The sequence below is a fragment of the Psychrobacter piscatorii genome, from assembly GCF_001444505.1.
Lineage (GTDB): Bacteria > Pseudomonadota > Gammaproteobacteria > Pseudomonadales > Moraxellaceae > Psychrobacter > Psychrobacter piscatorii_B.
The window spans coordinates 57672-115342 of sequence record NZ_LNDJ01000052.1; the positions used below are offsets into that span (position 1 = coordinate 57672).

The 57671-nt window shown below is 43.6% G+C and carries 45 protein-coding genes (2 of these 45 cut by a window edge); 17 read left to right on the forward strand and 28 right to left on the reverse strand.

Going from position 1 to position 57671, the window contains the following annotated elements; genetic code table 11:
- Positions 1-181: the final stretch of a Bax inhibitor-1/YccA family membrane protein gene (locus AS194_RS03935; protein ID WP_058024171.1), read on the forward strand. It extends 542 nt beyond the left edge of the window; 181 of the gene's 723 nt are visible here — the last part of the coding sequence; its start codon lies beyond the left edge, outside the window; it ends in the stop codon at positions 179-181.
- Between the two features lie 98 nt (positions 182-279).
- On the opposite strand, the gene AS194_RS03940 is transcribed toward AS194_RS03935, so the two are convergent.
- Positions 280-3078, reverse strand: a complete 2799-nt coding sequence (locus AS194_RS03940) for a heavy metal translocating P-type ATPase (RefSeq protein ID WP_058024172.1) — start codon at positions 3076-3078, stop codon at positions 280-282.
- Between the two features lie 437 nt (positions 3079-3515).
- Between AS194_RS03940 and mrcB the strand changes: the two genes are divergently transcribed.
- The 6 genes from mrcB to purH all read left to right on the forward strand — a co-directional run bounded on the left by mrcB (position 3516) and on the right by purH (position 11531).
- Positions 3516-6020: a penicillin-binding protein 1B gene (gene mrcB, locus AS194_RS03950; protein WP_058024174.1), complete on the forward strand. Its 2505-nt coding sequence runs from the start codon at positions 3516-3518 to the stop codon at positions 6018-6020.
- Positions 6021-6066: 46 nt separating this feature from the next.
- Positions 6067-6879, forward strand: coding sequence for a tetratricopeptide repeat protein (locus tag AS194_RS03955; RefSeq protein WP_058024175.1), 813 nt, complete (start codon positions 6067-6069; stop codon positions 6877-6879).
- A gap of 68 nt (positions 6880-6947) precedes the next feature.
- Positions 6948-7874, forward strand: a complete 927-nt coding sequence (gene prmA / locus AS194_RS03960; RefSeq protein WP_058024176.1) for a 50S ribosomal protein L11 methyltransferase — start codon at positions 6948-6950, stop codon at positions 7872-7874.
- Between the two features lie 159 nt (positions 7875-8033).
- Entirely contained in the window at positions 8034-9290 is a 1257-nt protein-coding gene (locus tag AS194_RS03965; RefSeq protein WP_058024177.1) for a DUF3426 domain-containing protein, read from the forward strand.
- 148 nt (positions 9291-9438) lie between these two features.
- Positions 9439-9801, forward strand: coding sequence for a DNA-binding transcriptional regulator Fis (gene fis, locus AS194_RS14015; RefSeq protein WP_083328962.1), 363 nt, complete (start codon positions 9439-9441; stop codon positions 9799-9801).
- Positions 9802-9950: 149 nt separating this feature from the next.
- The gene (gene purH / locus AS194_RS03975) at positions 9951-11531 is read left to right on the forward strand and encodes a bifunctional phosphoribosylaminoimidazolecarboxamide formyltransferase/IMP cyclohydrolase (RefSeq protein WP_058024178.1); all 1581 of its coding nucleotides are present in this window, start codon (positions 9951-9953) and stop codon (positions 11529-11531) included.
- Between the two features lie 160 nt (positions 11532-11691).
- Here purH and AS194_RS03980 read toward each other — a convergent pair whose 3' ends face one another.
- Both AS194_RS03980 and AS194_RS03985 read right to left on the reverse strand, forming a co-directional pair.
- Positions 11692-13566, reverse strand: coding sequence for a SurA N-terminal domain-containing protein (locus AS194_RS03980; protein WP_058024179.1), 1875 nt, complete (start codon positions 13564-13566; stop codon positions 11692-11694).
- A gap of 337 nt (positions 13567-13903) precedes the next feature.
- Complete coding sequence (locus tag AS194_RS03985; RefSeq protein WP_161808411.1) at positions 13904-14224, reverse strand: HU family DNA-binding protein; 321 nt, start codon at positions 14222-14224, stop codon at positions 13904-13906.
- 456 nt (positions 14225-14680) lie between these two features.
- Between AS194_RS03985 and AS194_RS03990 the strand changes: the two genes are divergently transcribed.
- The 8 genes from AS194_RS03990 (at position 14681) to fdx (ending at position 21900) form a co-directional block, all read left to right on the forward strand.
- Positions 14681-15325 carry a hypothetical protein gene (locus tag AS194_RS03990; protein WP_058024180.1) on the forward strand — a complete coding sequence of 215 codons (645 nt, stop codon included), beginning with the start codon at positions 14681-14683 and terminating at the stop codon, positions 15323-15325.
- Between the two features lie 484 nt (positions 15326-15809).
- Positions 15810-16319, forward strand: coding sequence for an Rrf2 family transcriptional regulator (locus AS194_RS03995; RefSeq protein WP_058024181.1), 510 nt, complete (start codon positions 15810-15812; stop codon positions 16317-16319).
- Positions 16316-17542: an IscS subfamily cysteine desulfurase gene (locus AS194_RS04000; RefSeq protein ID WP_058024182.1), complete on the forward strand. Its 1227-nt coding sequence runs from the start codon at positions 16316-16318 to the stop codon at positions 17540-17542. The genes AS194_RS03995 and AS194_RS04000 overlap by 4 nt, the downstream gene beginning before the upstream one ends.
- Before the next feature lie 168 nt (positions 17543-17710).
- Positions 17711-18121 carry a Fe-S cluster assembly scaffold IscU gene (gene iscU, locus AS194_RS04005; protein ID WP_058024183.1) on the forward strand — a complete coding sequence of 137 codons (411 nt, stop codon included), beginning with the start codon at positions 17711-17713 and terminating at the stop codon, positions 18119-18121.
- A gap of 223 nt (positions 18122-18344) precedes the next feature.
- Positions 18345-18665, forward strand: coding sequence for an iron-sulfur cluster assembly protein IscA (gene iscA / locus AS194_RS04010; protein WP_058024184.1), 321 nt, complete (start codon positions 18345-18347; stop codon positions 18663-18665).
- A 137-nt stretch (positions 18666-18802) separates the two neighbouring features.
- On the forward strand, positions 18803-19384 hold the full coding sequence (gene hscB, locus AS194_RS04015) for a Fe-S protein assembly co-chaperone HscB (RefSeq protein WP_058024185.1): 582 nt from the start codon (positions 18803-18805) through the stop codon (positions 19382-19384).
- A 210-nt stretch (positions 19385-19594) separates the two neighbouring features.
- Positions 19595-21475, forward strand: a complete 1881-nt coding sequence (gene hscA, locus AS194_RS04020) for a Fe-S protein assembly chaperone HscA (protein ID WP_058024186.1) — start codon at positions 19595-19597, stop codon at positions 21473-21475.
- A gap of 86 nt (positions 21476-21561) precedes the next feature.
- A complete protein-coding gene (fdx, locus tag AS194_RS04025; protein ID WP_058024187.1) occupies positions 21562-21900 on the forward strand; it encodes an ISC system 2Fe-2S type ferredoxin in 339 nt (112 codons plus the stop codon).
- Positions 21901-22001: 101 nt separating this feature from the next.
- Here the strand turns inward: fdx and AS194_RS04030 are convergent, their stop codons facing one another.
- The 5 genes from AS194_RS04030 to AS194_RS04050 all read right to left on the reverse strand — a co-directional run bounded on the left by AS194_RS04030 (position 22002) and on the right by AS194_RS04050 (position 29591).
- Positions 22002-23288 (reverse strand): adenylate/guanylate cyclase domain-containing protein, encoded by a 1287-nt coding sequence (locus tag AS194_RS04030; RefSeq protein WP_227511572.1) that lies wholly within the window; start codon positions 23286-23288, stop codon positions 22002-22004.
- Positions 23289-23760: 472 nt separating this feature from the next.
- Entirely contained in the window at positions 23761-24192 is a 432-nt protein-coding gene (locus AS194_RS04035; RefSeq protein WP_057759208.1) for an HIT domain-containing protein, read from the reverse strand.
- Between the two features lie 168 nt (positions 24193-24360).
- Positions 24361-28071 (reverse strand): transcription-repair coupling factor, encoded by a 3711-nt coding sequence (gene mfd / locus AS194_RS04040; protein WP_058024189.1) that lies wholly within the window; start codon positions 28069-28071, stop codon positions 24361-24363.
- Positions 28072-28277: 206 nt separating this feature from the next.
- Positions 28278-28793, reverse strand: coding sequence for a ribonuclease E activity regulator RraA (rraA, locus tag AS194_RS04045; protein ID WP_058024219.1), 516 nt, complete (start codon positions 28791-28793; stop codon positions 28278-28280).
- Positions 28794-28889: 96 nt separating this feature from the next.
- Positions 28890-29591: an NAD-dependent epimerase/dehydratase family protein gene (locus AS194_RS04050; protein WP_058024190.1), complete on the reverse strand. Its 702-nt coding sequence runs from the start codon at positions 29589-29591 to the stop codon at positions 28890-28892.
- A 463-nt stretch (positions 29592-30054) separates the two neighbouring features.
- Here AS194_RS04050 and rpsT point away from each other — a divergent pair, with 463 nt between their 5' ends.
- Complete coding sequence (gene rpsT, locus AS194_RS04055) at positions 30055-30321, forward strand: 30S ribosomal protein S20 (protein ID WP_058024191.1); 267 nt, start codon at positions 30055-30057, stop codon at positions 30319-30321.
- Positions 30322-30463: 142 nt separating this feature from the next.
- Here rpsT and AS194_RS04060 read toward each other — a convergent pair whose 3' ends face one another.
- The 19 genes from AS194_RS04060 to AS194_RS04150 form a co-directional block, all read right to left on the reverse strand.
- Positions 30464-31300, reverse strand: a complete 837-nt coding sequence (locus tag AS194_RS04060; RefSeq protein WP_058024220.1) for a histidine phosphatase family protein — start codon at positions 31298-31300, stop codon at positions 30464-30466.
- A 165-nt stretch (positions 31301-31465) separates the two neighbouring features.
- Entirely contained in the window at positions 31466-32263 is a 798-nt protein-coding gene (locus tag AS194_RS04065) for a metallophosphoesterase (RefSeq protein WP_058024192.1), read from the reverse strand.
- A 150-nt stretch (positions 32264-32413) separates the two neighbouring features.
- Positions 32414-33112, reverse strand: coding sequence for an orotidine-5'-phosphate decarboxylase (gene pyrF, locus AS194_RS04070; RefSeq protein WP_058024193.1), 699 nt, complete (start codon positions 33110-33112; stop codon positions 32414-32416).
- A 73-nt stretch (positions 33113-33185) separates the two neighbouring features.
- The gene (locus tag AS194_RS04075) at positions 33186-33590 is read right to left on the reverse strand and encodes a lipopolysaccharide assembly protein LapA domain-containing protein (RefSeq protein ID WP_058024194.1); all 405 of its coding nucleotides are present in this window, start codon (positions 33588-33590) and stop codon (positions 33186-33188) included.
- 57 nt (positions 33591-33647) lie between these two features.
- Positions 33648-33953, reverse strand: coding sequence for an integration host factor subunit beta (locus AS194_RS04080; protein WP_058024195.1), 306 nt, complete (start codon positions 33951-33953; stop codon positions 33648-33650).
- 324 nt (positions 33954-34277) lie between these two features.
- A complete protein-coding gene (gene rpsA, locus AS194_RS04085) occupies positions 34278-35966 on the reverse strand; it encodes a 30S ribosomal protein S1 (protein ID WP_058024196.1) in 1689 nt (562 codons plus the stop codon).
- A 301-nt stretch (positions 35967-36267) separates the two neighbouring features.
- Complete coding sequence (cmk, locus tag AS194_RS04090; RefSeq protein WP_058024197.1) at positions 36268-37035, reverse strand: (d)CMP kinase; 768 nt, start codon at positions 37033-37035, stop codon at positions 36268-36270.
- Positions 37036-37223: 188 nt separating this feature from the next.
- The gene (tadA, locus tag AS194_RS04095) at positions 37224-37784 is read right to left on the reverse strand and encodes a tRNA adenosine(34) deaminase TadA (RefSeq protein ID WP_413771703.1); all 561 of its coding nucleotides are present in this window, start codon (positions 37782-37784) and stop codon (positions 37224-37226) included.
- 12 nt (positions 37785-37796) lie between these two features.
- Positions 37797-38534, reverse strand: a complete 738-nt coding sequence (locus tag AS194_RS04100; RefSeq protein WP_058024198.1) for a uracil-DNA glycosylase — start codon at positions 38532-38534, stop codon at positions 37797-37799.
- A 168-nt stretch (positions 38535-38702) separates the two neighbouring features.
- Positions 38703-41249, reverse strand: coding sequence for an AAA family ATPase (locus AS194_RS04105; protein ID WP_058024199.1), 2547 nt, complete (start codon positions 41247-41249; stop codon positions 38703-38705).
- 627 nt (positions 41250-41876) lie between these two features.
- Positions 41877-42272, reverse strand: coding sequence for an ATP-dependent Clp protease adaptor ClpS (locus AS194_RS04110; protein ID WP_083328960.1), 396 nt, complete (start codon positions 42270-42272; stop codon positions 41877-41879).
- A 160-nt stretch (positions 42273-42432) separates the two neighbouring features.
- Positions 42433-43182 carry a hypothetical protein gene (locus AS194_RS04115; protein WP_227511573.1) on the reverse strand — a complete coding sequence of 250 codons (750 nt, stop codon included), beginning with the start codon at positions 43180-43182 and terminating at the stop codon, positions 42433-42435.
- A gap of 220 nt (positions 43183-43402) precedes the next feature.
- Positions 43403-44470, reverse strand: a complete 1068-nt coding sequence (gene argC / locus AS194_RS04120) for an N-acetyl-gamma-glutamyl-phosphate reductase (protein WP_058024202.1) — start codon at positions 44468-44470, stop codon at positions 43403-43405.
- Positions 44471-44610: 140 nt separating this feature from the next.
- Positions 44611-45747, reverse strand: coding sequence for a uroporphyrinogen decarboxylase (gene hemE / locus AS194_RS04125; protein WP_058024203.1), 1137 nt, complete (start codon positions 45745-45747; stop codon positions 44611-44613).
- Between the two features lie 129 nt (positions 45748-45876).
- Positions 45877-47049, reverse strand: a complete 1173-nt coding sequence (gene proB / locus AS194_RS04130; protein WP_058024204.1) for a glutamate 5-kinase — start codon at positions 47047-47049, stop codon at positions 45877-45879.
- Between the two features lie 78 nt (positions 47050-47127).
- Entirely contained in the window at positions 47128-48330 is a 1203-nt protein-coding gene (cgtA, locus tag AS194_RS04135) for an Obg family GTPase CgtA (RefSeq protein ID WP_058024205.1), read from the reverse strand.
- A 288-nt stretch (positions 48331-48618) separates the two neighbouring features.
- Positions 48619-50061, reverse strand: coding sequence for a glyceraldehyde-3-phosphate dehydrogenase (locus AS194_RS04140; RefSeq protein WP_058024206.1), 1443 nt, complete (start codon positions 50059-50061; stop codon positions 48619-48621).
- Positions 50062-50404: 343 nt separating this feature from the next.
- Entirely contained in the window at positions 50405-51598 is a 1194-nt protein-coding gene (locus tag AS194_RS04145) for a lipocalin family protein (RefSeq protein ID WP_058024207.1), read from the reverse strand.
- 433 nt (positions 51599-52031) lie between these two features.
- Complete coding sequence (locus AS194_RS04150) at positions 52032-53144, reverse strand: NUDIX domain-containing protein (RefSeq protein ID WP_058024208.1); 1113 nt, start codon at positions 53142-53144, stop codon at positions 52032-52034.
- A gap of 328 nt (positions 53145-53472) precedes the next feature.
- Between AS194_RS04150 and hemP the strand changes: the two genes are divergently transcribed.
- Positions 53473-53631, forward strand: coding sequence for a hemin uptake protein HemP (gene hemP / locus AS194_RS13470; protein ID WP_379542873.1), 159 nt, complete (start codon positions 53473-53475; stop codon positions 53629-53631).
- Between the two features lie 125 nt (positions 53632-53756).
- On the opposite strand, the gene AS194_RS04155 is transcribed toward hemP, so the two are convergent.
- Positions 53757-57671: the 3' portion of a translocation/assembly module TamB domain-containing protein gene (locus AS194_RS04155; RefSeq protein ID WP_058024209.1), read on the reverse strand. The gene runs 1080 nt beyond the window's last position; only the last 3915 of its 4995 coding nucleotides appear in the window; its start codon lies beyond the right edge, outside the window — the gene reads right to left on this strand; the stop codon is at positions 53757-53759.

Genomic DNA, 57671 nt, shown 5'->3' on the forward strand with positions numbered 1-57671 from the left:
TAGCTTATTTGTGATTGTTATCGCCTCTTTCACGCTGTTATTGGATTTTGACAATATCGATCGCGGTGTTGCGATGGGTATTTCTGAAGACTACGAATGGTTGTTCAGCATTGGTATTCTTGCCACGCTAGTTTGGATGTATATCGAATTTATGCGTCTGCTCAGCTATCTACAAGACTAATCAAATAATTCGATAGTAAATCTGTATAAAAAAACCGCCTGAGCTATTGATAGTTGCAGGCGGTTTTTTATGAGCAAACTTTGAGAGCTATAGTTCAACTAAGCCCGTTTTAGGCGTAGCGCGTTTAACACCACAAACAATGAGCTAAGTGACATGCCGATGGCAGCAAGCCATGGTGGTACATACCCTAAAGCCGCTGGTATCAGCACGATACTATTATAAGCCAAGGCCCAGCGGAAGTTTTGCTTGATAATACGTTCGGTTTTATCAGAGATACGTTTGGCAGCAGTGATGGCTTCGATCTGTCCATTCAAAATAATACTGTCGCTAGATACTTGTGCCAGATCTGCTGCACCAGCAATCGAGGTGGACACATCAGCCGCTGCTAACACTGGTGCATCATTGATGCCATCACCCACCATCAGTACGACAGCGCCTTTAGATTGCAACTGCTGAATATGATTGACTTTATCAGTCGGTGATAGACCATTATAAGCTGACTGTATCCCTAAATTCTCAGCCATCACGAGCGCTTGCGGGCTTGGGTCACCCGTCAACATCACAGACTCAATACCTAGACCTTTGAGCGTATCGAGCATCGATTGGGTACTATCACGTACCTTGTCATTAAAATAAAAGCACGCCAGCACCTGCCAGTCATTTGTATCAGGTTTCTGGCTCGATAAAACAACCACTGAGCTGGCACGCTGAGCGACCAAGTCAATGTTCAAATCATTGTTCGTATTGACCTCATTGGCACTACCACTGGTTTTATCTAACGCAAAATTCACATGACCAATGCGATATACCATGCCATCAATCATGGCTTCTACCCCGCCTGCGGGATAATGCTGCATGGCCCTTGTCGGTGGCAGATGTAACTGATAGGCAGCGGTAAGCAGCGCGTGTGCAATGGGATGACGACTCCCTACTTCTAGGGCAGCTGCGATTGCCAATAGTTTATCTTTTTGTGCTGTTGATGTTGAGTTATCAGAATCAGTCTGGTTTACTGGCTCGATTATCTCAATATTTAATAAATTTGGCTTCCCATAAGTAAGCGTACCTGTTTTATCAAAAGCAACATGTGTAATTTCAGCCAATGTTTGCAGCGTATGCCCGCGCGTCGTCAAAAAACCATAGCTTGCCAGACGATTGGTCGAGACAGTCAAAGCAATTGGCGTCGCCAATGACAAGGCGCAAGGACAAGTGGCAACTAATACTGCCACCGTTGCCCAAATAGCTTGGCTTGGATCGACAATATACCAGCCAACAAACACTAAAACTGATAGCACTAAGATACGCGCCACAAACCAACGTGCCAGTTTATCTGCTTGCTGTGCAAGTTTAGGCTTTTCGCTCATGGCGCGGTTCATCAGTCTATCAATCAGCCCTATTTGACTGTCTTTTGGTAATGCCGTCACCAACATCTCAAACGGCTGGCTATCGTTTTGCGCACCGCCAACAATATAATCGCCTTGGGACTTAATGATTAAATCACCTTCGCCTGTCAGTAGGCTTTGCGAGACTGTTGCAGTAGGACTTAACAAAATACCGTCACTGATAATCTCCGAACCCGCTTCAACCAAAATAATATCACCTACTTGCAAGCTATGCGCCGTCACCATTTGCTTTGATGCTGCATCACCTGCTAACTGTGCTGTCACATTCTGTTGATGACGTGACTGCTGCCAATCTTGAGCAATACCCGATGTGAGCTGATGAACATTGGCATCAACACCCTTCATAAAGTTAGGCATCATTTCTGTCGTCGCATCTGATGCCTTTTTCGCCTCATCTTCAACATTGTCACTTTGTTGAGACGCATTGTCTCTGATCTGCTGCAAGATGCGCTCTGCCGCTGTTTTATCTTCAGCCACTTTTCGTACCAATACTGGCTCTACTACGACCAGATCATTGGCCATGGTCGCAGCTTTTAGACGGGCATTATGCTCGATATAGCGTCCTGCCAGCAAAAAGAAAATAAACATGCTGACAGAGTCATAGTATGTCTCCCCTTGCCCAGTAATAGTGGCGTATAAACTGGCAAAGAAGGTGATAATCAAAGCAAGGCTAACAGGCACATCCATATTGACCTGGCGCGCACGAATCGCTGACCATGCGGAGGTAAAGAAAGGAATACCGGCATAAAAGAAAACAGGCGTACTAACAAATAAAGACACCCAACGCAAAAAGTCACGCTGAAATATCAACATGTCGCTATATTCACCAAAATAAAGCGCAACGGCATACATCATTGCCTGCATTGAACCGAGTGCCGCGATACCAAGACGCAATAGCATTTGGTTGTTATGACGCGCCAGCATGGCTTCATGGGTATCTTGCCGATAAGGCTTGGCATCATAGCCAATCTCATTGATGACCGCTAAAATGCGGCTAATCGGTAACTTATCTTCATTCCAAATGACCCGCATACGCTGGTTGGTCAAATTCACCTGACACTTACTAATGCCTTCTAGCTCATCGAGACGCGACTCAATCAACCATGTACAGGCCGCACAGCGCAAATTATTAACAGACAGCTCCGCCACCGACAGCCCATCTTGCGCATATACGAACTGCGACTTTATCTCGTCATGATCATATACCTCAAGACGCGTCAGCTGGGTCGGTAAGCTTGCTGTACGGTTAATCTCCGAACGGTCAAGATAATACTGCTCAAGCCCAGCCTCTACGATGCTCTGAGCTGCTAACTGACAGCCCATACAACACATCTCACGCGACTTGCCTAGAATCTCAGTATGAAACGGCGGCTGAGGCACTGGATCACCGCAATGGAAGCAGTGATCAGCAAGGGGTAGCACCAAGCCATCAGTGATGGAGTTGTCTTTATAAGGATGATTGGTAGCAGATGATACTGATGATGGGATACTAGACATAGTCGCGCTTACTTCCTTTGACAGGCTTGCTCAAAATGCATTCATTTAAGGCAAACTTGCTCTGATTGACTGTACTGTACGTCGTGCAACAGAGCCACTTTTCATCACATGAATATCACTATTGTTAGTAGCACAATATTGATAACAAATGGCTAATAGCAAATAACTAGCAACGGCGGATTCATACAAAATACATCATGGTACTTATCATAGATTGTTATCTTACATGGCGTTTATTAACCCAATTGAAAGATGCTGATACTTGATTACAAGTATCAGTATTTTAGTAGAGATTATACTACAAGCAATCACCCTAGGCAGTACCAATGCTTATGGTCTAATACCAATGAATGCCCTCGCTGACGATGATAGATTGAAAAATTTGTCAATTTGCGTCATTATGAGGCAGTTTTTTATCCAAAAATGGTGCGACATCCGTGCAAAAATCCAATTTTAAGTTACCAAATACCAAGCTATCACCATCATCTAAGCCTGCTATGAATGCCTTACCTTCACAGCAGCGCGGCTTGGTATTTAGTAGTCTTCTCTTAATTACCATCATCGCTGGCATGGTGCTATTTGCACTGTATTTGGTCAAGCTTGATCGCACTATTACCCATAAGTTTGAAGGCAAGCGCTGGGACATTCCAGCTAAAGTGTACTCACAGCCACTTGAGCTATATCAGGGTGCCAATATCGATAGAGATACGATGAAAACGTGGCTAGAGTTGCTTAATTATCAAAGCAACAAGTCTTATGATCGTACTGGCACTTATCATAGATCGGGTAATACTTATTTTATCCATACGCGCGGCTTTACCTATAGCTCAAGCGATATAGATGCTGAGCAAGTCATCAAAATGACCCTTGCTGGCAATAAAGTTGACTCTATTCAAAGCACCTTACCTGCCAAAAGTGGCATCATTCGTCTAGAGCCAGTGAGTATCGGTGGTATCTATCCAGACAGTAACGAAGATCGAATGGTTGTCTCTTTAGATGACGTGCCTCAGCCACTGATTGATGCATTGATTGCCACCGAGGATCGCGCGTTTTATGAGCATAAAGGCGTCTCGATACGCGGTATCGCCCGTGCCGTAATCAATAACTTTACTGGTGGTGCTAGACAAGGTGGCTCGACCATCACCCAGCAGCTGATCAAAAACTTTTACCTCAACTCTGATCGCACCCTCAAACGCAAAGCCAATGAGGCGTTGATGGCGGTACTGCTTGAGCTGCATTATAGTAAAGATGAAATTTTACAGACTTATTTGAACGAAATTTATCTGGGTCAAAACGGCAATCGCTCTATCAATGGTTTTGGTTTGGCCTCACAGTTCTATTTTGATAAACCACTTAACGAGCTGCGTATAGATCAGCAAGCCATGCTAGTTGGTATGGCAAAAGGCCCAAGTATTTACAACCCACGTCGTAATCCAAATGATTCACAAGCTCGTCGTGACGTGGTGCTTGGTAACATGCTCGCAATGGGCACGCTAAGTCAAGAGGACTATGACAAAGCCTTAAAACAGCCGCTCGGTATCGTGGAAAAGCCTGCTGAGGGCAAGAGCCAGTTCCCTGACTTTTTGGACATCGTCAAACGTGAGCTCAATGATGTCTATTACTCTGATGATCTCAAAAATGAAGGTCTAATCATCATTAGTACCCTAGACCCTATTGCCCAGTTGGCAGCAGATAAGGCGGTTGATAGAAAACTTGGCGAACTGCGCCGTAGCGGTAGCAAAACCAAAGACTTACAAGGCGCGCTCGTCAGTGCCAATCCTGAAACTGGCGAATTGGTGTCTGTCGTCGGTAGTGGCAGTGAGTTCACAGGCTTTAACCGCGCCGTCGATGCCAAGCGTCAAGTCGGCTCTTTATTGAAGCCAATCATTTATATGACCGCGCTTGAGAGTGGTCGTTATAACTTAGCAAGCTCGGTGGATGACTCACCTATCACAGTCAATCTGAATGATGGTACCGATTGGAGTCCTAAGAATTATGACAACCGTGATCATGGCTATGTACCACTGACCACAGGACTGTCGCAATCCTATAACCAAGCGGCGGTACGCTTAGGTATGGAATTTGGGGTTGATACTTTTGCCAAACAGCTAAAACGCATGGGGGTTAAAGAAGAAATACCATCCTACCCATCGGCGCTATTAGGGTCTGTCAATCTGAGCCCGATGGACATGTTAGGTATTTACCAAGTCTTTGCGACTGGCGGTTTCCGCACGCCCATTCATAGTATTCGTACGGTGATCGACGATCGTGGCCGGATTTTGCAGCGTACGGGGCTAAACACGCAGCGCAGCATCCCGCCTGAGACCAACTTTTTGACCAACTATGCGCTACAACAAGTGGTGTCAAACGGTAGCGCCAGACGGGCTCAATCACTTGGCAGCAATCTGAATCTCGCCGGCAAAACGGGCACGACAAACGACTACCGTGATGCTTGGTTTGCAGGCTACAGTGGCAACTACGTCAGTGTTGTTTGGGTCGGTCGTGATGACAACAAGCCCATTGGCTTGAGTGGTGGTACTGGTGCTCTACCGGTTTGGGTCGATTATATGAAACGCCTCAAACTCACTCCAGTGGCGCTACCAGAGCCAGAAGGTATCGAATGGTTGTGGCTCGAGAACAACTCAGGCAAGCTGTCTAACGAACGTTGTGCCAATGCTCGCTACTTACCTGTCATGTCAGCACATTTACCAGAGGAAGCCAGTAGCTGCGCGCTTAGCTTGTATCAACAAGATCGTGCTCGCGAGCAATCTCAATTCCAAAATCAGCAGAGCGCGATCAATGAGCAACGTCGTCGCGAAGGTTTAGATATCCCAAATGGTGAAGCGGTTGATGCTGGTGATTCAGAGGACAGTAATGGACAAAGTAATGAAGGTCAAAATCGTGCTGACACATGGTATGACCGTGCTATTGAATGGTTTTAACATTGTTTTTAATATGTAGCGTCTGATATTTAAAAAAGGTCTCAATATGGTCTCATTTCTACAGCAGTCTGCCTCTGTGACACAAACAATGTCTTGGTGGCAGAAAAAATTTGCGTCAGTGAATGCTCTAGTTGTAGGTGGCATTGTTTGTAGTATGCTAAGCCTCAGCGCATGCCAGACTGCGCCAGATAGCTCAGCTGCGATGAAAACAACGCCTATTCAAACAACCCCATCATCACAGCCGCCAGTGACATCGACCACCACTGTGACTCAGGCACCCATCGTTGAAGCAGATGATGAGAACGAATACCCTATTGAGCCTTATACTCCACCCGAAAAGCTCGAGTCGCCGAAACCATTGACACAAGAAACGCCTGTATTTGAGCCACCTACTCCAGTGGTGACAGAGCCTAATCTGGGTATTGCCATACCATCGCGCAATGCCTATATCATCTCTGAGCCCTCAGCACCGTCACACAATGATCTACTGGAACAGGCAAGAAAAAACTCACAGCAACGCTCTCAACAACCAGCAAGCAATAACAGTAACTTGCCTGCATTTCGTAACTTGATGCAGGTAGGCGTTAATCAACTGAAATCAGGACAATTAACGAATGCTGAAAACAGCTTTACCCGTGCACAGCGCTTGGCCCCCAAGTCGTCTGCCGTATATTTTTATCTGGCGCAAGTGGCATTGAAAAAGAACCAACCTCGTAAGGCAGAAGCGATGGCACGTCGTGGCCTTAGTGTTTCTCAAAATGCCAGTCGTAGACGAGCGCTGTGGCAAATCATTTTACAATCAGGGCAAGCTCAAGGTAACTCACGCGTCGTTAGTGAAGCAAGACGAGCTTTACGCTAATAACCGCTCACTACAGTTATCATTTATCCAAAACATACATTTATTTTTTTTAGCTTAGGGTTATCGTTATGGCATGGCAACAACTGCATTTACAATGTGAAAAATCAAACGTCGATTTGGCTGAAGCGCTTTTATTAGAAGCTGGCGCACTATCTATTGCCTTAGATGATGCAGGTGATCAGCCTTTGTTTGAACCACTTCCCGGTGAGTCACCGCTATGGGATGAAGTCATACTGACAGGGCTATTTGATGCCACTACTGATGATGGTAGCCGTCAGGCTGTTGAGCAGCTTAGTCATGAAATTGCCGCACAAGTACAGGCTACTCGTATCTGGCTAACGGCTGTTGATGACAAGGATTGGGAGCGCGAATGGATGAGTAACTACCATCCTATCGAATGCGCTAATGACTTGTGGATTGTGCCAGACTGGCTCACACCGCCCAATCCAGAGGCAACCAATATCATTATGGATCCAGGCTTAGCTTTCGGTACTGGCTATCATGCCACGACTCGTCTTTGTCTTGACTGGTTAACAGAGCAAGACCTGACAGATAAAGTGGTCATCGACTATGGCTGCGGCTCAGGTATTTTGGGTATCGCCGCTCTATTATTAGGTGCACGCCAAGTGTATGCAGTCGATATCGATCCACAAGCTGTACTCGCAACCAATCAAAATGCGTTACGCAATCATGTCGGTGACCGTCTGCAAGCGTTCTTGCCCGAAGAGTTCACAGATTACTGCTCACAACATGATGTTTTGCCTGTAGAAGTGATTGTCGCCAATATTTTGGCCAAACCCTTAATTGGCTTAGCACCTTACTTTTCGACATTGATTGCATCGAAAGGTCGCATCGTATTGGCAGGTTTAATCGAGTCACAGACTGAACAAGTCATGGAAGCTTATCAACCCTATTTTGCACTCGATCCAAAGCATGCCTTTACCGCGCAAGAGGACCAGCATTGGCAGCGTTTATCTGGTACATTTACTAGCTAGCAACATTTAATTACATCTGTTACGATAGAGGGCAGTCAAACGTCACAGGTTTGGCGCCACTCTGTCGTTGCTCATGATTTATAGAATTTCAAAAAGCATGGTAGCTGTTGGTGAGTGGCTAAGCGGTATAGATAACCATACTTTTTTGGATTCGACCCTATGACCACCCCAATGAAAACCCAGTGCCCTCATTGCCAAGCTTGCTTTAAAGTGCAACAGAATCAACTAAATAAAGCCAATGCTACTATTAACTGTACTCAGTGCCAAAAAAGTTTTTCGGTCAATCAACACCTTATCGTAACCCCTGACACCTCCAACAGCTCCTCCACTCAACATACTGCTACAGCACATCAAAATGCGCAATCCAAGCTGAGTAATCGACCTGAAAGCTCCACCAATAGTCGTAATCAAGCATCTAATATATCAAATACTGCAAAGTCCTCACTCCATAAAAAACGTTCAGCTGATATATTGATTCATGATGACTTAATCTATGATGATATGGATATCGATGAGCCAGAAGACAGCATTGTAGAATACGACTCACTAGACAGCATGGATGCTTGGTTGACGCAAGTGAGCGATACCAATGCTGCGACGGCAACTGACAACTCGACAAACACATTTTCTAAAACCAATAATAAAAGCCAAGAGCAATTTGTAGCATCCCCTACCGAGCATACTACAACAGAACATTCATCAATGGCTCAAGAAGTACTGAGCTCAACTGCTGCCAATGACATTCATGCGAGCATCAACGACACAGCTGATAACTCATGGCTAGAAGCACTTCTTGAGGAACAGAATAAACGCGAAGCCAAATCAGTAGATAGCACAGATTTATCACAACTACTCATAGATATGGGTGTGCCTCTTAGGGACGAAGAAAATTCTGTTACAGAACGTGCAAACAAGGCACAAGCACAGTTTGCGCCAACAGCCACAACACATTCAATTGCATCTATTCTCTGGATACTTGGATGCTTAGTATTAGCACTATTGCTTGCCGCGCAGTATGTTATGTTTAACCTAGAGACGTTAGTCAAAAACCCTGCCAATGCGCAGCGCCTCCAAACGGTATGCTCTATTGCGGCATGTAGCTTACCAAGCGCTGATCTGACAGCTTTGACTATTACCAATCCAAGTCATCGATCAAGTCAAATTAAAACCACAGGTACATTTAGCGATATCAGCGCGATATTGAACAACCAAAGCACAAAAGCACAGCTCTATCCAAATATAAAAGTCAGCGTTTATGGGACAGACAACCTCATTGGAGAGTTTATAGCAGCGCCTAACGACTATTTATTGGGTAAGCCAAGCCAGCTAGCTGCTAGTAATAACAGACAACTACTATTTACCATACCCGTTGACAATGCACAAATTCGCGAAATTACGATGACACCACTTTATTGAATGCTATTTTTAGCAATAGAATGAGCCTGACATATCGCTGACTTTAAGATAGCCGTCAATCTGTCAGCGCTAGACGATATTAATTTGATATACTATTATTCTGACATCTTATGGTTTGACTCTTTTTTCATTTCAAGGATATTATCTTATGGCACCTCATGCACAGCATCATGCCCATCATTTTGCTAAGAGCTCTGAGCATCCTGCCGACTATAATAAAGAAGATCATCACCATGTCGCTCACGATGTTGAGTTCCCGTTAGAAAGTGCTGCGAGTAGCGCACAGCAGCCTTTGCGTGTACATGTTGAGCGCGTCGTTCGCCAGTATTTCGCTATGCTAGGTGATGAGATGCCTACCGACTTGTACGAGCTTATCTTAAAGCAAGTCGAAGAGCCTCTATTGTCAGTAGTTCTAGAGAAAACTCGCGGCAATCAAACCAAGTGTGCACAAATCTTAGGCCTCAATCGTGGCACTTTACGCAAAAAACTCAAAACTTACGACTTAATGTAGCACTGCTATATGAGCTCACCCATTATTACTAATCATCATGCATGGCAATTGAATGTGCATAGCTTTATCTATCGCGATATAGTCTACCGTTGTTGCCATCATCACCTTGCCAGACGTTTACGTCAGGCTTTTTTTATGGAAGATTTTTTATGAGTACAACCCCACTTGCCCTACTCTCGGTCTCTGATAAATCCAATATCGTTGAGTTTGCTCAAGGCCTTATCAAAGCAGGTTTTGGCTTACTCTCTACTGGCGGTACTTATCGATTACTTACAGAAAATAATGTCGCTGTGACGGAAGTGTCTGACTATACGGGCTTTCCTGAGATGATGGATGGCCGTGTAAAGACCCTGCACCCTAAAATTCACGGTGGTATCTTGGGACGTCGTGGTACAGACGATGCTGTCATGAATGAGCACGCAATCGAGCGTATTGACTTGGTTGTGGTAAATTTATATCCGTTTGCTGAGACGATTGCGCGTGCTGACGTGACGATGAACGATGCTATCGAAAATATCGATATTGGTGGTCCTACCATGGTACGCTCAGCAGCAAAGAACCACGCCCATGTCGGCATCGTAACCGATCCAGCTGATTATGACCGTGTACTGGCTGCTTTAGATGGTGGCACTGAGTTGACAACAGCTCTACGTTACGATTTGGCAGTGAAGGCCTTTGAGCATACTGCGCAGTACGATGGTATGATTGCCAACTTCCTAGGCAGCCGTGTCAATGAGACGCAAGAGCCAGAAAACTTCCCACGCACATTTAATGTACAACTAGAAAAAGCGCAAGATCTTCGCTATGGCGAAAACCCACATCAAAACGCTGCTTTCTATACTGAAAATCATCCACTAAAAAGCCAGCAAGCTTCTATTGCAACGGCTAAACAACTGCAAGGTAAGGCGCTATCATACAATAATATCGCTGATACTGACGCAGCCCTTGAGTGTGTTAAAGCTTTTAGTGCACCAGCTTGCGTTATCGTTAAGCATGCCAATCCTTGCGGTGTCGCGGTAGATAATGACCAAGTAGCTGCTTATCGCACTGCTTTTAGCACTGATCCTGAGTCATCTTTTGGCGGTATCATTGCATTCAACCGTCCACTGACGCTTGCTGCTGCAAAAGCCATTATCGATAATCAATTTGTAGAAGTCATCATTGCGCCTAGCATTGAAGACGGTGTGCTTGAAGCGACTGCTACTAAGAAAAACGTACGCGTATTAGTATGTGGTGAACTACCAGTACCAGGTCAGCGTGATAGTCAGCTTGATTACAAACGCGTCAATGGCGGCCTACTCGTACAAGAGCAAGACCTTGGTTTGATTACGGCAAACGATCTAAAAATCGTCACTGACGTACAACCAACTGAAGCGCAAGTGGCAGATCTGTTGTTCAGCTGGAATGTGGCAAAATATGTCAAATCGAATGCCATTGTCTATGCCAAAGGTCAACGTACTATCGGTGTTGGCGCGGGTCAAATGAGCCGTGTTAACTCAGCGCGTATCGCTGCTATCAAAGCAGAGCATGCTGGACTGGCCACTGAAGGTGCCGTTATGGCCTCAGATGCGTTCTTCCCATTCCGTGATGGCATCGATAATGCTGCTGAAGTAGGTATCTCTGCTATCATTCAGCCAGGTGGCTCTATGCGTGATGATGAGACCATTGCAGCCGCTAATGAGCACGGTATTGCGATGGTATTCACTGGCATGCGTCATTTCCGCCACTAAATGCTCCTATAGCATGTTGCAAACTGGCATGAATAGCACTACTTATATTTAACACTGCTATTCATGTCTAGCTTATCTGATGAACAATATAAAAAAGCCACTGTAGTCATACAGTGGCTTTTTTGCGTTTAACAATTAAGAGTAACTATACAGCAAACGCTTAGCGCCCTTGTGCATTTGCCATGTTGGCTTCGTTAATCTCAACTTGATAGACCATACGTAGATAATCTAAGTAGTCCTGCAGCTGGTCTTGACCTAAGTTGTCACGAATGATGCTGGCCGTTTGCGCTCTTTGCATATCAGATAGTGGTGACTGCTGCTCAGTCTTGATGCGATCACCAACCAATAGCGTTGCACCTGCCTCAGTTTCACTAGCGAGCGCGACTACGCCATCATTAGCAGCTTGCTTGCTAAAGGCCAATCCACGCTCTTTATCAGTCAGCAACGTTGTTTGACGATTGATCTCACCCAAAGCTTGCAAGCTTACCGATTGCTTAGCAATATCAGCTGGCGTTTTGATACCAGCAGCGACAGCTTTCGCTTCTTTTAGCGCCAAAGCTGTGGCTTTTTGCTGACGCAATATCTGAGTGATTCTTGGCGTTGCATTAGATAAGCTTAGTGTGGTCGTAGGACGATAGTTGCTTGGCTGTACCCATACCGTACCGTTACCAACTTCTATACCTGCCGTCACGGCCTGATCTTGAATCGTAAATTCGTCAAAGGCCTGTTTGATCACTGCTGGTTGCGATAATACTGATTTGTTGTTTTCTTTACGGTAATCTTTGATACGTTTTAGCGTCACATTCTCTTGCTGCGCAATATCTTCGATACTAAAGCCATCTGCTGCCAAATCATTAATCGAGGTTACTTTATCCGCGTAGACTTCTTGACGCTTGTATTCTTTTGCCTTAGCAGTCAGCTCTGCACGCATACTATCGAGACTTGGAATCTTTTTGCCATTATCTTCGGTGACTGTGAATATCTGATAGCCAAAGCTGGTCTTGATAGGGGCTGTCACATCTCCAACGCTCAAGCCTTCTAGTGCTTTTTCAACGGCATCGGCGTCACCACCAAATACTGACGGATTAAAGCGACCAATGTCACCGCCTGTTTCTCCTGAAGGATCATCCGATTCTGCTTTGGCCACAGCAGCAAAAGACTCGCCTTTAGCCAAGCGAGCTTTAACTTTATCTGCTCTTGCCTTAGCATCATCACCTGTTAACAGAATTTGACTCACTCTACGCTCATCATCAGCAGCTAGACCTTGCTTATACGCTTCGTACTGCTGCTGCAACTCTTCTGTTGTCACATCATCGACTTTGATGGTCTGAGGGCTAAGCTGAAGATAAGCCAAGTTGACCATTGCCGCGCTTTTTAAGGTGTCTTTATTGGCATCATAATATGATTGAATATCATTTTTGCTCAGTTTGACCTGATCAGCATAGTCCTGCCAATCAAAACGATGTACCCAGACGTTGCGTGATTCTAGTTGCAAGTCGATCAATTGGCTAACTGCCTGCATTGGATAGACGGCTGTACCAACGATACTAGCATTCAACTGATCCAAGCTTAACTGATTGCGAAACTCTGCAAACAGCTGATTTTTGGTCATGCCACGCTGACGCAAAAAGTTTGCAAACTGATCGTTAGAAAAGTTTCCATCAGCATCTTTGAATATGTCTTCTTCACGCAGCAAACGATTGATCGTGTCATCAGAGACTGTCATGCCAAGCTTACCTGCTTGCTGCTCTAGTAATGTACGATCAATCAGACCTTTTAGTACCTGCTCGTGCAGTACATCTTCATTCAATAAACTGGCATCATCAACTTGCTCTAATATTTCGCTACGACGGTTATTGACGGCAGTCTGATACTCGGACAACCCTACGCTTGCCTCACCCACCTGAGCGATTTGGTTGGGATCAACCCCGCCGCCAAAATAGCTTTCGACACCCAATAGAGCCAGTGGCGATAGGCATAAAATCAATAAAATGCGACCTGGCCAGCTTTTTAAGAAATCGCGCAATTTATCCATAGTTATCTCTGCTTTATTAACCTATATTGATGAAAAACCATTGTAATACTGTTAGGAGCTGTTGAGTGCGACCTGCTAATATCAATGCTATTTAAGCCGGCAATGGTAAGAGGAAGAACGTGTACATTTTATTAGGGGAAATAAGGTTCAGTGACAATACCTTATTTAAACAACGCATCTATCGCGCGCCCTATGATACGTGATTTTTCGTATATACTCAAAATATTCACGTTGTATGAGATAAACTATAGCGACAAAAAAAGCACCTAATATTTAGGTGCTTTTTCGGTACTTAGCTTATGACATCAGCCAAAGCGACCATCTACCATGGAGCGGCTTAGTTCAAACGCTCTTTTAGGTTTTTACCAGCTTTGAAGCTTGGTACTTTGCTTGCAGGGATGCTTAGCTCTTCACCAGTCTTAGGGTTACGGCCGGTACGTGCTTTGCGGTCTTTTACGCTAAAAGTACCGAAACCAACCAAAGAGATGCTATCGCCAGCTTCTAAAGCTTCGCCAACACTTTCCATAACAGCATTCAAAGCATCACCAGCTTGAGTCTTATTTAGACCACTTTTGTCTGCGATGCTATCAATTAATTCTGACTTATTCATAAAATTTCCTTCAAGTTTAAGGGGGTAATAAACGCTCACGCCAAGCATTGTAACGCTCTCGTGGTACTTACGCAATAAAAACTACCTGACTGGCGTATTAACAGGTTTCGCTTTGTTATCGTCTTTATATCAAGGCAGCATAAGGAGTGCAAGCGATTTTACATCTTTTTGTGCCATCAACTACGTATTTGACACCCAATGTTACGCAAAACATCTGCAACCTATATACAGGCAAACTGTCCTCATTCAAACAATGAATCAACTTATTTGTTTATTCTTTAAAACAGTTGTCAGTTGGTGTCTGTGCATTACCAGTCATAAATTTTGGTGTCTTTATCGACTGCTAGATTGTACTGTAATAATTTTACCACTGACAGAAACTAGCGTTACTTTTTATTATAAAGGCGTTACTATAAGCAAAATATCACTGCAAGTTTCGGGTAAAAATAAACTTAAGTTTATTATATAACTTTGATTTGCTAAATAAAAAAATGGATTATTTACATGAAGCGTTCTACGTTGTCTCACTCTCTTCTTAATATTATTCTGGTGTTCATCGAGTCGGCGCTGACACTATTGTTACGTTTGGATCCTGAACTACGTAAAGCCGCTTATCCACTTGCCAAGCAAGGTACGGTCGTAGCGTTGCGCTTATATTTGCCTCATGTTGAGGTTTTTGCCACCTTTAGTACCAAAGGCGTACTCTTGGATGCCGAGTTGCCTGTTGGTCGTAGCGAACCTGATGTCGTTATCAATGCTTATAGCATTCAAGTGATTAATGCCATCACCACTCACGATAGAGAGACGACCGAAAAATTACAGATGCGCGGTGAATCTGTTCAAGTACAGCTGGTCAAACAATTCATTATGCAGCTTGGTCTCGGCAGCTTAATCCAAGGTCTAATTAGAAAGATAAAAGGTGGTAAAGGTAAAACCAAACCGACCGATGCTGAAATGGCGGAAAAGAAAGATCATTATAAAGAGCGTATCAAAGAACAACAGACCCAAATCAACACATTAACCATCAAGAACCGCGAACTTGAAACCACAGTTAAAGAGCTACAGAGTAAGCAAAAGACCTTTATGATTATAACTGTGGTGGCGCTGGTCGTTATGATTGGCTCAGTCATCGCACTGTTGATGAGCTGATTTTAATCGAACTTAGCTTTTATCAATTGATTTTTACCAAACTATGATTTCAGATATAAATGAGCGTACAGTGCCTATTGAAGGTAATGGACGCTCATTTTTTCTCTAGATTGTTACATTCTGGCTTGTTCGATATTGCTACAATTTACGTTTAAATCATACATTAGCCAATATCGAAGTGTTAAAAATAAGATATCTCTCCCCGCTCATACATACATCCCGAACACCATTGTTTTTATCAATCATAGCGATAATCTCGATTAACCATTTAACCACACTTTAATCTTGACTAAATTACTCAGGATTAAGTATAATTGACCTAATCGTTGCACACATCGGGTTAACCATCTGTTGTTTAATAACGATAAGACACAACTTGAACGGATATGATTGACAGCTTTTATATTGATCTATTATTGACTGCATCTATCCCTTTCCAAGATCGTTATTAAATAAAAATGACATAAAAGTTTGGAGATAACACATGCGTTTAACTACTCGAGGCAGATATGCCGTTACTGCTTTACTAGACTTGGCATTACAGACCAGTCAACAAGAGAGCGCAGTATCTCTATCTGATATCGCTAAACGGCAGTCAATTTCTATCTCCTACCTCGAACAGTTATTCTCCAAGCTACGCAAACGTGGCCTTGTGACCAGTATTCGCGGTGCAGCTGGTGGTTATAACCTAGCCAAGCCATTGAACGAGATAGATGTGATGAGCATCATATCTGCTGTCGATGAATCCGTTAATGCGATGCAGTGTGAAGGACGCGGTGACTGTCAAGGTGGTACAATGTGCCTGACCCATGACTTATGGTGTGCACTATCAAATCATATTGAACAGTACTTGAAAAATATAACATTAGCGCAATTATTAGATATGGAAAATGTGCAGTCAGTATCAGAACGTCAGCACAACTCTACAAAAGATATTTCCATAAAAGACATCAATACCATTACTCTATCGAACAGCGAGGCAAACCCAGCATGAGCCAACATAACAACCTTATATACTTAGATTATGCCGCCACCACACCAGTTGCCAAATCAGTAGCGGCTAAGATGAGCGAATATCTGACAGTAGATGGCATCTTTGGTAATCCAGCCTCGCGCTCGCACGGCTATGGCTGGCAAGCAGAAGAAGCCGTAGAAACTGCTCGCGGACAAGTTGCTGAAGTCATCAATGCTGACCCACGCGAAATCGTCTTTACTTCTGGTGCAACTGAATCTGACAACCTAGCCATTAAAGGCGCAGCTCACTTTTATCAGTCTCGTGGTAAACACATCATCACCAGCAAAATTGAGCACAAAGCCGTGCTAGATACGTGCCGTGAGCTTGAGCAAGAAGGTTTTGAAATTACGTATCTTGAGCCGCAACCAAGCACAGGGCTTATCTTGCCAGAGCAAGTGAAAGAAGCGCTACGTGAGGATACAATTTTGGTATCGCTTATGATGGTAAATAACGAGCTTGGTACGATCACAGATGTGGCGGCCATTGGTGAAATCACTCGTGAAGCGGGTGTGGTTTTCCATGTTGATGGTGCACAGTCTGTTGGTAAAGTAAAAATCAATCTTGAAGAGATGAAGATTGATTTGATGAGCTTTTCAGGCCATAAAGCCTATGGTCCTAAAGGTATCGGTGCCTTATTTGTTCGCCGTAAGCCACGTATTCGTTTAAGAGCAGAGCAACACGGCGGTGGTCATGAGCGCGGTATGCGTTCAGGTACATTGCCTACGCATCAGATCGTTGGTCTTGGCGCAGCATTTGCTCTAGCCAATGAGAGCTTTGAAGCAGATCATGCCCATGTTGCAAAATTGCGTCAAAAACTCTGGGATGGTCTACAAGATATCGAAGAGATCTACCTAAACGGCGATCTTGAGAACAGCGTACCAAACATTGTGAACATCAGCTTTAACTTTGTTGAAGGCGAGTCATTGATGATGTCGCTAAAAGACTTAGCGGTATCATCAGGGTCAGCCTGTACATCAGCGACGCTTGAGCCATCATATGTACTACGTGCTATCGGTCGCCCAGACGAATTGGCGCATAGCTCAATCCGCTTTAGCTTTGGTCGTTATACGACTGAAGAAGACATCGACACTGTTATCAAGCAGCTGCATGAAGCTGTTGATAAACTACGTGCCCTATCGCCACTTTGGGATATGTACCAAGAAGGTGTTGATTTGAATTCAGTCGAATGGGCTGAGCACTAAAATCGAGCACAGACAGTAATACAGTTTCAAATATATTTATTAAACGATTGATCAGACAATTATAAATCCAGTTTTTATTAACTAAATGTTTGACCCCAATTATCGATGAGTAGTTAGATATTTAAAGTCAATACGCGACTACTCATCATCTAACTAGGAGAAAACCCCATGGCCTATAGTGACCAAGTTATCGATCATTACGAAAACCCACGCAACGTTGGTAATCTTGACAAAAACGCCAAAAACGTTGGTACCGGTATGGTCGGTGCCCCAGCCTGTGGCGATGTAATGCGCCTACAAATCCAAGTCGATGATAACGGTATTATCGAAGATGCACGCTTTAAAACTTATGGCTGTGGTTCAGCAATTGCTTCAAGCTCGCTCGTTACTGAGTGGCTAAAAGGCAAGAGCTTGGATCAAGCTGGCGAAATCAAAAACAACGATATCGCTAAAGAACTAGCGTTACCACCAGTAAAAGTGCATTGCTCTGTACTTGCAGAAGATGCCATTAAAGCCGCTATTAGCGACTATAAAGGTAAGCATGGCGTAGCAGCAGCGGCAGAAGAAGCCACTATCTAAACCAAACCTACTAGCGTCTGCGCTGTGTTTTGTTAGCAATGCTAAAGTAGTAATACATCAAATGGTTACTAACGCTAAAAAGGTGACAATGACACTTATGTAATTGTCACCTTTTATTTTCTAAAAACTATTAGCATATTATTTTGGCAAACTCGTAATTTCGCTTGCCAGTTTACATAGTTTATTTATTGATATTTACGATTAATAGTCAATGGGAGTTGGCATGATTGAAATGACAGAACGCGCCGCTCAGCATGTTCGAGACTTTTTGGACAATCGCGGCAAAGGTGAAGGTATTCGAGTTGGTATCCGTACAGCGGGTTGCTCAGGCCTTGCTTATGTTTTAGAGTTTGTAGATATACCTGATGAAAATGACACGCGCTATGAAAGCCGCGGCGTTAGCATTTTTATTGATCCTAAAAGCTTGGTCTATTTAGATGGCCTGTTGATGGATTATGAAAAAGAAGGTCTAAACGAAGGTTTCAAGTTCACTAACCCTAATCAAAAAGGTGAATGTGGCTGCGGTGAGTCTTTTACTGTTTAATGGTTCAATCAACTGACTTTTTTAGGTTTATGCACCCGTTGTGATGAATCAATACAAAAGATATAAATGCACTAATATATTTAGCTGAAGCACCACATTAAAACTTTAAAAACAAATAAAAAAGCAAGGCGTAAGATATGACAGACACGATTCCAGAAACACAATTTGATAACTTCTTTGCCCTATTTGAGCAACCTGTACAATTTGAAGTCAATCAAGACAGTCTCGATCAGCATCTACGTCTGCTACAAAAACGCTATCATCCTGATAATGTCGCAAAGAATTTAACAGATACCAAGCAAGCAAAGCAGCAATCGGAGCAATATTCTGCCATCATCAATCAAGCCTACCAAACATTGAGTGCACCTGATAGCCGTGCTGGTTACCTACTAGGTATGGCCGATCAAGCACAAAATCTAGAACACTCCATCGCAGACTTGGATTTTTTAGAAGACGCGATGGAAATACGTATGGATTTAGATGACGCTATTGTAGGCAAAGACCTTTTAGCCTTGCAGCAGCTACATCCTCAGATTACATCGCGCTTGGCAAACCAGTCTCAGCGTTTTGAGACTGCTTACCAAGAGCAAGATTGGCCAACGGCGATTGATGCGACACAGAAATTGAAGTTTTTGGTCAAATTGAATGCTGATGTTACAACGGGGCTTGATGAAGTCGCCACTGCTGCACATTCAGATGACGATGACCTATACGTCTAGAGAGCTGTGCATGATGTATCTTATTTGAAAGCTATATTCTAAATATTTGGTTAAATTAGTATCAACTATACCGTATAATCTCTGACTTTGAGCATGCTTAACTGCCAAATTTCTCTATGTTTAGAATAAAAGGATAGCGGTTAAGCAGTCATACTGAACATGCCATATTTGCCTCATTACACTTATTCATTTTATCTCTGAGTTATTCTTATGTCTTTAATGCAAATTGCCGAACCCAATCAAAGCGCTCAACCTCATCAACATCGTTTTGGCCTAGGTATTGACCTTGGTACGACACGCTCACTGGTCGCTGTAGTACGTTCAGGCAAGGCGCAAGTCTTAGAAGCAGGCGCAGCATCAGATACCTTGTTGCCTTCTGTGGTTTATTATCCAGCGACAGGCAATCCATTGGTCGGCTATGATGCCCTAGCGCATTTAGCAGACGATCCCAAAAATACGATCGTCTCGGCTAAGCGTTTTATGGGTCGTAGCCAAGCAGATATTAAATTCTCGCATCCTTATGAGCTATCTGGTAATACAGATGCTATGCCAGCATTTGTCACGGCTCAAGGTGAAGTGTCACCTGTCGAAGTATCAGCGCGTATATTAGCCGCGCTTGAGCAACGTGCAGCGAGCGCACTGCCTGCAGACAGTATCGAGGGCGCAGTGATTACCGTGCCAGCTTATTTTGATGAGGCACAGCGCCAAGCCACTAAAGATGCTGCGCAAGCCGCTGGTATCAACGTACTTCGTCTATTGAATGAACCAACGGCGGCGGCGGTCGCTTATGGTCTTGACCAATCATCAGAAGACAACAATAAAGAAAACTACTATCTTATTTATGATTTGGGCGGCGGTACTTTTGATGTATCTATTCTGAAGTTGAATGACGGTGTCTTTGAAGTATTGGCAACTGGCGGTAATAGCGCACTGGGCGGCGATGATATTGATCGTCTGATTACCAACTGGATTATTAAACAGTTAAATATAGATCCAAAAGACGTAAGCCTGCATGACAAATCAGTACTCGCACAAGAAGCTAAAGCTTACAAGCAAGCGTTGACTGATGCTGAGCAAGTGGATATCAATGTCACTGTCAATGGTCAGTCATACCAAGATGTATTGCGCCGTGAAGACATCCTTACTATCGTAGAGCCTGTTAGTCGTCGCACGTTAAGCGTATGTGAACAAGTCCTGCGTGATGCCAAGCTAACGGCTAAAGAGTTAGACGAGGTGATCTTAGTCGGTGGCTCAACACGTATGCCTGCCATACAACAAGTCGTGACTGAGTTTTTTGCCAAGCAGCCTCTTTGCCGTCTGAATCCAGATGAGGTTGTTGCCTTAGGCGCTGCCCAGACTGCTCACCAATTGGTGAATGGCGATAGTGACAATAATTTATTGTTGTTAGACGTGACACCATTATCATTAGGTCTTGAGACCATGGGTGGTTTGGTTGAAGTACTCATCTCACGCAATACGCCTATCCCTGTCAAAAAACGTCAAGTGTTTACCACCTATCAAGATGGTCAAACAGGCATGGTGATTCATGTGGTACAAGGTGAGCGCGAAACAGTAGAAAACTGTCGCTCACTCGGCCGCTTTGAGCTGTACGGTATTCCGCCAATGAAAGCTGGGTTTGCTCGTATCGAGGTCACCTTTAGCATCGATGCCAATGGTCAGCTGACTGTTAGTGCACAAGAAACCACGACCAAGACAGAAAGCAAGATCGAGATCGTGCCTTCTTATGGTTTGTCTGATGAGCAAAAAGAGCAGTTGCTTGTTGCCGGATTTAAACATGCAGAGGAAGATAAAAACGCACGCTCTTTAATCGAAACAAAAGTAGAAGCCGAGCGTGAAGTGTTGGCTCTAGAATCTGCACTCAATGAGTTTTCAGCACTGCTTTCTTCTGATGAGCAGCACACTTTAGCGGAGCACATACAAGCCCTGCGTTCTGCTCTTAGCACTAATGACTTGGCACTTATCGAAGCACAGCAAGCACAGCTTAAGCCGCATAGTGATGCCTTTGCTGCTCGCATTATGAATCAAAGCGTTAAAACCAGCATGGCAGGTACCAACGCACAAGATTGGTAAAATCCATACTCAAAATGATAGCTTAGTTATGATACTAAGCTACTTTATCTTATTTTTTAGATTGATTAGCATTGGACAAATAATTTATGCCAAAAGTTACCGTACTACCCCATCACGAAATCTGCCCAGAGGGCGCAGAAGTTGAGCTACAAGCTGGTCAGAATTTGTGCAAAGCGTTGTTAGAAAAAGGCATCAAAATCGAGCATGCCTGTGAGATGTCAAAAGCTTGTACTACTTGTCACGTTGTCGTACGCAAAGGGTTCAATAGTCTAGATGAGATGGATGATGTAGAAGCTGATCTACTTGATCGTGCTTGGGGCTTAGAGCCTGACTCACGTCTGTCTTGTCAGGTCATGCTTGATGATGAAGATCTAACCATCGAGGTTCCAAAATACACATTGAATCATGCAAAAGAAAATCATTAATATGATCAGTACAAACTACTTATAAGTTACAAAAAAGCCAGCTATTAAAATATAATAGCTGGTTTTTTTATACTCAATATTTCACGATATGACTTCCCAAATCATGACTTTTTGTTAGCACTATGACGTTTGCTTTTTTCAGCGATGTTCTGTGCCAATTTTTCTTCTTCTTGTTCGATACGCTCAAGCGCAAAGTTTAGACGACTCCTGATATCTTGATAGTCATTGTCTTTCATGTCTTTAAAATTTAGATGCAAGTTAAACCCTGGCAAGGTGTGATCTACCCATTTAGACAAATGACCTTTATTAGCATCAGGGTCAAGTACTTGCCATGCATTTACCTTGTCATCAAAGCCTTTTAGCTGAAGCGCTCCAACATGTTGACACTCATAGTTATGGCAAACATAATCATAAGTGCTTTCACTGACCAATATCTCATCTTTGCCAGCATTCGATTCGAGTCTTGACGCTAGATTAGCCTCTTTACCAATCAGTGTATAACTAAGACGATTATTGCTACCAAAATTACCCACGTGGCAATAACCAGTTGTGATACCAATACGTATATACAACCCCTCAAACCCCATCAGCCGCCATTTTTGACGCAATGTACGCATCTCGCGGCGCATATCTATCGCCATTGCCACGCAATCAAGAGCATCTTGGCGTGGGCCATTACTGGCGGGCTCACCAAAAAAGCACACCATGCCATCACCAATAAATTTATCAAGTACAGCACCATGTCTGTCAGCAATCAACGTCATGCAATGCATATAAGTGTTCAAAATATCAGCTAAGTTGTCAGCGCTCAGACTATCAGACAGATCGGTAAAGCCCACAATATCTGAAAACATAATAGTCAGCTTAGCACGTTTATTCGACACACTAACAGGGCTATTAGATCTAACAATTGGTTCCCAAATTTGCGGTGGTACAAAGCGAGTCAACTTATTGATGACCGACACCATGGTACTCAACCGTCCTCCTGCTTTAGAGGCACTTTCTTTATAGCCGATATACTCTTGATAAGTACTGCGAAACTGATACAAAATAACTATCATGCTTGCTAACAATACGGTGGGCGGTACCCAGCCTTCATCACAGTTCAACCCTTCGTTGTCTAGTATTGTACTGACATAATAAAAGACAATAGATGTCACCAATGCTACAGTAAATAATCTTAGAGCGTTATCAACCCCACTAACAATCATACGTACGCCGATTAAGGCTACCAAACTGAGCGATATCACCGTACAAAACTGTATTGACCCAATGACGACCGCAAATAAAATAACGACCATATTAGACGTCCAAAGACTGGCTTCGCGTCGGTAGTTATAAATCAGAATCAGCAAACTGGGTAGGAGAATGACAACCAATAATGCCATTGAAGTGGGACGAAAATCATAATGCAGGGCGAGTAATATGACAGTGAGTATTAAAACAAAGACTTCCGGATAGTCGAATTGACAGATTCCACTACCCTTTGACGACAGCTTTGGCTTTAATGTCTCTGTAAAAAGCATATTAGATTTCACTTAAGTAAGATAGGCTATCAGAGAGATAAAGATATATAAGAATAGTACACGCAAATCAGTTATCTTAATGATAAGTTATTACAAAAATATATTATACTTTTTAAATCAGGTGAACCCTAGGTCAGTGGTAGCTAAAAAAATACCATTTATCATTTATCTAGGTCATAAATTTTCTGGATAAACAACTGACAATGTTTGATTATTACAGAAAAAAGCCAGATATGACGAGTATCTGGCTTTTTTCTGTCGCAATAGTTTATGAAAGATTCTTCATAAATAATGCTTTATAGATGAGGTAAAGCAATTCAAAGTTAAAAACGGATTACATCTGCCAATCAAAAGGCATTTGATGATGACCACGTAGCGCCATCATTAACGTCTGCTGCATTTGTGCCAAGACTTCTTTGGTATAAGGAACCGCAGGAACTCCCCATACTGGATTTGGCCATTGCATATCATTTTGATAACGAACAATATGATGAAAATGAAGCTGCGGGACTTGATTACCAAGCGCGGCCACATTCATTTTATCTGCTTGAAAGGTTTTGGCTAGCTGACTCGATAACCAGCTTGACTCACGCAAGAACTGCGTTTGGTCTGCCTCAGACAACTCATAAAGCTCTTTGATACCCGATACGCGCGGTACTAATATCAGCCAAGGGAATTGACAGTCATTGATCAAACGACAAGTAGATAATGGAAAATCACCCACTAAGAAACTATCAGCAGCAAGTTTATGATGAAGTTGGAACATAATGACGGTTCTCTTGTTGTTTAATGCAAATAAAAGTACGTAAAAAATATCGAAGAAGAAGCAATCCGGTTATTTTATCAGTTATCCCTGCGATAAAATAGCACCATACACTATTGCATTTGTGTTGATTGTCTTAGCAACCCCGATGATAGCTTTCACCGATTGAATCTAGGCAGCTTCTGTCACCATATGCTCACTAAAATAACGTAAAAGATCTTGGATAACAGAGACTCGCTGTTGAGGCGTTGCCAACTTCTCGCTATGTTGATAACGAATACCAGATGCCCCATTCATACGATAATGCTGCCCATCTGACTGAATCAGCTTAATAATCGCCAAGGCATCGACGGGGGTATCTGGTGCAAACTCCAACGTCATACTACTGCTATTGGCATCGATTTTGTTGATCTTCAGCGGTTCTGCTTGCAAGCGCAGTCCATGAATGGCAAATAGCTGCTTGGTCTGGTCTGGCAATGCACCGAAACGGTCTATCATTTCGGTACGAATATCCGTCAACGCTTCTTTATCATCTGTATTGCTTATACGTTTGTAAAACAATAGGCGCTGATGTACGTCATGTAGATAGTCTTCTGGAATAAGAGCAGAGCTATGCAAGTTAATCTCACTGGTTAGCGATAGTGGCGTATTCAAGTCAGGCTCTTTACCGGCCTTAATCGCCTTAGTTGCACGCTCCAGCATATCCATATATAAGCTAAAGCCAATCGCCTGCATATTACCACTTTGCTGCTTACCCAGTATCTCACCTGCACCGCGAATCTCTAGATCTTCACTCGCCAGCATAAAACCTGCGCCGAGTGTATTGGCGCGTTCAATTGCATGTAGACGACGCTTGGCATCGCCTTTGAGACCTTTGAGAGAAGGCACCAATAGGTAACAATATGCCTGATGATGACTTCGACCTACTCGGCCTCGTAGCTGATGCAGTTGCGCCAGACCAAACTTATCCGCACGCTCAATGATAATAGTATTGGCATTTGGTACGTCGATACCTGTCTCAATAATAGTAGAGCACACCAACACGTTGAATTTTTTATGATAAAACTGCTGCATGATTTGCTCAAGCTGACGCTCTTGCATCTGCCCATGGGCGACCCCTACTCGCGCTTCTGGTACGAGGTCACGAATGGTCTCTGCCATACGCTCAATACTAGCCACATCATTGTGGAGCAGATAAACCTGCCCGCCGCGCAACAGCTCACGCAAGATAGCTTCTTTCATCAAGGCATCTGTCTTTTGCATGACAAAGGTTTTAATAGCCAACCGGCGTGCAGGCGGTGTGGCAATGATTGACATATCACGCATGCCTGAGAGCGCCATATTAAGCGTTCTAGGGATAGGCGTCGCGGTCATAGACATACTGTCTACATCTGTCTGAATCGCCTTGATACGTTCCTTATGACGCACCCCAAAACGGTGCTCCTCATCGACAATCATTAGCCCAAGGTTTGCAAACTTTACGTCAGGCTGCAATAGTTTATGAGTACCGATCACGATATCGACTTTGCCATCAGCCAAGTCCGTCAAGACCATGTCTTGATGCTTTTTACCACCAAAGCGAGACAGGCTCTCAATACGCACTGGCCAATCAGCAAATCGATCGCGGAAATTGTCTTCGTGCTGTCCTGCGAGCAATGTGGTGGGCACTAATACAGCAACTTGATAGCCAGCACTGACGGCAATAAAGGCCGCTCGCATCGCTACTTCTGTTTTACCAAAGCCAACATCACCGCAAATAAGGCGATCCATTGGCTGGTTTTGTCTCATATCTTCCATAACCGCATGAATGGCATTGGCTTGGTCAGCGGTCTCTTCAAACGCAAACTGACTGGCAAACAGCTCGTATTGTGACGGATCTATTTTAAAATGAATACCAACTTTGGCCTCACGACGCGCTTGCATATTGAGCAGCTCTGCGGCAACATCGTGAATTTGCTCCAAGGCCTTTTGCTTGGCTCTATCCCATTTGCCACTGCCGATCTTATGTAATGGCGCTAACGCTGGATCGCCGCCACTATAGCGACTGATCATTTGTAGATTGGCGACTGGCACATAGATACTGGCATCATCGTCATATTTTAAATGAATGAACTCTTGCTCACCATCGCCCACATCTAGCGTGATTAGACCGTTATAACGACCAATACCATGCTCGATATGAACGACTGGGCTGCCATCTGTTATCTCAGTGACGCTCTTAACCAAGAACTCTTCTGATACACCGCTTTGGCGACGACGACGCGTCTGTAAGACTTGACGACCAAACAGCTGCGTCTCACTAATCAACACCAAACGCTCAGGCACGTATACGCCGCGCTCAATCGGTGCCACAGTCAGACCGACATGTGGTAGTCGAGCATTATTCATAGCGCTCGTCTTATCTGCTGCTAAAAACGCTTCAAAGCTATCATATGCTTTGATATCAATCTTACCCTTAAACAGCTCAATGAGAATTTCACGGCGACCTGCGGTTTCTGCAACAATTAGTACAGGCGTTGCTGTTTGTTGTTGAACGTTTAAAAAGTCGAGCAATTCAGTTAATGGCTCAGACTTCTGATGATTGACTGCCAGCTCTGGCGGTTCTTCGGCGCTTAATGTCACCAAGCCTTGCTGCTTAGTAGGCGTTAATGGCAGTTGCGGCTGAGATGAATCTTTACCTTCTTTTGCTACAACGTCATTCATTGTAGCCAGCTCATCGCGTGCGCTTAGTATCACTCGTGGATAGTGATTTAGTTGTTCATTAAGCGCGTTGGATAATAAGTATAAGAGCGCAGGTTCGACGATAGGCTTATCAATATCATGTCGACGTTCTTCATAGCGGCGCTGGATTTGTGACCAATAATCTGCCTGTTTTTCGTTAATCAGCTCATCTGTGATAAACAACGCATCGCTTGGCAAATAAGAAAACAATGTACTTTCTTCTTGCCAATCTTTTAAGTCAAAAAATAGTGGCTGATAATACTCCAGTCCGCTACTCGCGATACCTGCCATTACATCTTTATGCAACTCAGACTTGCGGCTACTGGCATTAGGGAACATCGCCGCAAAATTCGTGCGAAATGTCTCTCGCCCTTCATCCAGCGGAAACTCCTTTGCTGGTAATATTTGGAACTGTTCGATAGGTTTAGAGATATCTGGCAATTTGTGCAGCAGCGACAGTGACTCTTTGCCCATGCTGGTATCATTGCCTGTCAACATCGCCTTGAGATCATCAGCGGTCAACGTGCGCTGGGTTTGCGGATGAAAAAAACGAATTGTCTCAATTTCATCGTCAAATAAGTCTAAACGCAGCGGAAAAGGCTGACCCATAGCAAAGATATCGATAATGCTGCCACGTACAGCGAACTCACCGGGCTCAAAGACATTATCAACCGCTCTATAACCCGCCTTTGCCAAAAGCCCACGTTGCGTATTGATATCGAATCGATCACCAACGCTCAAATCAAAATGCTGTCCGATCAACCAACTGGGCGGTGCGACGCGTTGCATCAATGTCTGTATTGAGATGAGTAGCACGCCTGATCTCGGCATATCTGTCAATAGATTGATGCGTTCACTAACGATGTCTTGATGCGGAGACAGCTCATCATATGTCAGTGTCTCCCAGTCAGGAAACACGTAGGCATCCACACCGCAAAATGCCAGCTCGGTCTCTATCTGATTGAGCTGATTTTGGTCACGTGCCACTACGACCTTTAGGCGCTTGGCAACATTCCACATAGGCGTTTGAAACAAGCTTGCCAGCCACAAACTGCTAACAGCACCATGGACAGGCGCAAGCCAACGCCGCTCGGCATTTTGGATGGGGAACAACTGCTGGTTAATAGGATCAAACGCGTCAGTCAAAGCAGTGATAGGCATAAAGAATAGGATCACAGTTAAGGAGTCAGAAAGCTATTATACGAATATTTGAGCAATTACCAAAACTTATGCCGTAACGGTTTGTCACGTAAAAGTTCACTCATTCATGATCGAGGATTGATAACGATTATTAAGCTTTAACTATCATCACATAAAAAACCCCAACTGATAAGCTGAGGTTCTCATTCACACTGGTTAAACCAAGTTCAAATTAACGGTTTATCACTAGCGATAATGCCATTGTTGTCAGCATAGACAAACATTCCCGAGTTCAATGTCAAATCACCAAAGCGGATTTCGATATCCGTTTGACCTTCATCACGGCGAGTTGATTTGCGCGGGATGCAACCAAGTGCCATCACACCAAGATCCATCGCTGCTATGTCATCAACATCTCGGACACAGCCATATACGATAACACCCGCCCAGCCATTGTCGATGGCCGACTGTGCAATCATATCGCCGAGCAAGGCACAGCGCATAGAGCCGCCACCATCGACGACCAACACCTTACCATTGCCAGCTTTGTCTTTGCCATCACTATTCAATAGTGATTTGACGCGGCTATTGTCTTCAAAGCACTTCACCGTCACGATTTCACCGCAGAATTTATCTTTTGCGCCAAAACGACGAAATGCCTTACCTTCAATATTTGGTAGACATACTTGCGACTCAGGATTGGCGTCTAGTAAATCACATGTGACAAAGTTCTCTTTATTCATCTCCATCGTTTCTACTCCTTATTATAAGTGATTAAGCTGCTTGATCTTGTAATACATGGTCATACTTGGCTGTAGTCTTGACTCAAAAATAATGCTTTATTTTTTCACGCGAGTCATTGCAAGCATTTTCTTATTTTCAATGATCTCTGTATGTTCAATCTGGGGTTCTGTACGGTATTTACGACGATGATAAATGTCATGAGCACTCATCGCCATTGCACTAGCGACGCGCTTAGCCGAGATAGGATGTAATGAGAGTGACTCTGAGACTAAAGGCGAGATAAGCTTAAAAGCTTTTTGCCCAATGCTCTCGAGTGGACGCCCTTTATGCTTGCCTAGTAATAACGACGGTCGAAATATCACCAGTTGACCAAAGCCTAATGCCGTAATAGATTGCTCAGTCTCTGCCTTGACTCGATTGTACAAAAAGCGGCTGTCAATATCGGCATTCATGGATGAAAGTAGAAAAAAGTTTTCTACCCCTTTATCACGGCATAGCTTAGCAAAGTTAAAATTGTAATCATGGTCTATCTTTCGAAAAGCCTCATCACTGCCCGCTTGTTTTTTGGTAGTGCCAAGACAACTAAAGGCATCTGTCGTTCGATCCGCACCAACGCTCGCAAACACTTCAGAGAGGTTATCAAAGTCATTAACCTGATAAAAACGCATGCTGGCATTAATATAGCGTGGCGGGCGCCGAGCGATCACAATCAATGTATCATAGAGCTCACTCAGCTGTTTTACCAAATGCTGCCCTACCAATCCTGTTGCGCCAATCACAATTGCTTTTCGCTGCATACCCTATCCACTTATATAACGTTAGAGGTTCTATATTGATGAAAAGTAACCTATATCAAAGCCTACCATTAGGATATCATACCTAAATTCATGAATAACTGACGCTATTATGTATGATATATTGTAAGAGATTTTATCAATCAGTTGCGCCTATTGATGTCTGCTATTGATTTAGATACCTTAATAAACCAAAATTCATGAGTTTACAGTACTTCTTTGCGCATTAATCATCAAATATATTGTCCTTAGTGCAATAATTTGCTAATATAACCGGCTTTACACGTCAACGCTGTTTAATTATTCCAAACAGTTCTGGCGCTTGCGATGATCTATTTGTATTAGATACTTTAATATTAGACATCGACATCATGTTTGGCGAGAGGCTGCTCGTCACCGATGATTGTTAAACCCATTATTGCAATCAACATTCATATTTTTATCTGTCTTTATCAAGGAGATACGCGTGGCTAATACTGCACAAGCTCGTAAACGCGCCCGTCAAAACACCAAACGTCGTCAGAACTCTGCGTCACAACGCTCTATGGTTCGTACTTACTTAAAACGTGTTGATGCGGCTATCGAAGCTAAAGATTATGACGCGGCTACCGAAGCTTACAAAAAAGCGGTACCAGTTATTGATCGTATGGCTGACAAAGGTATTATTCATAAGAATAAAGCTGCTCGTCGTAAGAGCCGCCTAAACAAAACAATCAAAGGCCTACAAGCTTAAGATTTGTATTGTCTAGACCGCATGACGCTTTTATAGCGTCATGACTAAAACCTTGCTACTGGTTCTGATACTGGGGCAAGGTTTTTTTATGCCTACTCGATATATATCTAGTGGAACGTCATTACCATTTTTTGATGAAATCTTATGTCCATTGCACCCCTGGTGGTAATAGCAGTTTACTTGGGTGATACCCTGCTGCACGATACCCATTCAACAATGAACTAATCGGACGTGTATATACTTGACCACGCCAGATAAAATGCGCATTTGCCTGATCAAAAGGTTTATCATCAAACCACAAAAACACCCCTTCCATCATTTTTGGCCAATCATTCCAATCGATCTCTTCCACATCGAACATCACGGCTAAGAATGCAGACAACAAAGTATCATGACTGACAGCCAGCATTAGATGCCCATGCTGCGGCTGGTTTTGATAAAAGAGCGAGAGAATATCAAGGCCACCTTGATAAGCATTTTTGGTGCCTTCAAGATTGCCTTGCAAAAAGCGATTGATAAAATTGAGTACACCAATCTCTTTAAATATTGGGTTCGCTATTTCAGGTTCAGTAACGAGGCTACCAGGCTCAACCAGCAGTGACTGATACGTAATATCACGCTTTAGACCTGCTCCTTCCTGCATGAGCTGCGCCGTATCAATACAGCGTTTAATGGGGCTTGAGATGCTATCAACATTGAGTGAGTATGGGAGGTGACCTGCTAACCAACGACCCCAAGACTTAGCTAGTACGCGGCCTTTAGGCGTCAGCGGCAACTGATAGCTGGCAAAACCATTGCCGTCAGAACGCTCACGCAAAGAGTGTCTGGTAAATAAAATCAGCCGCTCATTTTCAGGTAATAGTCTGACCGAAGAAATCATACTATCTGGCAGATGTGAAGGCGCAGGCGCACTTGGTGTGTGACTCGCAAGCTTGTCAGCAGAGACTTTTGATAAGGTGCTATTAAGATATTTACTCATAGTAGCAAGCGTAGCAGATTTTTTGACAGGAATGAACAACATACAAATCCAGTTGCAATATATCTTGTAAATATCCTGTTATATGTTAAATGGGATGTCTAACTTTTGAGCATGGTACGCTGTAACAGATAGCAATCACTATTACTTACATGCGCAAAATCTTGGCTAACCAATATCAACGACTTTATCCCACGCAAATGCCAACGCCGTACTGCTAATCTCATTAGGGTAAGCCCTAGGATTGACAATCACTCGCGTATTACCTATCCGGTAATCGAATGCTTCATGGGTATGACCATGCACCCACAAAGTCGGTGCCCAGTCCTCATGCATCCACCCAGACAAATCACTAACAAACGCAGCATTACTTGGTAAATTGGCATATTTTTCAGACACAGACAATGCACTGACACTATGATGGCTCATGACGACCGTTTTTTTGCCCAGTGCTTTGGCAGTGATTAGTGCTTGCTGCAACCACTGACGATGCTCTGAGTGAATTTGCATGGAAACTTCAGGTGAAAACATCTCTTTACCTGCATATATCTGCTTATAATCACGCATAAAATGCCTAGCAGCAGCCATAGTATCTTCATTGGCATGATACTGATAATCCGTCCACAGTGTGCAACCTAAAATTCGTGTATCACCGATATCAATATGCTGGCACTGTAAGACACAAACCCCTTTGTTAGAGGCAGCATCATAATTGTCCCAAGTCGCCAAATTTTGGTCAAAACTTAGCACATCTTCGTCAAAATATTCGTGATTACCTGAGATCGTGATCAGAGGAACTTGTAAGCGTGCTGCCTGCTCTTGTAACCACGGCATCCCTCTATCGCTGTTGGCGGTGTCTCCCGCTACTAACACGATATCTGCGTCAGTTTTAGGAATATGCCCAATAGGGTGTGACTGGCGTGCATAACTATCAATATGTAAGTCACTTAGTATTTGTAATTTCATATAATTCAGTATCGTCCAATAGTGTCATGATCAATAATTTGAGCCGTAAGCGTCAGCAAGCGCTAAAGCAGTGTATCAGCTCTTTCTTTACCATCAAAAAGTAAAAAGACAGCGATTTAGGCTGTCTTTTTGCTTTACTGATATCAAAACTTAAATACTTTGCAGTATTGTCTGCAATTTAGCCGCAGGGTCTATAGCCTGAGTAATTGAGCGTCCAATCACCAAATAATCAGAACCATCTAACAATGCTTGACTTGGCGTACAGATGCGCTTTTGATCGTCGGTATTGTCGTCTGCTAGTCGAATGCCTGGCGTGACCAATTTAAAATCTTGACCGCATAAGGCTTTGAGCGTTTTCGCTTCTTGAGCAGAGCACACTACCCCATCTAGCCCAGCCTGCTTAGTCAGCTGTGCCAGTCGGCTCACCTGAGCATCTAAGCGATCAGTAATGCCCGTTTGCAGTAATACTTCGCTGTCCATAGAGGTCAATACAGTCACTGCAATGAGTAATGTATCAAGGTTATTATCTAGCAAACGTTGTTTTGCCAAGGACATAGCCTCTAGACCTGCACTAGCATGAACATTGACCATCCATACACCAAGCTCGGCAGCAGCTAGTACCGCTTGAGCAGTAGTGTTAGGAATATCGTGAAACTTCAGGTCTAAGAATACCTCAAAGTTACGCTGATGCAGTGCCTTTACAATATCGGGACCACAGCGTGTAAATAGCTCTTTACCTACTTTGAGCCGGCATAACGCTGGATCCAATTGATCCGCTAAGGCCAAGGAAGCTTGCAAAGTCATATTGTCTAAAGCAACAATGACTGGAGAGTTAATCATATTATTCATGGTTTTGCCACATATCAGAATTATTAGAGCACTGTATTTTCAAAATCAACAACCATTTCTATGGCCGAGCAATTTAATCTCGCTTGCGCTTAGACAACGTACCACCTTCATTTATATGTGTGTCTGTATTGTCTTGCATATCAATCGATCTACCATAGACAGCCTCATCTACGGTTGGCGCACTGGCCTGACGGTCAATCACCACATTGGCTTGATTCAATTGCTCTTGTAGATTTGCATTTGCCTTTTGCAAACGTGAGATTTCCCACTTATTCTGTAGTACACGGAATATAAGCAATGATAATAGAATACCAATAATGATGCCAAGTATTAGACATAGAATGAGCAGTAGCCCCAAATTCATTGTAGGTGCTTGCGAAAACAGTAAATTGACCCCGACCTCGGTATTATTTGCTAATACCAGACCAAGCGAGTAAGCAAAGCTCAAAAACAGCAATACGAATAATAAAAAGCGCATGAGACAGTTACCTCAGGTTGGAATGATAGTTTTTGGTCAGTCAATCATTAATGAATATTAGCTGTGTGCTACTTTATCATTGACTGCTTCACGTAATGCTTTACCTGGCTTAAAGTGTGGAATCGCTTTGGCAGGAACTGGTACGCTCTCCCCCGTTTTAGGATTGCGTCCGACACGAGCGCGGCGATGATGTAGACAAAAACTGCCAAACCCACGAACCTCGACTCGGCCATCATTGGCTAAAGTATGGGTCATCAAATTTAATATTTCGCGAACGGCGTCATCAACGATGGTATCTGCCATGTTGTCACAATTCGCACTCAAATTACTGATAAATTCGGATTTGTTAATCGCTTGCTGCATTATTACGCTTGCCTTGTTGATTGATGGATAAACTGATAATAAGTCAAAACAGTATTATCAATAGAAACTCTAATAGCTAAATCAATAATAGCTCATATCAGAATAGTCTATTTGCACGAGTCATATCGCAACTCTAAATACACTGTCGCTCACATCTCGTTACTCAATGTTGCAAATGATAGCGGATATTGAGGAAAATAGGAATAAGAGTTTCTTTATTTAGCCAAAAACCTTACCTATTAATACAAATATCAAAACTTAATCATAAAAAAAAGCGACCGAAGTCGCTTTTTTTATATTACTTTTATATCAATAACTTACAACTTACTGCATTTGCTCTTTGATCAAATCACCAATCGTTTTTGGCTGTGCATCAGAACCTGCAGCGGCAGTTGTGTTCGTGCTACCAAGATCTTTAATCGCTTGACGCTCTTCAGCTTCGTCTTTCGCTTTGATAGACAAGTTGATGTTGCGTGTTTTACGATCAACGCTGATGATTTTTGCTTCAACGTCATCACCAACAGACAGATGCTTAGTTGCATCTTCAACGCGGTCACGTTGAATTTCAGAAGCGCGTAGATAAGCTTCAACTTCGTCAGCAAGCTCAATAGTAGCGCCTTTAGCGTCTACTTCTTTCACTTTACCATTAACGATAGCACCGCGGTCATTAGCGACTAGGTATTCGTTGAATGGATCAGAGCTCAACTGCTTAACACCCAGGCTGATACGGTTAGCTTCTGCATCTACAGACAATACCATTGCTTCAACGGTGTCGCCTTTGTTGTAGTTACGGATAGCATCTTCGCCAGTTTCGTTCCAAGAGATATCAGATAAATGAACCAGACCATCGATACCACCGTCTAGACCGATAAAGATACCGAAGTCAGTGATTGATTTGATCGTACCAGTGATTTTATCACCGCGCTCATGTTTCTTATCAAACTCATCCCATGGGTTAGCTAGAGTCTGTTTGATACCTAGGCTAATACGACGACGTTCTTCATCGATATCAAGGATCATTACTTCAACTTCATCGCCCACTTGAACTACTTTAGATGGGTGGATGTTTTTGTTAGTGTGATCCATTTCTGATACATGTACTAGACCTTCGATACCTTCAGAAATCTCCGCGAAACAACCATAATCAGTCAAGTTGGTTACGCGAGCTTTAACCACACTACCCACTGGGTAAGTACCGCTAACGTTGTCCCAAGGATCAGTACCAAGTTGTTTTAGACCTAGGCTTACGCGATTGCGTTCACGGTCAAACTTCAATACTTTAACTTTTAGGTCTTGACCAACTTCAACAACTTCAGATGGATGCTTGATACGGCGCCATGCCATGTCAGTGATGTGCAATAGACCATCGATACCACCTAGATCAACGAACGCGCCGTAATCAGTAAGGTTCTTAACGATACCTTCGATCTCGATGCCTTCTTCAAGCTTGTTCAATAGCTCTTCGCGCTCAGCTGAGTTTTCAGCTTCCATAACTGCACGGCGGCTAACAACAACGTTATTACGCTTTTGATCAAGTTTGATGACTTTGAATTCTAGCTCTTTGCCTTCAAGATGAGTCGTATCACGGATAGGACGTACATCTACCAATGAACCTGGTAAGAACGCGCGTACTGAACCGATATCTACAGTGAAACCGCCTTTAACTTTGCTTGAGATGATACCTTTTACGATCTCATCATTGTCAGCGATTTTTTCAAGGAAGTTCCAAGTTTCAACACGCTTAGCTTTTTCACGTGACAGCAAGGTTTGGCCCATGCCGTTATCAACCGCTTCAACTACGACATCAACACTATCGCCAACTTCAACTTCAAGTTCGCCTTCTTCGCTTAAAAACTCTTCACGAGCGACGATACCTTCAGATTTCAGACCAGTATCTACTGTGATCCAATCGCTATCGATGGCCACAACAGTACCGTTAATCACCGAGCCACGCTCGATATCTAGGCCTGTTTCTTCGATGCTCGCTTCAAATAGTTCAGCAAATGATTCCATTATGTCTACCTTTGTATAGCCGTATCCTGTCCAGCACAGTACGGATCAAATTTATGATTGCATAAAACGAGAATACTGGTTTTATATCTTATGCAATCATATATAAAAACGTTTGTTGTTAATAAGCGCCTATTTAAACTTACTAACAACAACTGTCTTACTTTATTCTATCAAACAAAATTTTATCAACCCAGCCTAATAAATAATTAATCGTTAAAAAAACACTAACTTCCAACTGTACAATTCTACATTAAAAACAGGGACTATAGGAAATTTTTTAGTACTTAATATGTTGTTTTTATTAACTATTAAAAAACAGCCCTTGATCTTGGCAATGTCTTTTTACTTGCTCGTAAACCGCATCAGCATCGAGCATTGAACTATCAAGTAACAAAGCATCTGCTGCAGGTTTCGATGGTGCGGTGCTACGGTTCTCATCACGATCATCACGTTCTTTAATCGTCGCCAAAATCGAGTCAAAATCTGCTGCTTGCCCAGCGTTAACTAGCTGGGTCACGCGGCGCTCAGCACGCGCTTCCGCGCTCGCCGTCAAATATACTTTCACATCGGCATCTGGGAATACAACGGTTCCCATGTCACGACCATCAGCGACAAGCCCTGAGCGTGTCGCCATATCTTGTTGCAACGTAAGCAGCGCTTGACGAACTGCTGGAAATACTGCGATCTGCGACGCATAGCCGCCTACGGTCTCGTTACGTACCTGATCACCTACCGCTTGTCCATTTACGATGATATCTACGCGCCCTGACTCATTATTTGGGACAAAAGCTATCTTTAAGCTCTTAGTAAGCGCTAAGACCGCCGACTCATCGATTGGTTGGCTGGCATCTGTAGTTATCAATCCAGCTTCGAATGCTTTTAGTCCTACGATTCTATATAGCGCCCCAGAGTCTAATAGCTGATAGCCCAACACTTGAGCTAAACGCCATGTGACCGTACCTTTACCAGCGCCACTAGGCCCATCGATACAGATAACCGGATAGCGTGCTGAATGGTTTACACTATCGTTTTTATTGAGTAGATCGTTATCAGATACGGAGACGGTCATAATACTTACTCAATAATAGTTGTTACCCGTATAGCTGTCATGCAATAGCAATGAAGCAATATTTACTAGTATATCAAATGCTTGATAGCAGGCTAAAAAATTCGCTACCAAATAGGGCGATATTATAGCAAAAAATCATCGCTACCACTAGCGCCCAAACTGATATCTTATTTATTAATCATTTTGGATTAAACGCTGTTTTTATTCTGTTTCGCTAATCGCCTACGCTCACGAAAAAACGTCTTTAGCAATTGACTACTATGCTCACTGCATAATCCTCTATGAACTTGGATATTATGATTATAAAAAGGCTGCATTGATAAGTCCATCTGGCTGCCTACCATGCCAGCACGTGGCTCACTCGTCGCATATACTAGCCTATCAACACGTGCGTGAATGAGCGCGCCAATACACATCGTACAAGGCTCTAGTGTCACGTACAAAGTTGTCTGTAGTGGCAGACGATAATTTTGTAGACGCTGACAGGCCTCTCTTAACGCAACTACCTCAGCATGTGCCGTCGCATCATGGCAGCCAATCGGTTGATTGAACCCTTGACCAATAATCTGCTGATCATGCACCAATATAGCGCCTACTGGCACTTCACCCAGTTTAGCGCCTTGGCTTGCTAGTCTAAGCGCTTCTTGCATCCATCTACCATCTTGCAGTGTCCAAAACATAAGGGATGCAAATGGTATACCCTCAAGTTCGCTCGGCGCTAAAAAATAAGATGCTAAACCTGTATTCATAGTATTTAGCATTTATTGCGGTAGCTGCCAGTCAATGGGCGTTTGACCATACTGCACCAAGTAGTCATTGGTTTTAGAAAATGGCTTTGTCCCAAAAAATCCACCGCGGTTCGCAGCCAACGGCGAAGGATGCACGGCGGTCAAAATAAGATGTTTGTCGGTATCGATATACTTACCTTTCTTTTGTGCTTTACTGCCCCACAAAATAAATACGGTATGTTCTGTCTGCTCGTTGACCGCGTCAATGACTGCATCGGTAAACTGCTCCCAACCTTTGTTTTGGTGACTGTTCGGCTCGCCTTCTTTGACCGTCAAAGAGCTATTGAGTAACAAAACACCCTGCTCTGCCCAGTAGGTCAGATCCCCATGCGCTGAAGGACGAATACCGATATCATCTGCCATCTCCTTAAGCAAATTATTGAGTGACGGTGGCTTAGGAATCGCTTTAGGAACAGAGAATGACAATCCCATGGCCTGCCCTGGCCCATGATAAGGGTCCTGACCTAAAATCACCACTTTAACTTGCGATAAAGGCGTGAGATTAAGCGCACTAAACATCAACGGCGCGGGCGGATAAATGCTATCCCCTGACTGATAAGCTTCTTTCAAAAATGCGCGTAGATTGTCCATATTTTCGGACGTTAACTCATCTGCTAATGCCGCCTTCCAGTCCTCTGGCAGACGGACATTGTCTAAAATGGCTTGTTTTTGCTCTGGTGTTTTGGTTGTCGGCTCGTCAAACAGCTCCATAGTACATCCTTTTTATATTTGTTATGACATGATGGCTCAGTGATTGGCCTATTTTAAAGGCTAATAGTAACAAAAAACCGTATGAGCTTTGTTGATGAATTATAGCAACAAAAAAACGGCTACCGTAATGTTACGATAGCCGTTACTCTTATATTCAAACTAAATGTTTTAGCTAGCCACTGACTCAGAGTCTGAACGTGGCTCATGAGTCTCGACCACAGTCAAAACAATCCGACTATCCGGTGAACCTTTTTGCGAAGATTTATCTAACTTCACTGTATCATCGTCTTGCGTATTGTCGGCTTTAGGGGCTAAAGTCAAATGAACAACGCCGCCATTCACCAAGTCACCAAACAAAATCATACTTGCCAATGGTTTTTTGATCTCATCTTGAATGAGGCGCTGCATTGGACGTGCACCCATAAGGCGATCGTATCCTTTATCAGCCAGATAATCACGCACATCATCATCAATCTCTAACGTCACTTGCTTATCATCAAGCTGTACTTGTAGCTCAACCAAGAACTTGTCGACAACTGACACAACCACTGAAGTATCTAGTGGATTGAACTGAATAATCGCGTCTAGACGATTTCGGAACTCTGGCGTAAAGACGCGCTTGAGCGCCTCAGTGTTGTCGCGGCTATGATCTTGCTGAGTAAAGCCCATAGAAGAGCGACTGATACTATCAGCACCAACGTTGGTTGTCATAATAATGATGACTTGCTTAAAGATAGCAACACGGCCATTGTTATCCGTCAATGTACCATGATCCATCACCTGCAATAGCAAGTTGAAGACATCAGGATGCGCTTTTTCAATCTCATCAAGTAGCAGTACGCAATGCGGATGTTGATTGATCTTTTCAGTCAACAATCCGCCTTGATCGTAACCAACGTAGCCTGGAGGCGCACCGATCAGACGTGATGCGGTATGGGCTTCCATATACTCTGACATATCAAAGCGTACTAGCTCTACGCCTAATAGATTAGCCAGCTGACGAGAGACCTCTGTCTTACCCACACCTGTCGGCCCTGCAAACATAAACGAGCCAATCGGTTTATCTGGTGCTTTTAGTCCGGCACGAGACAGCTTAATTGCATCAGCAAGCGTGGCAATCGCTTCATCTTGACCAAACACTAAGTGCTTAAGATCGCGATCCAAGTGCTCAAGAATGCTCTTGTCATCACTCGATACAGACTTGGGTGGAATACGCGCCAATTTAGCAATAATAGCTTCGATATCAGCGACATCGATTTTCATCGGTGGCTTTTGCGTTTTAGCAGATTTTAGGCCATCGGCAGACTGAGCACGGTCGTTTGCCTTTGCCGTCTCTGCTTCGTCTTGCATCTCATTATCGCTGTCTGCATCGCTATCGATACCTTCGACATCGGCATCAATCTGTACATCAAAGTCTTGCTCTAAATCTGCAATAAAGCTCTCTTCAGCTTCGATATCGTCGACATCAGGTACCACACCCAGACGTTTGTACGCACCTGCCTCATCGATCACATCAATGGCTTTATCGGGTAAAAAACGCTCGTGTATGTGCTTGGCTGATAACTGTACAGCGGTCACTAATGCCTCATCCGTGTATTCCACATTATGAAACTCTTCGTAGCGAGGCTTGAGGCCACGCAAGATATCGACGGTATCATCCACACTTGGTTCTTTCACATCGATTTTTTGGAAACGACGCGATAGTGCATGGTCTTTTTCAAACACTTGACGATATTCAGTAAAGGTCGTTGAACCAATGCAGCGCAGCTCACCATTAGCCAAGGCAGGTTTGATAAGGTTAGATACGTCCATATTGCTGCTCATTGACGAGCCTGCACCAATGATCATATGAATCTCATCGATAAAAAGAATAGCATTTGGCTTTTTCTTCAGCGCATCAAGAAGCGACTTCATACGCTTTTCAAAATCACCACGATATTTCGTTCCAGCAATCAATGAGCCAATATCAAGGCTATAAATCACGCAACCATTAAGAGGTTTTGGTGCTTTGTCGTTGATAATCAACCACGCCAAACCTTCGGCGATAGAGGTTTTACCAACGCCAGGCTCACCGACCAATAACGGATTGTTTTTGCGGCGGCGGCATAAAACTTGAGCGGCACGTTCAATTTCAGAAGCGCGTCCAATCAATGGGTCTGTTTCGCCTTCAGCAGCACGTTGATTTAGATTGGTTGCAAACTCAACCAGTGGATCTTTGCTGGTTTTTTCAGACGCACTGCGGCGCTCACCAGTCATAGAAGCACGTTGCTCAGATGGCTCTTCTTTGTCTTGACCATGTGATAAATATTGGGTCAGCTCAAGACGGCTAATACCTTGTTTTTTGAGCAGATAAACGGCATAAGTATCATGCTCTGAGAACATAGAAACCAAAATATCAGAGCCTTCTACCAATCGACCACCACCTATAGACTGCACATGAAAAATAGCGCGTTGCAAGATGCGATCAAAACTTTGCGTTGGCTGCGGTGACTGATCTGTATCTGCATCAACAGTTGGCGTGTGCTTATTAATATAAGCTTCAAGCTCAGTACGCAGTGCCGATATATTGGCATTACAGGCAGTCAGGGTATTGGCAGCGTGAGTATTTTCTAATAGCGCCAATAATAAATGTTCAACAGTAAGATACTCATGCGATTTTTGGCGCGCAAGCGTCATTGCTAAACGTAGAGAAACTTCAAGATGACGACTTAACATAACAACTTCCTACGGTTATATCTATCTTTATAATTGATAGTTTTATGAATGAGTTAGTAAGTAAATCAGGGCGATAGATCGATTGTTCAAGGGCAAGATTCGTATAATTAAAAAATCATGGATATATCATTTGGACCATAGACTGTGTGACGAATGCTGTAATCTATCTATCAGTTAGCAGTGATTGTGATAATTCATAGTCGCTTTTCTTTATATCAACACGATACTTCGACAGAGTCAATCTATTAACGCAGACTAAAGTGTATCAAAGCATACTACGAGTACATAACGAAGAATGTGAGAGCGACGAGAAGCTTAAAGAGCTAATGTGGATAAAAGGTAAGTAGATGAACGAGGATATTAATAACGAGTGATCGAAAGGTTGTAAAAATTATTGAGAAGCCTAGTTAGTATATAAGGATATATTACAATAAAATCAAGACTATAAGAGCGATATAATCACTGACATGCTTAATCAAATATGGGTATCTAAAGCGAGGCTGTAAAAATAGATGGCTTAGCTCACTTTGAGAGCGAGCTGCTATAACGACTGGATGAGAACAAAAAACGATTAGGTATGGCAGTGAGAGCTGATGTGAGAATAAGATATAGTGTCTTGCTATCCTTTTACTCGCCTTGATGTGGCTCAATTTGGGTTAATAGTGGATAGCCCTCGCGATGTGCCAGACTATTTACTTTTTTGGCCTTGGTCTCAGCGATATCCTTGGGATAAATACCAGCAATACCTTTGCTACTATTGTGAATCGTTAGCATAATTTCGACCGCAGAGTCCATACTATGGCGGAACTCTGACTGCAAAATATAGACGACAAACTCCATTGGCGTGTAATTGTCATTATACATAACCACCGCATACATAGGCGGTTTAGCAATTTCTGGCTCAGCAACCAGCACATCTGCTTGCGGTGACGTTTCACCTTCTGTGTCACCGTCCTGTGCGCGATGGGCAGGCATATTTGGAAAATGCCAATCAGCAACCGTTGGCGTAGCTTGTAATATCATTTTTTTCATCATAATCAAAGTATAATTATAAGGTAAGTTTGGAATAAGAGAAGTTAGCTAGGCAGGCGATGAAACATCAAGCACTATGACTATATATAGACATGGTGCTTTGTTTTCAACTATATCATCGCTGTTTGGTATTTATTAAGACTTGTATTTACTAGGGAACAATCGGGCTTTCATCAACTTCTGGCAAGTCTAAAAGTGATGGTAGCATGTTATCAACCTTATCACCGAGCTTCCAATCGTACAATTGCTCTACTGTTTGGCCACCTGCTTGCAAGCTCAATTTTGCTTGTAAAGGTTTAAAACCTGAGGGCATCATAAAACGACCGCGTATACGAACAATACCTTCGATCGCATAGCTTGCAGGATCTAAGGGCACTTCTACAAGGTCATCATTATTGAGTAACGTCAAGGTTGGCTGGAGTCGTTTGGCTTGACCGTCGCTACTGAGCATACCAATATCAAAACCATACTCAAAAGCATTTTCGGGCAGCGGTTCAATCTTAGCGCCCAATATTTGTAGCGGCATGCCACCTTTCTCAGCAATCACATCAGCATATATCTCATTAAGCTGTGAGACCTGCCTGTTTTCTACTGTCAATGATTGCTGGTTTTCACGCAGCTCTTTTAGATTTGCGAGACTTATGGCCAGCTCTTGCTTGGCTGTCGCGGCTTGATTGGTCGCGATTTTATTACTAAGACGCAAATCTTCTAGCGCTTTTGTCGCTTCTGTACCATCGATAATCGCTTGCTGAGCTTGCGTTTCCATCGAATGAAAACCACGCTGATAGCCCAGCTTATGTCCGAATAGCAATCCAGCCACGGCAGTCACTAATATCACTACTACAAATAAAGCCAATACTAATGTAGACGCGCCTCGTTGAGTGCTACCGATATCACTCATAAAGCCATTACTATTTTTATCGGAATGCGTTTTGCACGCCAAACCATATAGAACAGAATCTTGACACGATAGACGTGATGACTTTAAAAAAAAGCGTCGTTCAAGCTTAACATGCATTTAGATGGTATCTCTTAAGAGTAAAGGCAAGTTATTATAGCGGAATTTATAATCAATACCTAGTACCATAAATATGAATGACTTAGCGACAAAAAAGTCAGCATTAAGGTACGATAGGTGCAAAATTGAGTCCCATCGATTCATCAAATCCAAACATCACATTCATATTTTGGACAGCCTGCCCTGCGGCACCTTTTACCAAATTGTCTTGCACCACAATGACCGTCAGCTCAGCACGCTCGTTGTCTTGATGTACTGCGATACGTAGACGATTACTAGCACGCACACTGCGCGTGTCTGGATAAACACCTTTTGGCATGACATCAACAAAACCTTCTGATGCATAGCTGTCCTCAAACACTTGCTGCCAATCGATAGCCGCACCTGCATCGGTCAGCTCCATGTGAATTGAGCTCAGCATACCGCGTATCATAGGCACTAAGTGCGGTAAAAAGCGAATGCGATGTGTAAACTGACTGTCTAGTAACTGCGCCACACCCTGCTCAATCTCCGGCAAGTGGCGATGACCTTCAACGCTATAGGCTTTAAAATTATCCGTTGTTTCCGCATAATTAAGTGCCAGTGACGCTTGCCGACCAGCACCTGATACACCAGATTTGGCGTCAATGACAATGCGAGATTCAACCAGTCTTTCTGCTTGCTCATTTTGTGCTTCGATAACAGGTTTTAAACCCAAAATCGCAGTAGTCGGATAGCAGCCAGGGTTACCGACCAATAAAGCGCTGGCAAGCTTATCACGATTGATTTCAGGCAAACCGTAAACTGCTGTCTTCAACAGATCAGGACAAGCATGAGATTGTTTGTACCAGTGCTCAAACTCCGTCAATGATTGCAGGCGAAAATCAGCTGCCAAATCGATGACTTTTACGCCAGCTTGGGTCAGCGCTTCTGCTTGCTTCATCGCAACACCATGCGGAGTCGCAAAAAATACAACATCACATTTTTGCAATGCAGCAAGCGTATTGTCACCTAAGTCACTGAAAACAATATCTGAGATACCGCGTAAGCTTGGGAAGATTTCATCAGCGCGAGTGCCAGCTTCGCTACGCGAGGTTAGCAAATCAATAGACACTTCAGGGTGAGCAGATAGTAAGCGAATAAGCTCAATACCTGTGTAACCTGTACCACCGACAATCGCTGCTGAAATCATAAATTATCCTTATTCTTAGTAAGCACTCATTATATCTAATAAATTCTATATTTTTATCTAGCTTACAAAGCCATATAGACATAAAACCAGTCTGTCAATCCTACCGTCTCTGAATACCATAGCTTTGAATACCGTGGCTTTTAGATCTTGTAGTCATGTACCGCATCAACAAAGACTTTGGCATTGTCAGGATTCACCCACTGGGTAATACCATGACCTAAGTTTGCAATGTAGCCAGTTTTTTCGCCATTAGCATAGGCGCGATCAAGCATCGCATTCACTTCAGAGCGGATAGTGGCGGGTGATCCGTATAACGTTGCCGGATCTAAATTGCCTTGAATGGCTTTGCTGCTTTGTAGCTTCTTATGCTTTTTGGTTAACTCACGCTGGCTCTCAGTCAGTACTTGACGCGCGCGGTCAAGCGGCATCGTCCAATCTAAACCTAAAGCGTCAGCTTCACTATCAGCCTGAATATCAAGCCATAACCCGCCACCTTTGGTAAATAATACCACCGGTACTTGCGGATGACGCTGCTTTAGTTCAGCCACGATACGCTTGTTGTAATTGTGCGAAAACTCGATAAATTGACGATGACCAAGCGCCCCGCCCCAACTGTCAAATATTTGTACGATCTGAGCTCCGGCCACAATTTGTGCATCGAGATAGTCAATGACCGAAGTCACAAGCTTGTCTAATAACTGATGTAAAAAATCAGGATCGCTATACAAAAAGCCTTTGGTATAACGATAATCCTTTGAACTACCACCTTCTATCATATATGTAGCAAGCGTCCATGGACTACCAGAAAACCCAAATAAAGGCACTTGACCATTTAGCGCTTTGCGAATGCTGGTCACGGCGCGCATTACATAGTCAAGAGAATCATTAGGCTCAAGTACTGGCAATCTATCAAGATCAGCCTGCTTGCGAATCGGGTACTTAAACTTAGGACCTTCGCCAGTCTCAAAATACAAACCTAATCCCATGGCATCAGGAATGGTCAAGATGTCACTAAATAAGATCGCAGCATCTAAGTCATAACGACGTAACGGTTGGAGCGTCACTTCAGTAGCACGATCTGTATCTTTGCACAGGCTCATAAAGTCGCCGGCTTCAGCACGAGTGGCTTTGTACTCTGGTAAGTAACGACCAGCTTGGCGCATCATCCAAACTGGCGTGGTATCGATGGGCTCAAAGCGTAATGCACGTAGCAGCCTGTCGTTTTTTAGTGGTGCAAATTGCTGCTGAATCGAGTCACTCTTGTCTGAAGCACTCATGTACAAATCTCCAAAACAACATAGTATCCATATTTATAAATAGATACTGTGCTGGATAAAATAGGTTGAATAAAATAACAATAAATATTTATAAGCTATAAAAAACAGCCGTGCTATATCATGAATACGTTATACAGTTATCGCAAGATTGTCACGATGCACCATCACCACACGGTCTTCGTTACTACCGAAGATTTTGTCAAACTTCTCTGTACGCTCACGGGCAACACGGTGCGCCTCATGCGATGAGAAATTTACCTGACCAACGGCTATACGCTCGCCAGTGTCTTGATGAACAATTTCTACCACATCACCTTCATCAAAGCCGCCACGAACTTCTACAACGCCTACTGGCAGTAAGCTTCTGTTGTGTTCAGTCAATGCTTTTGCGGCACCTGCATCAACGACCAAGCTACCTGACATACGCAAATGCGCAGCAAGCCATTGTTTCCGAGCGATGATTTTATCTTCTTCGTTGGTGGTCAATAATGTACCGACTGCCTCACCTGAAACAACACGAGTGATCACATCATCGATAGCACCGCTCACAATAACGGTTGGGCAACCACCCATTGCTGCAAGACGACCAGCACGAATTTTAGTTAACATACCACCGCGCCCAAGCTTGCCACCGTCACCTGCAATATCAAATAAATAATCGGCCATGGCACGTTCTTGACGAATCATCTTGGCATCAGGATTGTCACGTGGGTTATCAGTGAACACGCCTTCTTGATCGGTTAAGATGATGTACAAATCTGCATTAACCATCGCGGCTGCCATCGCACCCAACGTGTCATTATCGCCAAATTTAATCTCATCAATGGTAATGGTGTCATTTTCGTTAATGACCGGTAGCACACGCCATTCTAATAGTTGCGTGAGCGCGCCTGTAGTATTGAGATAACGGCTACGATTGGACAAGTCATCATGAGTCAATAAGAGCTGTGAGCTTTGAATTCCATGCTGAATCAGTGCTGACCACCATGTTTCAATCAGTCCCATTTGACCAATAGAAGCGCAGGCTTGTAATGCTGCCAGTTTTTTAGGGCGTTCCTCAAGGTCCATACGTACCACACCTTCAGCAACGGCACCTGACGATACCAGCAGCACTTCAACACCTTTTTTGTGCAGCTTAGCAATCTGCTTTGCCCACTCATATATGGCAGTACGATCCAACCCTCGACCATTATTTGTCAATAATGATGAGCCAATCTTGACAATAACGCGCTGAATATCAAAGTTGCGAGATTGTTTAACAAATCTTGCTTCTTCGGTCGTGTTTGCTATGTCATCTGCCATATAAACTCCTTTTTTTCATATCAATTGATTGTAGGGATTAAATTCACAATTCAAGTATAACCGCTTAAGCATACTAGCTTAAGGAACGTACATTACCTCAACACCATCGTCGTCATCATCCAAATCGGACAAATCTAAGCCTTCACGCGCGGCTTTACGAGCTGCACGATATGCTTCACGCTGTGCTTCAGTGTTTAGACGCACTTCGGCTTCTAAACGCTCAAAACGTTCTTTTTGTGCTTCAGCGAATATAGGATCTTCTATTTCACGCTCGCGCTCAAGTTCAATATCATTCATTAAATGATATTTTACTGCATCAACACCTTCACCAGTCAGCGTTGCTGTACGGAAAACCATACCTGTCCAACCAAGCTCTGCCACGATATGTGTACAAAGCGCGTTCAAGTCTTCATCATTGACCTGATCGATTTTGTTCAATACCAAAATTTGTGGTAAGTTGGCCAATTCAGGTGAAAAACGCTCAAGCTCATTTAGGATAACGCGGGCGTTCTCGACCGGGTCGCTACCATCAACAGGCTTGACATCGACTAAGTGTAACAGACGACGCGTACGCGCAACATGTTTTAAGAAGCGAATACCAAGTCCTGCGCCTTCTGATGCGCCTTCAATAAGACCAGGGATATCTGCCATCACGAACGAACGATGACGACCAATATCGACCACACCCAAGTTTGGTACTAGCGTGGTAAACGGATAATCAGCCACTTTTGGTCTAGCAGCAGAGACTTGACGGATAAAGGTCGACTTACCCGCGTTAGGCAAACCAATCAAGCCAACATCAGCCACAACTTTTAGCTCAAACTTAAGAACTTTTAACTCACCCTCAAAACCAGACGTGGCTTTACGCGGTGCTTGGTTGGTTGAGCTTTTGAAATGGGTATTACCCAGACCACCGTCACCACCTTTAGCGACCAATAGCGTCTGGCCAATTTCAATCAAATCACCGAGTACTTCATCAGTTTCGGTATCCACGACCGTTGTACCAACTGGTACTGGTAAATACAAATCATCTGATCCTTTGCCTGAGCAGTTTCTGCTATGACCGTTTTCAGCGCGCATGGCATCATGACGACGCGTATAGCGATAGTCAACTAGAGTGTTGGTGTTGTCCTCTGCAATGACATAAATATCTCCGCCCTTGCCACCATCGCCACCATCCGGTCCACCACGTGGGACATATTTTTCTCGGCGAAAACTGGCGATTCCGTTACCACCGTCACCTGCTTTTACCGTTACGACGGCTTCATCAATAAATCGCATCTTACGTTCCTTAATTCACAATCCAGTCTATGACTGGTGACAACCAGCGGTTGTATTTTGAGGTTTTGCTATATCGTTCTGACAAAATGAGCAATCTATAGAAGCTATGTTACGTCATGCCCATTATGACAATAACACCCGATAATCAATCGGACTATCGGGTGTTTAAGTATGACAGTTAAAGTGATACCAAGCTATGCAAAGTAGAGTCTATTGCAGCATAATCTTTAAAGTGACCATGCTTTGAGAGGCTTAGTATAACGTTATTGCGCTACTGTATTTAGTAATCTATGCTGGAATCTGAGCGTAGCTGATTCCTGCCATCTGCGTCGCCAAACGCAATACCTGAGTACTATAACCGACTTCATTATCATACCAAACATAAACAATAGCTTGGTTGTCAGTCAAAATAGTCGCTTGGGCATCAACGATACCAACATGGGTCGTACCAACAAAGTCAGTAGATACGGCTTCTGTAGAATCGGTATAAGCAATTTGCGACTGCCACGTGCTGCTGTTAGCAATCTTACGCAAGAACTCATTCAACGCATCAGCGCTTGCTGGTGCGGTCTTTAGATTCAAGTTCAAGATTGCTAGGCTGACATTTGGTGTCGGTACACGGATAGCATTACCCGTCAGCTTACCGTTCAATTCTGGTAATGCTTTGCCCACTGCTTTTGCAGCACCAGTACTGGTGATAACCATGTTCATCACCGCACTACGACCACGACGGTCTGCTTTGTGATAGTTATCAACCAAGTTCTGATCATTGGTAAATGAGTGAATAGTCTCTACATGACCATTTACGATACCGTACTCATCGTTTAGTACATTTAACGTCGGTGTAATCGCATTGGTCGTACAGCTCGCAGCACTCACGATTGTGTCATCACCAACGGTGTCGTTATTCACACCATAAACGACGTTTTTGATATCGCCACCAGCAGGTGCTGTTAGGAGTACTTTTTTCACGCCAGTAGACTGTAGGTGCTTACCAAGGCCCGCTTCGTCTTTCCAAATACCGGTGTTATCGATAACTAGCGCATTGTTAATACCATAAGCAGTATAATCGATTTCGCTTGGGTCTTTGGCATAGATGACTTGTACGAAACGACCATTAACGATCATGCCGTTATTGTCTTCATCGATACTGATGCCACCTAAGAATCTACCATGAATTGAGTCGCGCTCAAGCAATGAGATACGCTTAGCCAAGTCACCAGCAGCGGCTGGACGTACGACGATTGCCTTTAGCTGCAAACCTTTTGCGCTTGACGCTTGTGACAATAACAGACGGGTCAAGATACGACCGATACGACCAAAGCCATATAGTACGACGTCTGTTGCGCCATTCACGGAACCAGCGTTGTTGATAGACTGTAGAGCGGCTTGTACATCGGTATCATTAGCAATCAATTGACCAACATCAATACGAGTAGCTTGGATATCAGTGTTTTCTGAGATAACTTTTACCATCGCTAGAGTATCAGCGATATCGATAGCGTTGGCATCGTTGTCGCGCAATGCTGCTTTTTGATGTAGTCCAAGTATTTGACCAACTGAAGTAGCGTCTAGCGTTTCGCCAAACAAAGTCACTTGTACGTCTTGCTCATTATAGAGCTTGCTCAATAGCCCCATAAGCTCAATGGCTTGTTGCTCTTGATTGTTGTAGTTTTTTAAGTGGTCTTGATGTAATTGGCGTAAGGTATCAGCGTTGCTCACGAGAAACATCCTTATGGTCAGTAATGTATGATCGATAAAATATGAAGAGATATAAATAAGATAGGTCGTGTATGCTCTAGGTGGTGACTGTAATAGGATAATCAACCACTATCAATATCAGTTCTTGACGTCAGAGTATTCAAATCGCCTAGATTTTAGCCTAAAATGCCTCATTTTGCCAGTAATAACCGATTAGCTAGTGTGCATAATAGGTTTTGTCGTTATATACAAACTCATATATAAACAAGTATAAAAATAAAGGCAGCCATATATGCTGCCTTATTAGGACGTCGTTTACATGATAATTGCCATAGCGCTTAATTAATTGAAGCAATAATTTTCATTATATCTATTATGGTGCTAGATTCACTGTTTGATTGCTCTGCGACGTCAATGTAAACTCTTTCAAATCATATCCTTGCTGCTGAGCAACCTGACGATATTTAGTATACGTTTCCTGACTGATATTCGGCGACCGTGCTAGAAGCCATAAGTATTTTTTATTAGGTGTCCCTACTAGCGCAGTTTTATAATCTGCATCACGTGCTAGTACCCAATAATCAGCACGACCGACTGGGATCCAGCGAATCCACTTCGGTAAAAACGTCACTTTTAGTTTGCTACCACTTTCATCGACTGGCTTAGCCAAACCGTCTGCGGTAATGGTCGAACCATCTTCCGCCATACATTTATTAGTAACGATGATGCCTGACCCATCGGTCTTTTGCGTATAGTTTGCCGTGACATCGCCTGCGCATTTGCGTTGAAAATACATCGGTAGACGTCCAATCTCATACCATGTCCCAGCGTATTCATTGAGATCGACACTATCCACTGTCGTTGGTGTGCTTGCAGACTTATAGATAATATCGCTTGGCTTAACTGATAGCATATCGATCGTAATCTTCTCGCTCATCACATTATCTTGCATATTACTGGCAGTAGCCATATTAATGGGCGGCGTTGCAGCATAGGCTGAAAATGCCGCCAGCGGTATGATGATCGCTAACGCAATGCCTGTATGCTTAATAAGTCCATTCATAAATATACGCTCCGGTATGTCTTTATATGACGAGTTGATAGCGGTTGATGAAGTATCAAGGATTTGCTTGCTGCTGTCTTGCAAATTACTTGCTTGGTCATCTACAAGCTCAGAGATTAGCGGCTCGTCTTTATTCAAGGTTGCTGATCGCTTGTATCCATTAGCAATGTTGAATTGGTCTTTATCATTATTTTTCAGATGTCGACTGTTTTTACTGTTACTCATAGCGGACTCTTTGGCCTTAGTAAGGCTTTTGTCGGCGCTTTTGTATCCAAAATAGCTGTCTTGCGAAGACATGTCGTCTGCCAGATGGTGCGAATATTCGCCGTTCAGGTTTTCGTGACTCAGTTTTTTATGGCTATAGTTTGCATCATTACTGGCATTTATTGTTTGTTGCGCATGACGACCATTGTTATAGCTGTTTGACTGTATAGTCTGCTGAGATTGAGAACCAGCTGCCTGTGAGTCAGTCCATTCTGACTCAGGTAACTTATTGGTTTTCATAGGGATACCGTTATTAATAGTGATTGTTAAAATACTTTATCTGCATCATTTATCCGAATTGATTTTGTAATGAGCCTGAGTTTCAGAGTTAATTGTCGACCCAAACTCTACTGCTACAAACGCTCTTTTTTATTATAGGTTTTGATAAATGCGTTAATAGTTAGTTCAGTGATAAAAAACAGAATCAATGCGTTGTAGATATGGAATATATATTAAGGGCAGCTGGACTATTAAAACAGTAGTGCAATGTAGGGAAACGCAACGGTTTGTAAATAACGATGGGTTTATGCATTGGTATGCACACATCATAATCACATAGTTACTGACTGGATAAATAACTTAAAAATCAGTTATTTATACTTACCTATCTTAATAAGCAAACATAGTCAAGTGAATGATATTGCTGCTTAATGGGCACTCATTTTCTAGTTTTTCATTCGTGGAACTGACGAATGCCTGCGACACTGACACCGCCGTGCGCTAATGTCTGGTCAATCATGACAGGTGCCAAGCCGCCCAGACCAATGACTGGCATGTCAGCTAACTGTGCCAAAGCTGACCACGCCTCCCATCCAAGTGGCACCGTGTCAGGATGCGTCTGAGTTGTAAGTACAGGAGACAAAAAAGCGCCAATCACTGGCGACAACTGCTGCTGTATGCGCATACTCGCAAGTTTATTAGCGGCAAGAATGCTGTCAATATCATGACAGCTGACTATTAGTGGACGCTCACTCGATATGTCGGCCAATTGCTCAGACTCTGTAATATCTTGAGTACCATTGAACCATGCCATTAATACCGAATGCGTCAGGTGTCTAGCGACAATCGAACCAGTCGTTTTTGCCTCTACCATTGCATCGGTACTTGTCGTCTTGGAGCGCTGACAGTCATTGTCGTACGGCAAAATCGCTAGAATATCTGGACGCACATCCATTAGCTGCTGGGCAATATATTCTAACTCAGATGCTTTTAGTCGGATATAAACCCAAGACTCTGGTGCCAACTGTTCTCGATGATAGTGCACCCATGCTGCTGCTGAATTTGGCTGGGCAGAAAAATGCGCAAGTGGATACGTAATCGCTATTTTTGTAGGAAGCTTTAGCCACTCCAAAATAGTTTTATTGGCAGCGGGCAGATGATACTCTCCTGCTAGTAACTTAGACTTATCAGCCCAAGTCATTGCCTGCCCCTCTAGGCCATATTCACAGTCTTTGTGCTGCTCATACTGCTGTGCGGTCAGTTCAACCTGATAAACCTGCAAACTCACTTGCTTATCACCGTAGTCATGATGCAAACGCCCAAGCTTCACCATCATATTTTGATGAATATCGATCCCTGTTTCTTCAGCAACCTCCCGAATCAATGCCTGCTCTGCTGACTCATCAGCCTCTATTTTGCCGCCTACAAACTCATAGCGATTGCCCTGATGCTGGGCCGCATCTCGGAACCCAAGCAAATACTTGTCTTCATAATGAATAACCGCAACCGCAACATTGACGGTGGTGATGTTTTTCGTTTTTGATTGGCCGCTCATCTCATTTGGCATAACTCTACCTTTCGCTTCTCTCTTCATTATGACTTTTTAATCGCCTGATTCTGCGTATATAACTTGGCAGCTGTAATAACGTGGCGACTGTCTTTATGGTCCCTATCGTTTTTATGCATCTTATAAATTCTGTGTTTCTACAAGGAGAAAGCCCCCTATTCTCACTTTGTGACAGTAGCCTTAGATAAATTTACACAATAACTGCATTTTATTTTATCAATTACCTTGCAAATTCATTCAATCTAAATGATAATGATTATCGTTAAGGTTCATTAGAACATAGCTAATTTATTAAGCCACTTCTTATCAAAAGGAATTTACCATGAATATGGTTATCTCTCGTTATCTAAACTGCCGTGAAAACCGTCTGCCAACGCTACAGTCGCAGCATCTATTTGCTCTAACCAAAGAAGTACGTATCGAGCATCAAGGCGAAGAGTATCGACTACGTTTGACTCGTAACAACCGATTGATTTTGACCAAATAATTTTAAACTAAGCTCACGCCATTTATAAAAAAACGCCTTCATTACAAGGCGTTTTTTGTTGGATAGCAATAAAATCGTTTTCAAATAATGTCAGTTATAAATTAACCGTCTACCAAATGCGTCATTTAAAACTGCCAACTATAGACCACGTCTACCGCATTTTCAGCAGCTGAGCTGGCTTCTACGTAAATACGACGAGTCAATTGATAGCGAACAGATAAGCTATTTTGAGCATTAAAGACACCCACGCCGTAGCGGATATACAAGTCAGGGGTTACATAACCTGTGACATTGACATTGGTATCTTCACTGCTACCCGATGCATCCACCGTCAAGCTCTGTAAACCAAAGGCCTGTCCGATTTGATTGGTCAGACTGCGCGTACCACTCAGACCAAAGCTCAGTCCAGCTGCTGCCAAGTTATTGGTCACTTGTGACTTGAACCCTTGCTCACTGATTTGAGTTGCACTCTTGTTATCGATTCGCCCTGTCACCAGCGCATTCATCGCTTGCTGCTGGGTCAATCCTGCATTATTAAAGACGATGATGTTGGGGTTTTCGGTATTGCCTTTTACGCGTAGACCCACTGTTTTACCGTTGATGGTTTTTGCCGCTTCAATACTCAAGTTGGGCTTCATGACATCGCCATTAAAGCGTACTTGACCATAATTTAGCTCTAGGCTTTGACCAAAAGCATTGATATTGGTACGACGTGATACTTGAACAACGCCTTTGGCACGCATGATGCCCGTGCCATTTTGATTGATATTAATTGCACCAGCCAATGGAATAACGGCACCAAAACCACGGAAATTGATGTCATCACCTAAATCAACACCGATATCGGCATTGATAGACCAAGGTTTTGATATTGCCAATACCTCATCGATGTTACCAATCAAACGACGATCCAGCACTACCACATCTTCAGATTGAGTCACAATATCTTCGCTGGCTTCTGGTGGACGAATGGTCGCTGACGGCACGCTGACTGCCCCTTTGATATCCACATAGCGGTCGCCTGGACGTACAATAATGTCAATATCAGGATTGATCTCAGCCACGAGCAGTGGCGGCTGTGTCACAACCAATCCTTCACCAACGATACTCAATTTGGCCTGTAGTTTTTGCTGCCAGTTGACGGTTCCTGTTAAGGTTCCTGTGCCTGTGCCGCTTTTGAACGTACCATCGATAGTCGCTTGCGTACCGCGGATTTTGGCCTGTGTGTTGACATTGGTCAGATTCACTGGCAAATCCAGCATAGCGATACGGCCATCAGAGAGTTTCACATCACCATAGAACTGCGGCTTATCTAGCGTACCGCCCAGTCCCCCTGCCATTGTAACGTTGCCTTTTAGTACTCTCATACCTGGGAAGAAAGGCTTAAATATCGCCAAATCAAGCTCATTTAACACGAGTGCACCAGAGATTGGTTTCGGCGTTTTATAAGGATCAACAACGACTTCAGCATAACCGCGAGCACCGCGACCCGTATTGATGTCGGTACGCAGCTTGATACCTTCTGGCACCGACAAGGCGATTAGTGAAACACGCTTATAAGGCAGTGTCACAGGCGTGCTATCCCCGTCTTGAATCAAGCCGATTTTGCCATTATCTGAATAGAGTGTCGTGTTAATAGTTGGCGGACGACCACGTTGCCAACCGACAATGGCTTTACCATTAATCTTGCCGTGCCAATCAATATCCTTTGGTAAAAATACTGAAAATAGTGACGTATCTAAATTCTGCAATGCCACATCGACTTCACCACTGGCTGGAGAAGCCACTAAGTTCTTGCGTAAGCATAGCTTGCCCGTTTGGTCCGTGGCTTGCCAACAATGTGCAGCCAACTGTACTTTGAGATCTGTATTATTGCCATTTTGATTATTAGGCAAATTCACAATCAGCTGTGCTGGCTGTAATTGATTTAAGGTAGCGTATCTGGATTTAACGCGGCCTTTACCGATGACTCCTGACCAACGAAGCTTGTCGCGATCAAACCCACCTTTAAGCCTAGCGCCAACATCAAGCTGCTTATTGGCCACATTTAGATCAACGATATGAGATTGCTCAGTCCCATTAAAGGAGGCTTTTACACTATCGAAGCTTTGTCCCGCAGCATCCAGACCTTCAGCGCTGACGATAAGCTGGCTTGGGCTATTGGCTAGATTAACCAACTTGCCACGTATACGACCTTGACGCAAAATAAAGCCCGGTAATGCAATTCGCTCACCCACCAAGTCGATATAGATCGTCGGTAAAGCCTGACCTACTGGTTGAGACAAAGTCGCTCCACCAGTTACTTTGCCAGCAAGCTTATCTGACAGTTGATCTAGGCTTGTGATATTGATTTTGGTCTGTAGCTGTTTGGCATTGCCATTAGCAGTGACATAGTTGTCACCCCAGCGTAGTATCAAGTTGTCAGCGTTTAAACTATCGATCAATGCATTCACTTGCTTATACTGTGCTTGGGCATCTTGTGTTTGTAGACGTTTGAAATAGCTGGCTAAGTCTTTTGGCAAGCGCAGTTTTGCGGCCAAGCTGCCTTTAGCACTGAGCGGCTGGCCTTTCAGCATACCGCTCAGATTGACTTGTTTGATATTGATTGTTTGCTGTGTATCGCCCCAGCGCCCATCCGTATCGATGGTACCCGTGATAAGGCTTGGTGTATCCTTTAAGAAATATCCGATATTGAAGCGATCCATCACCGCATTGATGTCCCATGCAATGCCTTGACGCACATCGACCGTTCCTTTGGCATCAATACTACCTGCCGCGCCCACATGCCGCAGACGGTTGATACGGATCAGCTGACTATCGCCGCTAGCTTCAATATTGAGCTTACCTGCTGGTAGTTGCTCGGCATCCAAAACCCCATCGAAATTCACAGCAAAACGCTGTAATTTACCTGCGGTATTTGGGCTGTTTTTAGGCGCAGCCTGCCACTCGCCACTGGTTTTTAGATCACCTGTGATGATTGCTGGATTATTTGGTAAAAAGTAACCCAAATTAAAGTTGTCAAAGCGACCATCGACCGTCCAGCCAATATTACGACGCAAGTCAATGACACCTTTGGCATTCACCGCACCAGCTTCGCCATCATAATTCAATTTGCGGATACTAATTAATTTTGGCGTACCCGCTGCGTCGATTGATAGACGACCTTTTGGTACATCTGCTGTATCGATCTGACCATTGAAACGCGCATCAAATACGGACAACTCACCACCCACGATATCGACACTGGCATCACCGCTACCTGTTATACCGATCGCGCGTCCGTTTTGCGTGGCATCAAGCTGTGCCTGTAAGTCGGTATTATTGACAGTAATCACATGGCGCTGACCGCTAACGCCATTTTTGGTGATATTTAACAGGCGACCACGAGCGCTTAGGCGGCCCGTCAGGCGCTCAAGTGGTAAATCGCTACGGTACTCTTTAGGCAATAAACCCTTGGTCGCTGCATCAATCTGCCATGTCAGCGGTCGGTTTTTGCCTGCTAGCCGAATCTGCCCAGTTCCTGATAGGTCGCCTACGATGCCATCATAATTGAGTCGGTTGATATCAATGACATCGCCCGCTTTACGCAAGCGCACGTCATAGTTGCCTTTGGGCGCCGCATTGAGCTCATTGATTACTGCATTGGCATCTACTGAGACAGTAGAACCACGGACGATCACACCGGCCTGACCACGCGGGCTATTGATGTTACCAATATTAGGCACATCACGGCGAGTCAAGTTTTGCCATCTTGCATCAATATACCAAGGCGCTGTCTGTTGAGATTTAGCAGACGTCTTGCCGCGCACTAGGTTGGCGTTGACATATTCGCCGTCACGCTGACGTAGGTCTACATCAATCTCTGTATTACCTGTACTGTTTTGCTGCTGATAACGTAACGATAATCTGCCATTGAGCGTTTGAGGAGCATACGCTTTAAAATCAGCATACTCATCAGGAATCGCACGTCGAATGTCAAAGTTACTACCAGCCGCACGCACTGTCGCATTAAAGCTCTCTCTCCAGCCTAAGATGCCCTG

Excerpts from the sequence above, each read along its gene's own strand:
- argC (WP_058024202.1), bottom strand. The coding sequence starts at position 44,470 with ATGATTTCAGCAGCGATTGTCGGTGGTACAGGTTACACAGGTATTGAG.
- AS194_RS03985 (WP_161808411.1), bottom strand. The coding sequence starts at position 14,224 with ATGCTTGGCGTGAGCGTTTATTACCCCCTTAAACTTGAAGGAAATTTT.
- AS194_RS03990 (WP_058024180.1), top strand. The coding sequence starts at position 14,681 with ATGAAGCGTTCTACGTTGTCTCACTCTCTTCTTAATATTATTCTGGTG.
- AS194_RS04145 (WP_058024207.1), bottom strand. The coding sequence starts at position 51,598 with ATGAAAACCAATAAGTTACCTGAGTCAGAATGGACTGACTCACAGGCA.
- AS194_RS04060 (WP_058024220.1), bottom strand. The coding sequence starts at position 31,300 with ATGAGTAAATATCTTAATAGCACCTTATCAAAAGTCTCTGCTGACAAG.
- hemP (WP_379542873.1), top strand. The coding sequence starts at position 53,473 with ATGGTTATCTCTCGTTATCTAAACTGCCGTGAAAACCGTCTGCCAACG.
- hscB (WP_058024185.1), top strand. The coding sequence starts at position 18,803 with ATGACAGACACGATTCCAGAAACACAATTTGATAACTTCTTTGCCCTA.
- AS194_RS04105 (WP_058024199.1), bottom strand. The coding sequence starts at position 41,249 with ATGTTAAGTCGTCATCTTGAAGTTTCTCTACGTTTAGCAATGACGCTT.
- AS194_RS03980 (WP_058024179.1), bottom strand. The coding sequence starts at position 13,566 with ATGGATAAATTGCGCGATTTCTTAAAAAGCTGGCCAGGTCGCATTTTA.
- fdx (WP_058024187.1), top strand. The coding sequence starts at position 21,562 with ATGCCAAAAGTTACCGTACTACCCCATCACGAAATCTGCCCAGAGGGC.
- AS194_RS04140 (WP_058024206.1), bottom strand. The coding sequence starts at position 50,061 with ATGTTTCTCGTGAGCAACGCTGATACCTTACGCCAATTACATCAAGAC.
- AS194_RS04035 (WP_057759208.1), bottom strand. The coding sequence starts at position 24,192 with ATGTTCCAACTTCATCATAAACTTGCTGCTGATAGTTTCTTAGTGGGT.
- iscA (WP_058024184.1), top strand. The coding sequence starts at position 18,345 with ATGATTGAAATGACAGAACGCGCCGCTCAGCATGTTCGAGACTTTTTG.
- hemE (WP_058024203.1), bottom strand. The coding sequence starts at position 45,747 with ATGAGTGCTTCAGACAAGAGTGACTCGATTCAGCAGCAATTTGCACCA.
- AS194_RS04075 (WP_058024194.1), bottom strand. The coding sequence starts at position 33,590 with ATGCGCTTTTTATTATTCGTATTGCTGTTTTTGAGCTTTGCTTACTCG.
- prmA (WP_058024176.1), top strand. The coding sequence starts at position 6,948 with ATGGCATGGCAACAACTGCATTTACAATGTGAAAAATCAAACGTCGAT.
- rraA (WP_058024219.1), bottom strand. The coding sequence starts at position 28,793 with ATGAATAAAGAGAACTTTGTCACATGTGATTTACTAGACGCCAATCCT.
- AS194_RS04115 (WP_227511573.1), bottom strand. The coding sequence starts at position 43,182 with ATGAGTGATATCGGTAGCACTCAACGAGGCGCGTCTACATTAGTATTG.
- mfd (WP_058024189.1), bottom strand. The coding sequence starts at position 28,071 with ATGCCTATCACTGCTTTGACTGACGCGTTTGATCCTATTAACCAGCAG.
- purH (WP_058024178.1), top strand. The coding sequence starts at position 9,951 with ATGAGTACAACCCCACTTGCCCTACTCTCGGTCTCTGATAAATCCAAT.
- AS194_RS04150 (WP_058024208.1), bottom strand. The coding sequence starts at position 53,144 with ATGCCAAATGAGATGAGCGGCCAATCAAAAACGAAAAACATCACCACC.
- proB (WP_058024204.1), bottom strand. The coding sequence starts at position 47,049 with ATGGCAGATGACATAGCAAACACGACCGAAGAAGCAAGATTTGTTAAA.
- iscU (WP_058024183.1), top strand. The coding sequence starts at position 17,711 with ATGGCCTATAGTGACCAAGTTATCGATCATTACGAAAACCCACGCAAC.
- cgtA (WP_058024205.1), bottom strand. The coding sequence starts at position 48,330 with ATGCGATTTATTGATGAAGCCGTCGTAACGGTAAAAGCAGGTGACGGT.
- AS194_RS04100 (WP_058024198.1), bottom strand. The coding sequence starts at position 38,534 with ATGGAGCTGTTTGACGAGCCGACAACCAAAACACCAGAGCAAAAACAA.
- AS194_RS03955 (WP_058024175.1), top strand. The coding sequence starts at position 6,067 with ATGGTCTCATTTCTACAGCAGTCTGCCTCTGTGACACAAACAATGTCT.
- hscA (WP_058024186.1), top strand. The coding sequence starts at position 19,595 with ATGTCTTTAATGCAAATTGCCGAACCCAATCAAAGCGCTCAACCTCAT.
- pyrF (WP_058024193.1), bottom strand. The coding sequence starts at position 33,112 with ATGAATAATATGATTAACTCTCCAGTCATTGTTGCTTTAGACAATATG.
- AS194_RS04065 (WP_058024192.1), bottom strand. The coding sequence starts at position 32,263 with ATGAAATTACAAATACTAAGTGACTTACATATTGATAGTTATGCACGC.
- cmk (WP_058024197.1), bottom strand. The coding sequence starts at position 37,035 with ATGACCGTCTCCGTATCTGATAACGATCTACTCAATAAAAACGATAGT.
- tadA (WP_413771703.1), bottom strand. The coding sequence starts at position 37,784 with ATGAATACAGGTTTAGCATCTTATTTTTTAGCGCCGAGCGAACTTGAG.
- fis (WP_083328962.1), top strand. The coding sequence starts at position 9,439 with ATGGCACCTCATGCACAGCATCATGCCCATCATTTTGCTAAGAGCTCT.
- AS194_RS04050 (WP_058024190.1), bottom strand. The coding sequence starts at position 29,591 with ATGCAGCGAAAAGCAATTGTGATTGGCGCAACAGGATTGGTAGGGCAG.
- AS194_RS04000 (WP_058024182.1), top strand. The coding sequence starts at position 16,316 with ATGAGCCAACATAACAACCTTATATACTTAGATTATGCCGCCACCACA.
- AS194_RS04030 (WP_227511572.1), bottom strand. The coding sequence starts at position 23,288 with ATGGCATTATTGGTTGTCATTCTCCTACCCAGTTTGCTGATTCTGATT.
- AS194_RS03995 (WP_058024181.1), top strand. The coding sequence starts at position 15,810 with ATGCGTTTAACTACTCGAGGCAGATATGCCGTTACTGCTTTACTAGAC.
- AS194_RS04080 (WP_058024195.1), bottom strand. The coding sequence starts at position 33,953 with ATGCAGCAAGCGATTAACAAATCCGAATTTATCAGTAATTTGAGTGCG.
- AS194_RS04110 (WP_083328960.1), bottom strand. The coding sequence starts at position 42,272 with ATGATATTACAAGCTACGCCAACGGTTGCTGATTGGCATTTTCCAAAT.
- rpsA (WP_058024196.1), bottom strand. The coding sequence starts at position 35,966 with ATGGAATCATTTGCTGAACTATTTGAAGCGAGCATCGAAGAAACAGGC.
- AS194_RS03965 (WP_058024177.1), top strand. The coding sequence starts at position 8,034 with ATGACCACCCCAATGAAAACCCAGTGCCCTCATTGCCAAGCTTGCTTT.
- AS194_RS03940 (WP_058024172.1), bottom strand. The coding sequence starts at position 3,078 with ATGTCTAGTATCCCATCATCAGTATCATCTGCTACCAATCATCCTTAT.